This window comes from Marinomonas fungiae (assembly GCF_001418205.1).
GTDB lineage: Bacteria > Pseudomonadota > Gammaproteobacteria > Pseudomonadales > Marinomonadaceae > Marinomonas > Marinomonas fungiae.
On sequence record NZ_LIQF01000004.1, the window covers coordinates 230686 to 286652 of the forward strand.

At 48.7% G+C, this 55967-nt stretch carries 62 protein-coding genes and 1 pseudogene (2 of these 63 only partly in view); 30 read left to right on the forward strand and 33 right to left on the reverse strand.

From position 1 onward, the window contains the following. On the reverse strand, positions 1-587 hold the 5' portion of the coding sequence (locus tag ASC49_RS08055) for a LysR family transcriptional regulator (protein ID WP_055462729.1). It extends 289 nt beyond the left edge of the window; 587 of the gene's 876 nt are visible here — the first part of the coding sequence; its start codon is at positions 585-587; its stop codon lies off the left edge, out of view. 92 nt (positions 588-679) lie between these two features. Here ASC49_RS08055 and ASC49_RS20255 point away from each other — a divergent pair, with 92 nt between their 5' ends. Continuing rightward, the gene (locus tag ASC49_RS20255) at positions 680-1390 is read left to right on the forward strand and encodes a carboxymuconolactone decarboxylase family protein (RefSeq protein ID WP_162265206.1); all 711 of its coding nucleotides are present in this window, start codon (positions 680-682) and stop codon (positions 1388-1390) included. A 79-nt stretch (positions 1391-1469) separates the two neighbouring features. Next, on the forward strand, positions 1470-1949 hold the full coding sequence (locus ASC49_RS08065) for an EVE domain-containing protein (RefSeq protein WP_055462730.1): 480 nt from the start codon (positions 1470-1472) through the stop codon (positions 1947-1949). A gap of 8 nt (positions 1950-1957) precedes the next feature. Here the strand turns inward: ASC49_RS08065 and ASC49_RS08070 are convergent, their stop codons facing one another. The 8 genes from ASC49_RS08070 to ASC49_RS08105 all read right to left on the reverse strand — a co-directional run bounded on the left by ASC49_RS08070 (position 1958) and on the right by ASC49_RS08105 (position 8868). Then, complete coding sequence (locus ASC49_RS08070) at positions 1958-2344, reverse strand: DUF2306 domain-containing protein (RefSeq protein WP_055462731.1); 387 nt, start codon at positions 2342-2344, stop codon at positions 1958-1960. 121 nt (positions 2345-2465) lie between these two features. Beyond that, positions 2466-3683 carry an organoarsenical effux MFS transporter ArsJ gene (gene arsJ / locus ASC49_RS08075; RefSeq protein WP_055462732.1) on the reverse strand — a complete coding sequence of 406 codons (1218 nt, stop codon included), beginning with the start codon at positions 3681-3683 and terminating at the stop codon, positions 2466-2468. 200 nt (positions 3684-3883) lie between these two features. Further along, positions 3884-4894, reverse strand: a complete 1011-nt coding sequence (locus ASC49_RS08080) for an ArsJ-associated glyceraldehyde-3-phosphate dehydrogenase (RefSeq protein ID WP_055462733.1) — start codon at positions 4892-4894, stop codon at positions 3884-3886. 31 nt (positions 4895-4925) lie between these two features. Then, complete coding sequence (locus tag ASC49_RS08085) at positions 4926-5297, reverse strand: metalloregulator ArsR/SmtB family transcription factor (RefSeq protein WP_245624666.1); 372 nt, start codon at positions 5295-5297, stop codon at positions 4926-4928. Between the two features lie 126 nt (positions 5298-5423). Further along, entirely contained in the window at positions 5424-5657 is a 234-nt protein-coding gene (locus tag ASC49_RS08090) for a thioredoxin family protein (RefSeq protein ID WP_055462734.1), read from the reverse strand. Between the two features lie 7 nt (positions 5658-5664). Next, on the reverse strand, positions 5665-6654 hold the full coding sequence (locus ASC49_RS08095; protein WP_055462735.1) for a permease: 990 nt from the start codon (positions 6652-6654) through the stop codon (positions 5665-5667). Positions 6655-6768: 114 nt separating this feature from the next. Further along, positions 6769-7701: a LysR family transcriptional regulator gene (locus tag ASC49_RS08100; protein ID WP_055462736.1), complete on the reverse strand. Its 933-nt coding sequence runs from the start codon at positions 7699-7701 to the stop codon at positions 6769-6771. 78 nt (positions 7702-7779) lie between these two features. Then, entirely contained in the window at positions 7780-8868 is a 1089-nt protein-coding gene (locus ASC49_RS08105) for an NADH:flavin oxidoreductase/NADH oxidase (protein WP_055462737.1), read from the reverse strand. Positions 8869-9025: 157 nt separating this feature from the next. Here ASC49_RS08105 and ASC49_RS08110 point away from each other — a divergent pair, with 157 nt between their 5' ends. From ASC49_RS08110 to ASC49_RS08130, 5 genes are all read left to right on the forward strand, one after another. Continuing rightward, positions 9026-9358 (forward strand): DMT family transporter, encoded by a 333-nt coding sequence (locus tag ASC49_RS08110; RefSeq protein ID WP_055462738.1) that lies wholly within the window; start codon positions 9026-9028, stop codon positions 9356-9358. Between the two features lie 79 nt (positions 9359-9437). Further along, positions 9438-9827, forward strand: coding sequence for a hypothetical protein (locus ASC49_RS08115; RefSeq protein WP_055462739.1), 390 nt, complete (start codon positions 9438-9440; stop codon positions 9825-9827). 161 nt (positions 9828-9988) lie between these two features. Then, on the forward strand, positions 9989-10876 hold the full coding sequence (locus tag ASC49_RS08120; RefSeq protein ID WP_055462740.1) for a DMT family transporter: 888 nt from the start codon (positions 9989-9991) through the stop codon (positions 10874-10876). Between the two features lie 23 nt (positions 10877-10899). Beyond that, positions 10900-11244, forward strand: a complete 345-nt coding sequence (locus ASC49_RS08125; RefSeq protein WP_055462741.1) for a DUF6404 family protein — start codon at positions 10900-10902, stop codon at positions 11242-11244. A 25-nt stretch (positions 11245-11269) separates the two neighbouring features. Continuing rightward, positions 11270-11632: a putative quinol monooxygenase gene (locus tag ASC49_RS08130; RefSeq protein WP_055462742.1), complete on the forward strand. Its 363-nt coding sequence runs from the start codon at positions 11270-11272 to the stop codon at positions 11630-11632. Here the strand turns inward: ASC49_RS08130 and ASC49_RS08135 are convergent. The 5 genes from ASC49_RS08135 to ASC49_RS08155 form a co-directional block, all read right to left on the reverse strand. Next, a complete protein-coding gene (locus tag ASC49_RS08135; protein ID WP_055462743.1) occupies positions 11575-12513 on the reverse strand; it encodes a diguanylate cyclase domain-containing protein in 939 nt (312 codons plus the stop codon). The genes ASC49_RS08130 and ASC49_RS08135 overlap by 58 nt on opposite strands. 442 nt (positions 12514-12955) lie before the next feature. Continuing rightward, positions 12956-14338 carry an ABC transporter ATP-binding protein gene (locus ASC49_RS08140; protein WP_055462744.1) on the reverse strand — a complete coding sequence of 461 codons (1383 nt, stop codon included), beginning with the start codon at positions 14336-14338 and terminating at the stop codon, positions 12956-12958. Continuing rightward, a complete protein-coding gene (locus ASC49_RS08145) occupies positions 14335-15114 on the reverse strand; it encodes an ABC transporter permease (protein ID WP_245624667.1) in 780 nt (259 codons plus the stop codon). Before ASC49_RS08145 ends, ASC49_RS08140 begins: the two co-directional genes overlap by 4 nt. Before the next feature lie 8 nt (positions 15115-15122). Next, a complete protein-coding gene (locus tag ASC49_RS08150) occupies positions 15123-16076 on the reverse strand; it encodes an ABC transporter permease (RefSeq protein ID WP_245624668.1) in 954 nt (317 codons plus the stop codon). After that, entirely contained in the window at positions 16064-17602 is a 1539-nt protein-coding gene (locus ASC49_RS08155) for an ABC transporter substrate-binding protein (RefSeq protein ID WP_055462746.1), read from the reverse strand. Before ASC49_RS08155 ends, ASC49_RS08150 begins: the two co-directional genes overlap by 13 nt. A gap of 315 nt (positions 17603-17917) precedes the next feature. On the opposite strand from ASC49_RS08155, the gene ASC49_RS08160 reads away from it, so the two are divergent. The 8 genes from ASC49_RS08160 to thrS all read left to right on the forward strand — a co-directional run bounded on the left by ASC49_RS08160 (position 17918) and on the right by thrS (position 25259). Beyond that, a complete protein-coding gene (locus ASC49_RS08160) occupies positions 17918-18301 on the forward strand; it encodes a hypothetical protein (protein WP_055462747.1) in 384 nt (127 codons plus the stop codon). A gap of 161 nt (positions 18302-18462) precedes the next feature. Continuing rightward, positions 18463-19425 carry a ubiquinol oxidase subunit II gene (gene cyoA / locus ASC49_RS08165; RefSeq protein ID WP_055462748.1) on the forward strand — a complete coding sequence of 321 codons (963 nt, stop codon included), beginning with the start codon at positions 18463-18465 and terminating at the stop codon, positions 19423-19425. Continuing rightward, the gene (gene cyoB / locus ASC49_RS08170; protein ID WP_055462749.1) at positions 19425-21401 is read left to right on the forward strand and encodes a cytochrome o ubiquinol oxidase subunit I; all 1977 of its coding nucleotides are present in this window, start codon (positions 19425-19427) and stop codon (positions 21399-21401) included. The genes cyoA and cyoB overlap by 1 nt, the downstream gene beginning before the upstream one ends. A gap of 2 nt (positions 21402-21403) precedes the next feature. Then, complete coding sequence (cyoC, locus tag ASC49_RS08175) at positions 21404-22012, forward strand: cytochrome o ubiquinol oxidase subunit III (protein ID WP_055462750.1); 609 nt, start codon at positions 21404-21406, stop codon at positions 22010-22012. 1 nt (position 22013) lies between these two features. Continuing rightward, complete coding sequence (gene cyoD / locus ASC49_RS08180) at positions 22014-22337, forward strand: cytochrome o ubiquinol oxidase subunit IV (protein WP_055462751.1); 324 nt, start codon at positions 22014-22016, stop codon at positions 22335-22337. A 12-nt stretch (positions 22338-22349) separates the two neighbouring features. After that, on the forward strand, positions 22350-23285 hold the full coding sequence (cyoE, locus tag ASC49_RS08185) for a heme o synthase (protein WP_211262032.1): 936 nt from the start codon (positions 22350-22352) through the stop codon (positions 23283-23285). A gap of 79 nt (positions 23286-23364) precedes the next feature. Then, positions 23365-23805, forward strand: coding sequence for a lysozyme inhibitor LprI family protein (locus tag ASC49_RS08190; protein ID WP_245624669.1), 441 nt, complete (start codon positions 23365-23367; stop codon positions 23803-23805). Positions 23806-24026: 221 nt separating this feature from the next. Then, positions 24027-25259, forward strand: a complete 1233-nt coding sequence (thrS, locus tag ASC49_RS08195; RefSeq protein WP_281175780.1) for a threonine--tRNA ligase — start codon at positions 24027-24029, stop codon at positions 25257-25259. 173 nt (positions 25260-25432) lie between these two features. Here thrS and ASC49_RS08200 read toward each other — a convergent pair whose 3' ends face one another. Next, positions 25433-26872 (reverse strand): NCS1 family nucleobase:cation symporter-1, encoded by a 1440-nt coding sequence (locus ASC49_RS08200; RefSeq protein ID WP_072242073.1) that lies wholly within the window; start codon positions 26870-26872, stop codon positions 25433-25435. A 278-nt stretch (positions 26873-27150) separates the two neighbouring features. On the opposite strand from ASC49_RS08200, the gene ASC49_RS08205 reads away from it, so the two are divergent. Genes ASC49_RS08205 through puuE form a run of 3 tightly spaced genes read left to right on the forward strand, consistent with a single transcriptional unit; the run spans position 27151 to position 29522 of the window. Continuing rightward, positions 27151-27816: a GntR family transcriptional regulator gene (locus tag ASC49_RS08205; protein ID WP_055462753.1), complete on the forward strand. Its 666-nt coding sequence runs from the start codon at positions 27151-27153 to the stop codon at positions 27814-27816. A gap of 28 nt (positions 27817-27844) precedes the next feature. Next, the gene (locus ASC49_RS08210; protein WP_055462754.1) at positions 27845-28576 is read left to right on the forward strand and encodes an aspartate/glutamate racemase family protein; all 732 of its coding nucleotides are present in this window, start codon (positions 27845-27847) and stop codon (positions 28574-28576) included. A 16-nt stretch (positions 28577-28592) separates the two neighbouring features. Continuing rightward, positions 28593-29522 (forward strand): allantoinase PuuE, encoded by a 930-nt coding sequence (gene puuE / locus ASC49_RS08215; protein ID WP_055462755.1) that lies wholly within the window; start codon positions 28593-28595, stop codon positions 29520-29522. Positions 29523-29571: 49 nt separating this feature from the next. On the opposite strand, the gene ASC49_RS08220 is transcribed toward puuE, so the two are convergent. Then, the gene (locus tag ASC49_RS08220) at positions 29572-30564 is read right to left on the reverse strand and encodes an NADP-dependent oxidoreductase (RefSeq protein ID WP_055462756.1); all 993 of its coding nucleotides are present in this window, start codon (positions 30562-30564) and stop codon (positions 29572-29574) included. Positions 30565-30823: 259 nt separating this feature from the next. On the opposite strand from ASC49_RS08220, the gene ASC49_RS08225 reads away from it, so the two are divergent. Continuing rightward, positions 30824-31450 (forward strand): methyltransferase family protein, encoded by a 627-nt coding sequence (locus tag ASC49_RS08225; protein WP_211262033.1) that lies wholly within the window; start codon positions 30824-30826, stop codon positions 31448-31450. A gap of 16 nt (positions 31451-31466) precedes the next feature. On the opposite strand, the gene ASC49_RS08230 is transcribed toward ASC49_RS08225, so the two are convergent. Then, complete coding sequence (locus ASC49_RS08230) at positions 31467-31934, reverse strand: Lrp/AsnC family transcriptional regulator (RefSeq protein ID WP_055462758.1); 468 nt, start codon at positions 31932-31934, stop codon at positions 31467-31469. Positions 31935-32075: 141 nt separating this feature from the next. On the opposite strand from ASC49_RS08230, the gene ASC49_RS08235 reads away from it, so the two are divergent. After that, positions 32076-33116, forward strand: a complete 1041-nt coding sequence (locus ASC49_RS08235; RefSeq protein ID WP_055462759.1) for a zinc-dependent alcohol dehydrogenase family protein — start codon at positions 32076-32078, stop codon at positions 33114-33116. Here the strand turns inward: ASC49_RS08235 and ASC49_RS08240 are convergent. Together ASC49_RS08240 and ASC49_RS08245 are read right to left on the reverse strand one after the other, a co-directional pair. After that, positions 33094-33963 carry a DMT family transporter gene (locus ASC49_RS08240; protein ID WP_055462760.1) on the reverse strand — a complete coding sequence of 290 codons (870 nt, stop codon included), beginning with the start codon at positions 33961-33963 and terminating at the stop codon, positions 33094-33096. The two genes, ASC49_RS08235 and ASC49_RS08240, sit on opposite strands and share 23 nt — an antisense overlap. Positions 33964-34074: 111 nt before the next feature. Beyond that, positions 34075-34908: a helix-turn-helix domain-containing protein gene (locus ASC49_RS08245; RefSeq protein WP_055462761.1), complete on the reverse strand. Its 834-nt coding sequence runs from the start codon at positions 34906-34908 to the stop codon at positions 34075-34077. Positions 34909-35137: 229 nt separating this feature from the next. Between ASC49_RS08245 and ASC49_RS08250 the strand changes: the two genes are divergently transcribed. From ASC49_RS08250 to ASC49_RS08255, 3 genes and pseudogenes are all read left to right on the forward strand, one after another. Further along, positions 35138-36277: a tyramine oxidase subunit B gene (locus ASC49_RS08250; protein ID WP_055462762.1), complete on the forward strand. Its 1140-nt coding sequence runs from the start codon at positions 35138-35140 to the stop codon at positions 36275-36277. 30 nt (positions 36278-36307) lie between these two features. Beyond that, positions 36308-36490 (forward strand): annotated as a pseudogene (locus ASC49_RS19595) (NAD(P)/FAD-dependent oxidoreductase); the annotation flags it as partial. A 51-nt stretch (positions 36491-36541) separates the two neighbouring features. Beyond that, positions 36542-37936: an APC family permease gene (locus ASC49_RS08255; RefSeq protein WP_055462763.1), complete on the forward strand. Its 1395-nt coding sequence runs from the start codon at positions 36542-36544 to the stop codon at positions 37934-37936. A 15-nt stretch (positions 37937-37951) separates the two neighbouring features. Here the strand turns inward: ASC49_RS08255 and ASC49_RS08260 are convergent, their stop codons facing one another. The 4 genes from ASC49_RS08260 to ASC49_RS08270 form a co-directional block, all read right to left on the reverse strand. Continuing rightward, the gene (locus ASC49_RS08260) at positions 37952-38362 is read right to left on the reverse strand and encodes a TM2 domain-containing protein (protein WP_055462764.1); all 411 of its coding nucleotides are present in this window, start codon (positions 38360-38362) and stop codon (positions 37952-37954) included. Between the two features lie 10 nt (positions 38363-38372). Then, complete coding sequence (yidD, locus tag ASC49_RS19600; protein WP_072242074.1) at positions 38373-38603, reverse strand: membrane protein insertion efficiency factor YidD; 231 nt, start codon at positions 38601-38603, stop codon at positions 38373-38375. Between the two features lie 11 nt (positions 38604-38614). Next, entirely contained in the window at positions 38615-38827 is a 213-nt protein-coding gene (locus tag ASC49_RS08265) for a DUF4177 domain-containing protein (RefSeq protein WP_211262034.1), read from the reverse strand. Positions 38828-38896: 69 nt separating this feature from the next. Beyond that, positions 38897-39502: an HD domain-containing protein gene (locus ASC49_RS08270; RefSeq protein ID WP_211262035.1), complete on the reverse strand. Its 606-nt coding sequence runs from the start codon at positions 39500-39502 to the stop codon at positions 38897-38899. Between the two features lie 121 nt (positions 39503-39623). Between ASC49_RS08270 and ASC49_RS08275 the strand changes: the two genes are divergently transcribed. Next, the gene (locus ASC49_RS08275; protein ID WP_055462766.1) at positions 39624-40520 is read left to right on the forward strand and encodes an aldo/keto reductase; all 897 of its coding nucleotides are present in this window, start codon (positions 39624-39626) and stop codon (positions 40518-40520) included. Between the two features lie 34 nt (positions 40521-40554). Further along, positions 40555-41307: a sporulation protein gene (locus tag ASC49_RS08280; protein WP_055462767.1), complete on the forward strand. Its 753-nt coding sequence runs from the start codon at positions 40555-40557 to the stop codon at positions 41305-41307. A 55-nt stretch (positions 41308-41362) separates the two neighbouring features. Here ASC49_RS08280 and ASC49_RS08285 read toward each other — a convergent pair whose 3' ends face one another. Further along, entirely contained in the window at positions 41363-42097 is a 735-nt protein-coding gene (locus tag ASC49_RS08285) for a PIG-L deacetylase family protein (protein ID WP_055462768.1), read from the reverse strand. A gap of 182 nt (positions 42098-42279) precedes the next feature. On the opposite strand from ASC49_RS08285, the gene folE2 reads away from it, so the two are divergent. Next, entirely contained in the window at positions 42280-43200 is a 921-nt protein-coding gene (gene folE2 / locus ASC49_RS08290; RefSeq protein ID WP_055462769.1) for a GTP cyclohydrolase FolE2, read from the forward strand. A gap of 4 nt (positions 43201-43204) precedes the next feature. Here folE2 and ASC49_RS08295 read toward each other — a convergent pair whose 3' ends face one another. Further along, the gene (locus ASC49_RS08295; RefSeq protein ID WP_055462770.1) at positions 43205-44239 is read right to left on the reverse strand and encodes an NAD(P)H-dependent flavin oxidoreductase; all 1035 of its coding nucleotides are present in this window, start codon (positions 44237-44239) and stop codon (positions 43205-43207) included. Between the two features lie 368 nt (positions 44240-44607). Between ASC49_RS08295 and ASC49_RS08300 the strand changes: the two genes are divergently transcribed. After that, positions 44608-46284 (forward strand): hypothetical protein, encoded by a 1677-nt coding sequence (locus ASC49_RS08300; RefSeq protein ID WP_055462771.1) that lies wholly within the window; start codon positions 44608-44610, stop codon positions 46282-46284. Positions 46285-46351: 67 nt separating this feature from the next. Here ASC49_RS08300 and ASC49_RS08305 read toward each other — a convergent pair whose 3' ends face one another. Further along, positions 46352-46957: a hypothetical protein gene (locus tag ASC49_RS08305; RefSeq protein ID WP_055462772.1), complete on the reverse strand. Its 606-nt coding sequence runs from the start codon at positions 46955-46957 to the stop codon at positions 46352-46354. A gap of 148 nt (positions 46958-47105) precedes the next feature. Between ASC49_RS08305 and ASC49_RS08310 the strand changes: the two genes are divergently transcribed. Both ASC49_RS08310 and ASC49_RS08315 read left to right on the forward strand, forming a co-directional pair. Continuing rightward, positions 47106-47612: a hypothetical protein gene (locus tag ASC49_RS08310; protein WP_055462773.1), complete on the forward strand. Its 507-nt coding sequence runs from the start codon at positions 47106-47108 to the stop codon at positions 47610-47612. Beyond that, the gene (locus ASC49_RS08315; protein WP_055462774.1) at positions 47609-48037 is read left to right on the forward strand and encodes a hypothetical protein; all 429 of its coding nucleotides are present in this window, start codon (positions 47609-47611) and stop codon (positions 48035-48037) included. Before ASC49_RS08310 ends, ASC49_RS08315 begins: the two co-directional genes overlap by 4 nt. Positions 48038-48113: 76 nt before the next feature. Here the strand turns inward: ASC49_RS08315 and ASC49_RS08320 are convergent, their stop codons facing one another. The 7 genes from ASC49_RS08320 to uraD form a co-directional block, all read right to left on the reverse strand. Continuing rightward, the gene (locus tag ASC49_RS08320; protein WP_055462775.1) at positions 48114-48479 is read right to left on the reverse strand and encodes an AraC family ligand binding domain-containing protein; all 366 of its coding nucleotides are present in this window, start codon (positions 48477-48479) and stop codon (positions 48114-48116) included. Positions 48480-48587: 108 nt separating this feature from the next. Continuing rightward, on the reverse strand, positions 48588-49814 hold the full coding sequence (locus ASC49_RS08325; RefSeq protein WP_055462776.1) for an allantoate amidohydrolase: 1227 nt from the start codon (positions 49812-49814) through the stop codon (positions 48588-48590). Next, complete coding sequence (locus ASC49_RS08330) at positions 49811-51058, reverse strand: pyridoxal-phosphate-dependent aminotransferase family protein (protein ID WP_055462777.1); 1248 nt, start codon at positions 51056-51058, stop codon at positions 49811-49813. Before ASC49_RS08330 ends, ASC49_RS08325 begins: the two co-directional genes overlap by 4 nt. Positions 51059-51067: 9 nt before the next feature. Next, entirely contained in the window at positions 51068-51886 is an 819-nt protein-coding gene (locus ASC49_RS08335) for a sulfite exporter TauE/SafE family protein (RefSeq protein ID WP_055462778.1), read from the reverse strand. Positions 51887-52256: 370 nt separating this feature from the next. Then, positions 52257-53837, reverse strand: coding sequence for a gamma-glutamyltransferase family protein (locus tag ASC49_RS08340; RefSeq protein WP_055462779.1), 1581 nt, complete (start codon positions 53835-53837; stop codon positions 52257-52259). A 3-nt stretch (positions 53838-53840) separates the two neighbouring features. Next, a complete protein-coding gene (locus tag ASC49_RS08345; protein ID WP_055462780.1) occupies positions 53841-55013 on the reverse strand; it encodes an amidase in 1173 nt (390 codons plus the stop codon). A 121-nt stretch (positions 55014-55134) separates the two neighbouring features. Beyond that, on the reverse strand, positions 55135-55677 hold the full coding sequence (uraD, locus tag ASC49_RS08350; RefSeq protein ID WP_055462781.1) for a 2-oxo-4-hydroxy-4-carboxy-5-ureidoimidazoline decarboxylase: 543 nt from the start codon (positions 55675-55677) through the stop codon (positions 55135-55137). A gap of 133 nt (positions 55678-55810) precedes the next feature. Here uraD and uraH point away from each other — a divergent pair, with 133 nt between their 5' ends. Further along, positions 55811-55967, forward strand: partial view of a hydroxyisourate hydrolase gene (gene uraH, locus ASC49_RS08355; protein WP_055462782.1) — the start only. The gene runs 200 nt beyond the window's last position; 157 of the gene's 357 nt are visible here — the first part of the coding sequence; the start codon lies at positions 55811-55813; its stop codon lies beyond the right edge, outside the window.

The following is a 55967-nucleotide window of genomic DNA, read 5'->3' on the forward strand; positions in this document are numbered from 1 at the left end:
GCAGGTAAGTCCTGATAATGGTGATCCCAACCAATCGCATTATGGGGATCTAGCGTCAGCGTCTCAGGCAGTTGGCTTGATTGATACAGCCCATAGCGCAACTCGCCAATCCGCCGAAAGGTCACATTACCCTGAGTCGGCCTAGTCATACGTAAGCCTAGATCAGCATCGTGCCGATGCAGGTTGGCTGTGCGGATATCGGTCACGATCTCTAGGTTGAGTTCAGGATGTTGCTGTCTTAGCTGAGCGAGGTTGGGCAATATCAATTGCGTAGCGAGGTTTTCTGCTGTGGCCAGACGCACCGTACCAGAGATCGCTGTATCCAATGCTTGCTTAGAAAACCCAAGCATAGCCGCTTCCATTTGCTCAGCATGGGCGACCAACGCTAGACCTTCCTCCGTCAGTTCATAGCCAGTTTGCGAGCGTATGAAAAGCGCGATACCAAGGGCTTTTTCAAAGCGCTCAATACGACGCGACAAGGTTGCAATGCCTAATTCCAGCTGCTGGGCCGCCGCAGTGAGTGTGCCGGATCGCGCCAGCGCCAGAAAGACCCGCGAATCGTCCCAGTTCAATGCACTGCTTTCCATTTTTGAAAACCTATATTGATTTTTTGGCTGCATATTCGGTGTGTGAAAAATGCCATGCTACGCCTCTCAACGTCAAATATACAGAGGTGGTTATGCATTCGGATCGTTATCAAATAGGTTGGCAAAAACTAGCAGAGATCGATGGGGCGCAAGGTGAGAAAGTGATTCAAGCGATGGAAGGTATTGCGCCGGACTTTGCGCGCCTACTGATCGAATTTCCCTTTGGGGATATTTATAGCCGAGAGGCGTTGGATCTAAAGTCTCGCGAGATCGCCACGATCGCAGCCTTGGCGGCGATGGGTAATGCTACGCCCCAGCTAAAAGTTCATATCCATGGTGCTTTGAATGTCGGGTGTTCGCCCCAGGAAATCATTGAAGTGATGATGCAAATGGCGGTCTATGCGGGGTTTCCTGCAGCACTCAATGGCTTGTTTGCTGTTCAAGAAGTCTTGCAAGAGCGAGGCTTAAATCCAGACTCGGCACCGTTGCCTAGCAAGCAGTCGTTATCGACTCTGGCTGGCGGCTACTTCGCCACAGCTGAGCTTGCAATCACCGATGCTAGTCGAGTCGAAGAAACTAAAGCCGCTCTTAAGCAGCTATGTGAGCAAACACGTACTGAGCCCGGCTGTCGCTTATTTGAGCTGCATGAAAATCCAGATGAACCCACTCAGCTTTTACTATGGGAATGCTTTGCCACGGAAGCAGATTTTCATAAACACCATGCGATGGACTATACCAAGGCTTACATGGAACGAGGATTGACCCAAGTAAAACGCTTGTATCATAGCGACTTAGTGCGATAAGTGCGCGGGTGCTCGACTCCTGACAGAAACTGACAGCGTAATGTTTTATGTTATACCCAACTGTTAAGGAGTCGATGCTATGTCAGAAAAGCAAACAACCTTGGATAAGGAAAATAACACTAACTCAACGCCACGCTACTGGGTCGCGGTAGCCAGCGCCGATCATGTGGCGCGAGGCTATGCTGGCGGTTTTATGCAGGTTTGTCATGGTAAACAAGGGCCGTTAAAACGCGTCAAACCTAATGATTTGGTCGTATATTACTCCCCCACGTTTACTTACCAACAGAAAGACACCTGCCAATCATTTACCGCACTTGGGCACGTTACTAGCGCTGAACCTTATCAAGTGGTGATGAGTGAAAACTTTATGCCTTACCGCCACGACGTAGCATGGCTTAGCCGGCAAAACTGTCCGATCCGCCCACTGCTACAAACCTTAAGCTTCACCCGTGACAATCCCCGTTGGGGTTATCAGTTTCGCTTAGGGCTGTTTGAAATCCCCTTCGAGGATATGCAAGTCATCGCACATCAGATGGGAGTAGAATTATCTGTTGTTTGATACTTGAATTACATGAACATCCAACTGTGTAACAGTCTGCCTGGCATGAAAGCAAAAGCGCCCGCAATAATAATCCCACCTAGGTAGACACCAATCATATTACCGATATGCGCTCTAAGATTGTTACGTCGTATAGCGATGAGGCCCAAGGGGATACAGAGCAAAACCAGCATACTGAATAGGTGGATAAAACCAAAATGCCCCAGCAAAGTAGGGCCTATTTGTGCAGGCATAAGTAGAGAAATTATCGCTGTGAGCATCATAAAAACCATATACAGCTTACCTAGGCGTTTATGTCGTGGGGTCCCTTTTTTTGCCAGCAGAATAAATGCGCCAATTAAAAAGGGCGGAATCACGGTTGCAAGATGTAAATAGGCGAGCTGAAGGTAAGTCATGTAAACAATCCGCTGTTCAATATTTTGATATCACTACCTTAGAATGATTATGGTTGAAGTTGCAGTGATTTCTAGTTGGAAGATATTCCTTACTGTTTTTCCGAACAAAGATCTGTCATTTTTAATTAGAGAGATGTCTGGGTAACCCCACTGATATCAACGCAGTTAAAGCAATAAACCCTGTCGAGACCCAGAGACACACCGCTAAGCCGTAATCTTGATATAACCAACCAGAAAGCAGGGTGCCGATCAGGCGGCCCATGGCGTTGGCCATATAGTAAAAGCCTACGTCGAGGGAGACGCCGTCTTTGCCAGCGTAACTGACGATCAGGTAGCTGTGCAGGGAGGAGTTGATGGCGAACACGGCACCGAAGGCAAGCAGGCCTGCGATCACGGCGAATTCAATCTGCCAATTGAAGGTCAGTGCTAAGGCAATTGCCGCGGGGATCACGCCAAGCGCCAGCGCCCAACCAAGAGCTTGGCGGCCGTCTGGCACTTTGCCAGAGGCCTTACCCGTAAAGCGAGGCGCAAAACCTTGGACGATGCCGTAGGCAATGATCCAAAGTGCTAGGAAACCGCCGACGTACCAATGATCCCAGCCAAAGGTGCTGGCTAAGAAAACAGGCAGTGCGACCACAAACCACACATCCCGCGCACCGAATAAGAATAGGCGTGCCGCCGACAGGTAGTTTACGGCACTACTTTTAGAGAAGATGTCGCCAAATTTGGGTTTATTTTTGGCTTTTCCGAGATCTTTCTTAAGCGAGACGAGGCTTGCGATCCATACCAAAGTCAATGCAACGGCCATACCTAAGATCGCGCCTTTAAAACCAAACAGACTCAGTAACGCGCCGCCAAGGAAAAATCCTACACCTTTTAGCGCGTTTTTAGAGCCGGTGAGCAGCGCGACCCATTTGTACAATTGGCCTTGGGCATCGCTAGGCACTAACAGCTTAATCGAGCTTTTCGCGCTCATTTTGTTTAAGTCTTTGGCAATGCCAGACAGTGCCTGCGCGCCCATCACCCAAGGAACGGTTAACAAACTTGCGGGCACCAGCAGCATACTCAACGCCACGATCTGTAAAAACAGCCCGATATTCATGGTACGGTTTAAGCCAAGACGCGCCCCAAGCCAACCGCCGACGAGGTTGGTGATGACGCCAAAAATCTCATAGAACAAAAACAGCATCGCGATTTCCAGCGGGCTATAACCCAACCCGTAGAAATACAGCACCACCAACATACGCAGCGCGCCGTCAGTTAAGGTAAACGCCCAGTAATTCCCTGTGACCACCATATATTGGCGGATCGCTGGCGAAAGGTTAGCTAACAGTGTCATTAAACTTTCCAAACATTATGTGTGATGCTTTTTATAGACGCTTGGGTTATGACAAGCACCTAGCCCATGGATGGGCGATCCAACCGTCACGCCCATGGATGTGCGTCGGTCGGTGCTGTCATAACCAAGTGTCGATACTCCGAGTGACTTATAAAGACTACAGAGTCCGGTCGTAGGCTGGATTTATCTAAGCAAACTAACTAAGCCTGATCCAAGCGACCAACCATGCGCATCAGCTCAGCGGTGCGGTTGGCGTAGCCCCATTCGTTGTCGTACCAAGCATACAGTTTTACCTGCGTACCGTTGATGACCATGGTAGATAAGGCGTCGATCACGCTTGAGCGTGGGTCGGTTTTGTAATCCACCGATACTAGAGGACGCTCTTCGTAACCAAGGATGTCTTTGAGCTCGCCTTCGGCGGCTTCTTTGAGGAAGCTATTTACTTCCGCTTCCGTCGTCGGGCGGCTGACTTCAAATACACAGTCCGTCAAAGAAGCGTTTGCTAACGGAACACGCACGGCGTGGCCGTTTAGCTTGCCTTTCAGCTCAGGGAAGATATGGGTGATCGCCGTCGCTGAGCCGGTTGTGGTTGGAATTAAACTGGCGCCGCAGGCACGGGCACGACGCAGGTCTTTGTGCGGTGCGTCCAAGATAGTTTGTGTGTTGGTGATGTCATGGATCGTGGTCATGGAGCCGTGTTGGATGCCCAGCTTTTCATGAATCACTTTGACCACTGGTGCAAGGCAGTTGGTGGTGCAGGACGCGGCGGTCACGATGGGGTGCGTCGCAGGATCGTACAGATCATGGTTGACGCCCATAACGACGTTGAGCACACCGTCTTCTTTCACGGGAGCGGTAACCACAACACGTTTCACACCTTGGTCTAAGTAGGCTTGCAGCAAAGCTTTGGTTTTCATCACACCACTGGCTTCGATCACCACATCACAGCCTGACCAATCGGTTTCACCGATACTTTTGTTCTGGGTGCAAGGGATACGCTTGCCATGGATAATCATCTCATTGCCTTCAGCCGTGGCTTCGTGTTGCCAACGGCCGTGAACCGAGTCGAACGTGATGAGATGTGCCAAGGTTGCTGCGTCACCGGCAGGATCATTAATGTGGACAAACTCCACATCATCCCAGTCAAACGCCGCACGGAAAGACAGGCGTCCCATGCGTCCAAATCCATTGATACCTACTTTAATTGTCATAATGAAATCTCGAATCTTATTGTGGGAAGTGTTAGTTGCAGCAGCTGTTTGTGCGCTCTGGGCGGTCGCCCATCATCTCTAATCGGGCTAGATCCGCAGCGATGATTTCTAAGTTCTCGTTGGCGGTCACTTGAAGCACCAGCTTGGCCCAATCCGGTAGCGTCTCGTTGATGCTGTAAAACACCCATTGACCTTGGCGGCGGTCGGTCAATAAACCGCAGCCACGTAGTTGAGCGAGATGTCGAGAGACTTTGGGTTGGCTTTCGTCGATGGCCTGCATCAACTCACAGACGCACAATTCGCCTTCGAGCTGAATCAGCAACATGCTACGAAGACGTGTGTCGTCCGCGAGGCATTTATAAAATTGGATGGGACTGATATCCATTTCTGGGGCAGTTGTCATAGGCACTTTTTAACCATATCTGTTTAATCAAATATATGGATAAAAATATATATCGGAAATCGAATGTTTGGAAGCGCCAGATAAGCATTTTTTATCTATCTGTGTCTCTGACGCTCGTCCATTAGATTAAACCAGCCAAGCCTTCACTTGGTCGGTGTGGGGGATGGAGCCAGAATGCTTCAGCTGCTCGTCAATGACCACAGCGGGTGTGCTCATGACGCCATATTGTAAAAAGACTCGGGCGTCAGTTTCTTTCGTGACGCTGACTTCGACACCTTGATCCGCAGCAATACGCTCGATCAGTTCGGCTGTTTTTTGGCACTTTGTGCAACCACTTCCGAGAACTTTGACTTGTTTCATAGCCACCTCATAAGAAAGAAGAAAATCCATTAAATAGCCATCCCACCAAGGTGAAAGACAGCAACAACATCACAAACACAGTCGCCAGCAAACGCCACTGCATTACTTGTTTCAGTAAGATAAATTCAGGGAAACTGGCCGCTACGGTACTCATGCAAAACGCTAACGTCGTGCCGATTGGTAAACCGTTTTGAATCAAGCTTTCCATCACTGGAATGACGCCCGTGGCATTAGAGTAAAGTGGAATGCCCAGTACCACGGCTGCTGGCACCGTCCACCATTGACCATCCCCAAGGTATTGCTCGATCCAACCATCGGGTACAAAGCCATGCAACGCTGCACCTAGGCCGACACCGATAATGACCCACTTCCATACGCGACCAAAAATTTCTAGGGTTTCATCTTTGGCAAAACGATGGCGTTCCGCCATGGACAGTTTTTCAACTTCTTGCTGATCGGGTAACTGAGTGTTTTGCCCTGCGGCTAAGGCTTTCTGGGCAAAGGATTGCAGCCAGCGCTCAGCCTTGATCGCGTCTAAAAAGGCGCCGCCTAGAATTCCAACGGTCATGCCGACGATGATATACAGCACGGTGAATTTCCAGCCTAACAAGCTCATCAGCAATAACACCGCCACTTCATTGATCAAAGGTGACGTTAGCAAGAATGACATGGTAATACCCACTGGAATCCCTGCAGAGGTAAAACCCAGAAACACGGGAATGCTGGAACAAGAACAGAACGGCGTAATGGCCCCAAAGCCGGAGCCGAGCACGTAGCCCGCGGCGCGGTTCTTACCCGCCAAATAGTTGCGCACACGCTCGACATTAAGCGAGGCACGCAGCAGAGCGATCACGTAGATCATCACCACCAGCAAGACGTAAATCTTACTGACGTCTTCGATAAAGAAATGCACGGCATCACCGGTTTTCGTCGCAGGGGCGAGGGACAGCACGTCAAATGCTAACCAATCCGCAAAGCGGGTGAAGACTTCAAACATGACTTGCCTCTGCTTCAAATGGGATACGTTAATGGTAATGACCAAGTATCAGCATAAGGGAGAGTCAGTAGGGTGGCACTGATAAATCCTACTTATCTTGAGTTAAAGCAAGTTTTAAATAGGTGGTGAATAAGGACAGGTCTGGGAGACTTGTAAAATCAACTGTCGAATCCAGCGGCGCAATGGGTCAGCATGGGTGCGTTCATGCCAGACTTGGAACAAACGCACATTGGGAATTTCGATAGGAGGCTCATGAACGCGTAATTTTGAATTCTGCGCCGCGGCACTGTTGGCCACATGATCGAAGCAGGTTGAGATCATTTCTGGGCGATATTGGATCAAATGCATCGGCGATAGATGACTTGATAAGCCCGCTACCACATTGCGTTTCAAGCCTTGTTGTTCCAGTTGTAAATCAATATCGCTGATTAAGTCGCCATTGACTGAGATAACCACATGCTCGCATTTTAAATAGGCGTCTAAATCTAGGGTGTCGCCAATGTAAGGGTTATCCATTGAGGACAGGACGCGATAGGGCTTCTCGCCAATCAGCTGCTGGCGCATGGTGTCTGGCAGATCGGTATAGAACCCTGCGATAGCGAGGTCACACTGACCATTTTCCAATTCATTACGCGGTAATTCTCCGCGGGTGTTACGAATCACGAAGCGCACATTCGGCGCACTTTGTTTGACGTTATCCAACAAGTGGGCGAGATAGCACATTTCAAAGTAATCATGGGTATAAATGATGATGCGATCATCACGATGCTCAAAGTCGGGTTCGATCTGAGTGCTGTAAAAGGATTCTAAATTTGGGATCAGCTCCCCCAATTGACGTGCTAGATCGTGCGCCTTAGGCGTGGGAGTCAAACCGCGAGGGGCTTTAATAAACAGCGGGTCGCCCCATTCGTCGCGTAATTTATTGAGTTTGTGACTCAGAGCAGGTTGGCTAATGGACAGCAACTTTGCGGCCCGTGAAGCGTTACGCTCTTGGTACAGCACATGAAACAGCAATAATAGATTCAGGTCGCGACGTAGAATATTCATAGTGATTACCTAATAAAAAACCGATGCAGACTCTAAGCCTGCATCGGTGGATGGTAGCATGTTGCTGCGTGGGCCGTATTAGTAGCGTGCCAGCCAGTGCGCATAAGGTGCTGGTAGTGTCCAAGAAGGCTTGTCAACGTTCAGTGCTTTGGCTAATTCGTAGGTGTAATGCGGGTTTGACAAAAACGCTCGGCCAATCAGAACTTGGTCCATTTGACCTTCCACAATCGCGCGCTCGGCATCATTGGGTTGTTCAAAGCCCCACGCTGACGACACCGGTAGACCCGTTTCACGGCGTACACGCTCGGATACTGACGCTAACATCGCGGGGCCCCAAGGAATGTTCGTTTCTGCAATGGTAAAGCCCACGCTCACACTCAGCATGTCTAAGCCTTGTTCTTTCATCTGCTGCACTAACCAGATACTTTCTTGCAACGTTTCTTCGTCGCGGCCATCGTATTCTAGAACGCCAAAGCGTGCGGTCAGAGGCAAATGCTCTGGCCAAACTTGACGCACGGCTTTAAGGGTGTCGAGTAGGAATTTACTGCGGCCTTCTTTGTCACCACCGTATTCATCGGTACGCTGGTTAGTGTGAGTAGAGAAGAACGACTGCGCTAAGTAGCCGTGGGCAAAGTGCAGTTCAAGCCATTCGTAACCTGCATCGAGTGAGCGTTGTGCCGCATCTACGAAGTCTTGTGTCACACGCTCGATATCTGCTTTGGTCATTTCTTGCGGTACTTTATTTAAATGACCGCCAAAAGGCAGGGCGGAGGGTGCGATGGTTTGCCAGCCACGTGGATCGTCTTCGGCAATGTGATCATCACCGTCCCATGGACGGTTGGCGCTGGCTTTGCGGCCGGCGTGGGCAATTTGAATCCCCGGCACACTGCCATTGGTCTTGATACCTTGTGCCACCTTAGCCAAGGCGTCTGCTTGTTCAGCGTTCCAAATACCCAAACAATTCGGTGAGATACGACCTTCAGGGGAGACCGCCGTGGCTTCCACGATCACCAAGCCCGCACCACCGCGGGCAAGACCTGTGTAATGCACGTAGTGCCAATCGTTCGCCACACCTTCTTCGGCGCTGTACTGACACATCGGTGGAATAGCAATGCGATTTTTAAGCGTGATGCTTTTTAGCGTAAAAGGCGTAAATAACTCAGCCATGGTTTATGCTCCTAAAATGGTGGTTAGGCTGGCGGAATGTCGTCGGCCAGCAAGAATGTAAGTTCTATAATAGGGATTCTTTGATATTCATAAATTTATATTTTTAGATAACTGCTATTCGGAAAATGGATATCTTATTTAGTAAAAGGTAGGCGGGATGAAAACATGGATTATTTTGCTGGTGGCGATTGTGTCAGAAGTGGTGGCTACGTCTGCTTTAAAGGCCAGTGATGGCTTTTCTAAACTGGGACCTAGTGTATTGGTGGTGGTCGGTTATGGGGTGGCGTTTTACTTTTTATCTCTCACATTAAAGGTGATGTCAGTCGGCATCGCTTACGCTATTTGGGCGGGATTGGGGATTGTACTCACGGCTGTCATCGGTTGGTTTTTGTTCGATCAAAAGCTAGATATGGCAGCGCTGCTGGGGATGGGTCTTATTATTTTGGGAGTAATTGTGATTAATGTGTTCTCCAACGCAAGTGGACATTAATTCGTCGCAAACAGGATAGTGAAGCGGTCTACCTAGGCGTAACTTGCGCTAAGTCAATTTGGCATATTAGAGGTACTCTATGTTTAGCTTATTAAGCAAATACCAATGCGCAAAAGATTTGGGTCTACCCGTTGCTGCGTTTATCCTACTGCTAATTTTTAGCGCACTCTTCATTCACTTTTGTCCAGAAAGTGGTTGGTCTACTGTGGTTGCCTTTTTGCCATTGATCCCTGCGATCTGGGCAGTACGCACTACCGTTCGTTTGGTAACCTTGTTGGAAACGGCACAGCAAGTTAAATTGTTGGTGAATTTCGCAACGAGCTTTGTCATTGTCGGTCTTTTGACGTTCACTTACGGTTTCCTATCATGCTTCGCGGATTACCCGAGCCTACCTTTGATTTTGGTAGCGCCGCTGATGGTTGTTGTTTGGGTCGCCACCAATGTTGTAATGTGCCGTCGTTGCAAGTAAACCGTTAGACGTTTCATTTTTTCTGGCGCTTAGCGCCGCGTTTTTTCTGCCGAATTGCCGCCTCCCCGGACTTAATGGACAACCTGCAATTGCCTTGCGCAAGTTTCGGGTTGTCCTACCGGAACACTTATAGCAAAGTAGGGTCTTTTAGGATTGCTAAAATGGCCAGCTTGCTTAGCCTGTTTGTCCTTGCTGCCCTGTGGGGAAGCTCTTTTCTGTTTATGCGCATCGCTGCAAACCCACTGGGGCCTGCGCTGATGATCGAAGCGCGTATTGTCTTAGCGGCGCTCACTTTGTTGATCATTGCCTTGCTGTTGCGTAAGCGCTTAGCGTTCTTTTCCCACCCCAAACACTATTTTATCCTAGGTCTGTTCAGTACCGCGTTACCCTTTGTATTAATTGCTTATGCGGCGCAAACTTTGAACGCATCAACCCTTTCAATTTTAAACTCTACCGCGCCGATTTGGGGGGCGTTGATCTCAGTGGTGTGGGGCGGCAATCGTTTAACCAAGAAATTTATCATGGGCTTGGCGCTGGGGGTGTTAGGGGTGTTTGTCCTAGTCGGCAAAGAAGCTCGCCTAGTTGGGTGGGACGCTGCACTACCAATGCTGTGTAGTGTATCTGCCGCGTTTTGCTATGGTATTGCGACGAACTACACGAAAATTGCGCCGAAAGTGTCGTCTTTTAATAATGCCCACGGCAGCATGTGGGGCGCTGCGCTACTCTTGTTACCCTTTGCTCTGTTAATGCCCGCTAGAGAACCGTTGACATGGGAGATTGGCTTACCCGTTATTATGTTGGGGGTCTTTTGTACCGGTGTGGCCTACATTTTGTACTTCCGCTTAATCGACGATATTGGCGCCGCTTCTGCCTTGTCGGTGACCTTTTTAGTGCCGGTGTTTGGTATCCTGTGGGGACATCTGTTTTTAGGGGAACCTGTGGGCTGGAACACACTCATAGGTACATTGCTGGTACTTTCGGGTACCTCTTGGGTGACGGGATTCTCTGTTACGCAACTGATTAAAAACGCGCGCTCTGACGGTGTATAAAGATTACAAACAAGGAACATAATGTGTCATTTGAAGATAAATTAATGAAGGCTCATGCCGAGTTACAAGCACAGGGTGTTTGGCTATCCAATTACAAGCCGCCGATGTTTAGCCTGCTGCGCATGTTGGGCATTAAGGTTCCGCCACCGTATTATTTAGGCTTTCACCTGAATGCCATCATCGCCTTTTGGTACTTTGCAACCATCATTTTCTTGGTGATGTATTTTGGTATTTTGGGTAGCGCTGATACGTGGCAAACGGCCATGGATAAAGCCGCAGTCTGGGGTATTGTTTATGGTATAGGGATGGCGACTTTTTATGCGTTCCGACGTCGCAAGCTGCCACTTAGCGATTGGTCGTCACTTTAACTTATTTGTTTAATAAGGATTTTTTATGTCTAGTAAAGTCTACTGTGTTGCGCAGTTTCTGCCTAAAGAAGGCCAAGAACAAGCACTGTTTGAAGTACTGCAAAGCCTTGAGCCCAATACGCTACGTGAAGACGGCTGTATTCAATATCGCGTGACACGTCACATCGTTAGCCCGTTCGCCGAAGGCAAAAGTTTCCCGATTGCTTTCCATGAGCAATGGGCGGATATGGCGGCGTTTGAAGCACACTGTCAGCGCAAAGAAATCGCCGCGTTCTTTGAAAAATACTGCCAAGCAGAAGATGGTCTAGCGGCGGATTGGAATGTGTGTATTTACAGCGATGAGCCGGAAAACTTCGACGCGCCTGTTTTTGAGTCATTAAGTAACTGAATACTTTCTTCTGTGGGGGCGCAAATCACTCGATTTCGCCCCTGCTTCTTACCGATATACATCGCTTGATCGGCTCTCTCGATCAGTTTTTCTAAGGGTTCTTGAGGCTGAGCAATGGCAATGCCGATGGTGACGCTGATATTGAGGGCCTCACCACTTTCCATAATAATGGGTGTTTCGTTTAAAAATTCACGTATGAACTCTGCTTGGGCGTGTGCGGTATTGGCATCAGGTACGTTGCAGGCAGTAATAATGAATTCTTCGCCACCGTAGCGATACATAGATTGTCCCGGTGCGAGTAAGTTGTGTGTCTGTACGACTAGATGCTGTAGCACTTTATCGCCGATATGATGGCCGTAGAAGTCATTAATGGATTTAAAATGGTCGACGTCTATAAACATCAATGCAAGCTGCCCCTGACATGTAGGACGCTTACGAGCAAAATCTTGTTCCAAGCGTTGACGCAGTGGTAAGCCAGTCAAATTATCAACTTGGGTATAGTGATGAATTGCATGAGTTTTAAAGTACGCTAAATGCTCTAAAAGCTCTGCTTGAGTCCTTTCAAAAAGATCGAAATCTTGTTCTTTGCCCGGCAGCCCTTGGCTAATGGGGCCCGCAATATTGCGGATGGCATCGTGCATTTGCTTGTGAACGTGTGACAGCTGTTTACTGCGCTCGGCATGCAGGGCGTTAAAAGCAATGTTATGGCTCTCAAGGAACTGACCAAACAGACATAATTCATGGGCATTCTTTTGGACGACATCCGCACAGAGATCGGTGCGGAGTACCGCTGCTCGCAGTATTTTTCGAGACCAGTCGAGGTGGGCACCTTGCGCCGCATCTAAGGCCGCGACGAATTCTTTTGCGTCAAAGTTCAGCACATTGATTCCACACATAACGTTAGAATGTTCTCAAAATACTAACGTAAAACTAGGGCGTTTGTTCAACAAACAACGAATTTATTTGTGTTAAGTCAGAGTCATCGAGATAGAGGAATGGGTAAAAATTTCCCGCCAGCGACAGGTGTCGCTGGCGGGGGAAAAAACGCTAGCCCGATTAGACTTGCTGCACACATGCAATTCAATTGTGTGGGGTAAGCTACCCAAACCAGTAAGCCAATCCAGCGCGCTGGGAGTAGTAGTTAATTAAGGCGAATGAAGCAGGTAACGAAGTTCACTTGTTTCACGTCTCTGCTTGGCAACACATTAACTAACCATGAATGTTATACTATAACATTTTATTTCGTTGCAACTTCTTTTGTTCAAAAAAACAATCCCCAGCACGATGGCTGGGGGTTGGCTGGTTGCAGGGACGTGAGCAAGTTTACGCGTCCAAACGAATCACTCGATCACAGCGCTTTTCAATCAGATCTGGATCGTGACTAACTAGCATCACGGCGCAGCCGTTTTGCTTAGCCACATCGACCAAGAGCTGGCTCACTTCTTTGGCGGTAATCGGATCAAGCCGTGAAGTCGGTTCATCGGCAAACAAAAACACCGGATCCAAAAGCAAGGCACGAAGCATACAGAAGCGCTGTAACTCACCGCCAGACACGCCTTCAGAGTTACGCTGTAGTAACGCCTCATCTAAGCCAAGTTGCCGCATTAAGGGCGCAATACGAGCGCGATCAATCTTGTGCAGTTTCACCGTGTCTTCCAGCAAGGTTGCCAGCGATACCGCACGACTGACCGCCGCTGTTGGGTCTTGGTAAAGCTTTTGCCATTGATGCAGTGGTGCTTGGCTATGGCGTAAAATGGTTCCTTCCATGGCTTGATGCACTCCCAGCAGGGTATCGCCTAAGGTGCTCTTACCACAGCCGCTGTCGCCGACTACGCCGACCACTTCCCCTTGGTGGAGTGTGAAGTTGAGGTGTTTGGACAAGGCTTTATTGCCACGTCCAATTGTCAGGTCCTGCACCTCGACCAAAGGGGTTTTATGGGAGCTAGCGGGCGTTTTGTCTGGCCAGTTGACCGGATCGGCTTCGATTAAGGCTTTGGTAAATGGATGTTGAGGCGCCGAGAGAATGTCACTGGTGTTGCCTTGCTCTAGCAGTTCACCAGATTTAATCACCATCATACGGCCACCGATCTGGCGGGCGACGGCCACATCATGGGTAATGGTGATCAGCGCACCTTGTTTGGATTGGCTCATCAATTGTTGCACCACTTGATCCCGTCGTGACACGTCTAAGCCTTTGGTTGGCTCGTCGGCCAGCAGAACTGGCGCTCCACCGGCCATAGCGCAGGCAATGGCAACACGCTGCGCCATACCGCCCGACAACTGATCAACACGCTTGTGGCCGCTGTCTTGCAAGCCTTGCAAGGCCAGAGTATAGGCGGCTTTTTGCTGTGCATTGGCAGCGGATTCGCCTGCCACCATACGATAGGTTTGTTCCAGTTGTTGCTGGGCCCCCATTAGTGGGTCGAGCGAATTCCAAGGCTCTTGAGGTAGCATACTAATACGACGCCCCCAGAAACGTTGACGTTGTTTAGCATTAACTTCCTCGCCAAATAAAGTGACGCGACCTTCTGTGCGTAGGCTGTTTGGCAAATTGCCCATAATGGCTTGTGCAAGCAAGCTTTTACCGGAGCCCGTTTGCCCCAAAATAGTCAGCCGTTGGCCTTTTTCAAGGGTCAAACTAATCGGTGCTAAAAGCTCAGTATTACCTGCGTAAACGGCTAGGTTCTCGATATGAATCAAACTCATTGTGTACGACCTCGTCCCATTAGATGACATGCCAGCACCACAAGTGCTAGTAACAACAACGGCTGAGCCAGCAGCCAAGGCGCGTCACTGTAGTAGGGGAAGTGCTCCACAATCATTAAACCAAGCTCGGCCAACGGTGGCTGAATGCCAACGTAGACAAAGCCAAGGGACGCCATCATCAAGATGGCATTGGCCGCACCAAATGCGGCGATGGTAAATAGTTGCGGAGCGATAGCAGGCCAGTAGTGGCGACGGAAAATATACCACTGACCGAAGCCCATTAACTTAGAAGACTGCACTTCTGGGGAGCGGGTTAAACGCTGCGTAATGGCGCGACTGACACGGAAGTACTCGATCCATTGAATCAGAGAAATCGCCACGTATAGCATCCAAAATGACCCCGGTACAATGGCGGCAAAAATCAGTACTAAGACTAAGCCAGGTAATGCCAAAATCATGGTGACAAGGGCGTCTAGTCCGCGATCCAGCCAGCGTCCGCCCGTCGCTGCAAGCACACCAGCGGTCACGCCAATCACTGCGGAAGTGAGGACACACAAAGCTGCCATCATCAGCGATAGTTGCAGGGCATCGGCCAGACGAATCCACATGTTACGACCGAAATGATCCGTCCCTAGCCAAAATTCACTATTCGGTGGCGTTAAGATATGGTTTAGGTCCTGCGCTGTGGCATCGCCATTTTGCAACATTGGGCCAAAGATTGCGTAGGCGACCAACAGCAGCAACAATCCTGCGCCAGTTTTTTGTGTACGACTCAAGGACGATATCATGCGAGCTGGCCTCCACGTGGATCAAGATAGTGACAAGCAATATCGACTAAGGTGTTCATGACAACAAACAGTACGCCCATCATTAAGGCCGCGCCTTGGATTAAAGGAATATCGCGAGCGAAAATCGCATGTGCTAAGCCATGACCAATGCCCGGCCAAGAGAATAGGGATTCGATCATGACCACGCCCTCGACCACTGTGATTAATTGAATACCGAGAAAGGCGACTACGGGTACGGCGATGTTACGAGCACCGTGATGCATAAACGTTTGGCTTGGACTCAAGCCCTTCATCCGAGCAAACTCAAAGAAAGAGCTACCGAACACGCGTCGTGCTTCAGTGTGTACCACACGGTTTGAAATGGCGGCTAAGCTCAGAGCCAAAGTCAGGGCGGGTAAGACTAAGTGAGCGGGGGTACCAAAGCCTGCAACGGGGAACAAATTCCACTCTAGTGCAAACATAATGATCGCCAAAAGTCCTATGACAAACACGGGAACGGCGCGTAACGTCGTCGAAACCATCAATAAGGAACGATCTAGCCAGCCACCTTTAAAGGCGCTGGCAAGGCCGAGTGGGATAGCAATCAGAATCGACAGTAGAATACCTGCTACAGCTAATACAACCGAATGCCCTAGCATGTGCCACAACTGAGTAGCCACCGGCTCGCCACTGACCAAAGAGTTGCCTAGATTCCAACTCAAGAGGTCGGTAAACCACTGCCAGTAGGCGCTCCAAGCACTGTGGTTAAGTCCCAGTTCTTCACGCACCAGATCGGCTGCACGGTTATCGACGGCGTCCATGCCATAGCGGCTGGCGGCGATACGATAAGCCATATCCCCTGGCAGCGAGCGCATCAGAATAAAGGTTAAGGTGCCAACTCCCCAAGAGACGGCCACCAATTGTAATAAACGTTTTAGAAGCAAAGCGCGCATGGTGATTATTTCACCCACGACAATTCGTTTAAGAAATAGCTGCGCTCATAAGGATCAAAGCGGAAGCCATCCAGTTTCTTCGTCACGGCCGTTTGCTGTACATAGGAGGCGACAGGAATCAAAGGTCTCTCGTCGTAGATCGCTTGGGCAATGGTTTGCGCCTTTTGACGGTAAGCATTTGCGTCGGATTCAGAGAGCAACTCATTTAGAGAGGTTTTGACGCTCTCGTTGTCCCAATTCATAGCGCCCCAATCGCCGCCTTTCTCGCCTGCTAGATCTTTTAGCAAAATACCCAGTGGATCTGCGATGGTGCCGTAGTTACGCGCCATTAATGCCGTATCCAATGAGTTGTCAGCATGGCCTGCTGGGATGGCGCTGGAGTTGGTGATGCTAACGTTCAGTTTCACGCCTAGCTGTCGCCATTGATCTTGAATTGCTGTCGCGACGGTAGTCAGCTCTGGGCGGTCCGCGTAAGTGATCATATCGATTTCGAAGAGTTTGCCATCTTTTTCAAGCCAGCCTTCGCTGTTTTCCTGCCAGCCCTGTGCGTGCAGCAAGGCTTTGGCTTGCGCTAGGTCCTGTTCGATATTCGTGTCTGCAAGGTGCCAGTCAGCCATATATGACGGCAAGATTTGCGCAGTGGCGGCCTCTGGGGCGCGTAACACGGCGGCGGCTATACCGCGACGATTCAGTGCTAAGCTAAGCGCTTGACGCGCTTCCACCGTCTTCATATCTGGGTGAGCCGCATTCACTTTCACGACTAAGGTACGGGGTAGATCAGAGCGGATGACGCTTAAGTTCGGCAGGCGCTTGAGCATAGGTGCGGCAGCGGGATCCAAACCAAAGACAATATCGGCTTGACCACTACGAGCCTGTAAAACGCGAGCTTCGGCGCGGTGTCCTGTGAGGTAGCGTACATACTCGACTTGTGCCGTTTGGCCCCAGTATTGGGGAAACTTCTCTACCACAAGGCGGTGCGGGGTATTGATTTCGTAGGTCCTAAAAGGACCGGTACCAATGACTTGAGTGGCAACACCGTCTGCACCAAAGGATTCCGGTGCTAGGATAGCGCTGGCATAGTTGGCCAATATAGCGCCAAGTGGTTGGTACGCAGTGCTAAGTTCGATATCGATATGTTGTTCGTCGACCACTTTAATATTGGTGACGGGCACACCTTGCCAAGCACCAGGCTTACTTTTGGCAAGATTGAGTGCGGCGACGACATCTGCTGCGGTCATAGGTTTGTCGTTATGAAAAACAACTCCGTCGCGTAGTGACAACCTCCAACGCTTGCCTTGCTCTAGGATTTGCCACTCTGTTGCCAAGCCTGGGATAAGATTTCCTTGAGTATCTACGTTCAGTAGCGTTTCGATCACTTGCATGCGAGTAAAGACATAGCCGCTGCGAGATGGGTCGATGCTTGAAAACTCAAAAGCAGCATTGATTTTAACGGTATTTTGTTCGGTTGGAGCTGCTTGCAGTGTGCTGGCAGCAAAAGTAAACAGAGTGAGAGCCCCGAAGGCAGTAGCTTTGACGAATTGCATGACGTGTATAAATCCTTAGCAAGATAAATCAGTTATGCAAATATGTTATGATATAACATAACTTTTGAGAACGGGTTTTAGTTAGAAATTTGCGTGAAACATTTTCATGTTTGTAACTAGCTGTAGGTGACTTTTGCCGATAAAAACGAGTTATTTATGAATCATAGGCACTTTGGCCCGAAATAGATGAAATTTTGGGTGGAGAGATGGTGAACTAATGTGTACAATTTTCGGTCGAAATTCTGATTTACGTCAAAGTTGATTATTTCGTGATCAACTTTGTCTGTCACAGGTCAATTACGTAGGTATCCAATTGTGGATGTGAAGCAAACAAACAACATGATGAGCAACTTTGGCGAGCTACGCCAGCCTCTTCAGTCACTGAAGTGGGCGGCTCGTCTGAATGCGTTTGTTTTGGCTATCGTAGCGGTGAACTTAATCATTTTCCCGCTAGGTGGCGCTTACGATCCGAGTGACTTTTTCCAAACGGTCTTTAAGGACCTCCCGCTTATCTCTCTGTATGCCTTTTTCGGTATTATCAGCCTCTTTGTGTTTGTCTACTGGTTATTCATGTCCAGTGGGCAATTTATGTTGCCGGAAAAAAACCGTCGCAACATAAAGCCACCCCGTCAGGTGGTTATTCGACAAGTCCATTACCGTACGGTATCTGCTTGTCGTGCACCCCCAGTTTCTGCTTAAAGAGTTTTGTTGAGCGTTAAATTCATTCTTTGGAATGAACTTAGTGTTCATGTGCTCTTTGGGCACGCGCAAAGCTCCTCCGCGGAAAAGTTACCGGCCTGAGCCGGTCTGAAATCCTGTCATCGTTTCGATGTCAGCCTACGTCAATCTAGGGTTAGAGGATGAATCTCTTGTTAACTCGTAACTTAAGTAAAGTCGCTTTGGCAGCACTAGTAGTTTTACTAGCTGGTTGTCAGGGTGGTGTGCTTGACCCGAAAGGACAAATCGGTGTGATGGAGAAGGAGCTGATTATTACAGCGACTATCCTGATGCTGCTTGTTGTGGTTCCGGTGATTCTCATGACACTTTACTTCGCGTGGAAATATCGCGAAGGTCGTGGTGAAGCATATGAACCAAAATGGTCACACTCCACTAAAATTGAAACCGTGGTATGGGTTATTCCAATTATCATCATCGCGATTCTTGGTGTAATCACTTACAAATCAACGCATGCGTTGAACCCATACAAGCCTATCGAATCTGACGAAGAGCCGATCACTGTTGAGGTGGTATCTCTTAACTGGAAATGGTTATTCATTTACCCAGATCTTGGTATCGCAACGGTAAATGAGTTGGCGTTCCCTGCGAATGTTCCAGTGAACTTCCGCATTACTTCAGCAGGTACAATGAACTCATTCTTCATCCCTCAATTAGGTAGCCAAATCTACTCTATGGCGGGCATGGAAACGAAACTTCATTTGATTGCTGATGAGCCAGGTACGTTCGATGGTATCTCTGCAAACTACTCAGGTCATGGCTTTACAGGCATGAAATTCGAAGCGATCGCGACACCAACTCGTGAAGACTTCCAAGAGTGGGTTGCTGGCGTAAAAGCAAACGGTGAAGCGCTAACAACTGAGCGTTATGAAGCGCTTGTAGAGCCAACTGAATACCACCCAGTTGAGTACTTCGGTACTGTTAAAGATGGTTTGTTCTTCGACATCATCTGGGAATACATGGGCGACATGGGTCGTATCGAATTTTACGGTAAGCCTGAATACGGTGCTGAGCTTCCTGAAGGCGTAATTCTGCCTCAGCGTGAGCGTACAGTCATTTCCCATGAGTCTGAGGAGGCATCTCACTAATGAATCTTCTAGGTAAATTGTCTTGGGACGCGATCCCTCATGACCCAATTGTCCTAGGCACCCTAGCTGTTGTAGCAGTCGGCGGCGCGGCATTGTTCGTGTTTATGACACTTGCTAAAAAGTGGGGCTGGCTATGGCGCGAATGGTTGACGTCTGTTGACCACAAACGCTTGGGTATCATGTACATCATTCTTGCGCTAGTAATGCTTGTCCGTGGTTTCGCGGACGCCATTATGATGCGTACACAGCTCGCTGTGGCAACCAATGGTTCGGAAGGTTATTTACCGCCGCACCACTACGACCAGATCTTTACGGCACACGGTGTCATCATGATCATCTTTATGGCGATGCCATTTATGATTGGTTTGATGAACATTATCGTGCCACTACAGATCGGTGCACGTGACGTTGCCTTCCCATTCCTGAACAACCTATCTTTCTGGTTGGCAGTGTCTGGTGCGTTGCTAGTAAACATCTCTCTAGGTCTTGGTGAATTCGCAATGACAGGTTGGGTAGCTTACCCACCATTGTCAGGACTTGAATTCAGTCCAGGAACGGGTGTGGATTACTACATTTGGGCATTGCAGATATCGGGTATTGGTACAACTCTAACGGGTGTTAACTTCTTAATCACTGTGCTTAAGATGCGTGCACCTGGCATGAAGTTGATGGATATGCCTATCTTTACTTGGACCTGTACTTGGGCCAACGTATTGATCGTAGCATCATTCCCAATCCTGACTGCTGCGCTAGCAATGCTAACGCTTGACCGTTACTTGGACTTCCACTTCTTCACCAACGACCTTGGCGGGAACTCGATGATGTACATCAACTTGTTCTGGGCATGGGGTCACCCTGAAGTATACATCCTGGTACTGCCTGCATTCGGTATGTTCTCTGAAATCGTATCGACTTTCTCGGGTAAGCGATTATTCGGTCACAAGTCAATGATTTACGCATCCGGTGTTATATCGCTTCTAGGCTTTATCGTATGGTTGCACCACTTCTTTACCATGGGTTCAAGCGCGAACGTTAACGCCTTCTTCGGTATCATGACGATGATCATCGCCATTCCGACCGGTGTAAAACTGTTCAACTGGTTGTTCACAATGTACAAAGGCCGCATCCGTATGGAAGTGCCAATGTACTGGGTAATTGGTTTCATGATCACCTTCTCTATCGGTGGTATGACTGGTGTACTACTTGCGATTCCAGGTGCGGACTACGTCCTACACAACTCTTTGTTCCTAATCGCTCACTTCCATAACACGATTATCGGTGGTGCAGTATTTGGTTACCTAGCGGGCTTCGCTTTCTGGTTCCCGAAAGCAATGGGCTTCCACCTAGATCCAAAACTAGGCAAAGTGTCTTTCTGGTGTTGGTTCATCGGTTTCTTCCTAGCGTTCATGCCACTTTACGTGCTTGGATTCATGGGTATGACTCGCCGTCTAAACCACACAGACAACCCAGACTGGAACGTTTGGCTATACATCGCAGCATTAGGTGCGTTTGTAATCGCTATTGGTATCGGTGCGTTCGTTCTTCAATTGATTCTTGGCTTCAAGAACAAAGACAAGAACTTGGACAAAACTGGTGATCCATGGAATGGCCACACTCTAGAATGGTCTCTAGCGTCTCCACCACAGTTCTACAACTTCGCGAAAATTCCGCATGTTGAAGACTTGGATGCGTTCACTGACATGAAAGAGAAAGGCACTGCTTACCAGCGTCATGCGAGCTACGAGCCAATCCACATGCCAAGCAACACAAATGCTGGTCCGATCATGGGTCTTCTAGCGACAGCTATGGGCTTTGCTTTGATCTGGCACATTTGGTGGTTGGCTGGTGCAAGCTTCATCGGCTTGATCGTTGCCTTCATTTGCCGTGCTTACGCAAGTAATACTGATTACTACGTACAGCCAGATGAAGTAGCACGTATCGAGAATGCACACCTAGATAACGTGGCGAAGGGGTAATAATGAGTACTTCTGCAACTGCGCATCACGATGCGCACCATGACGAACACCACGATACCGGACGTAATACTACGTTAGGTTTCTGGATTTACCTGATGACGGACTGCATTCTGTTCTCGTGCTTCTTTGCGACGTACGCAGTGCTGTTCATGAACACCGCAGGCGGTGTTTCTGGTAAAGATATTTTTGATCTTAATCTGATCGCAGGTGGTACTGCTGCACTATTGTTGAGCTCGATTACATTCGGCTTTGCAATGATCAGCGCGTACAAAAAGAGCAAAGGCGGCACGCTACTTTGGTTAGCTGTGACGTTCGTGTTCGGTGCAGCCTTCATCGCGATTGAGCTTTACGAGTTCAATCACTTGATCCATGCGGGTCACGGGCCAAGCACAAGTGCGTTCCTAACAGCGTTCTTCTCGCTGGTGGGTTTGCACGGTTTGCACGTAACTGCCGGTCTACTATGGATCACGATTATGTTTATCGATGTTGCTAAGCGTGGTCTTAAAGACCGCACTGTGACTCGCTTAGGTTGCCTAAGCTTGTTCTGGCACTTCCTAGACGTAATCTGGATCTGTGTATTCTCTTTCGTCTACCTAATGGGAGCTATGTAAAATGAGTCAACATGATCACGATGCGCATTCTCACGGTAGCGTAAGCTCATACGTAGTCGGTTTCGTACTATCCGTTATTCTGACTGTGATTCCATTCTGGGCAGTAATGACTAGTGCGTACGATCGTGCCACGTTGTTTGCAATTATCGTTGTAACAGCCGTAGTACAGATCGTTGTGCACTTGAAGTACTTCTTGCACCTAAACTTCACGAAAGAAGGCAAGATCGATACTCTGTCATTCATCTTTACGGCTATCGTTATCGTAATGGTCGTAGCGCTATCCATTTGGATTATCTACGAATCTGTTCTGATGATGATGTACTAGGCGAAGAAGCGTATGTTTAAGCGGATCTCATCGTCGCAAAAACCAGAGCAACATAGTGTGTTCGACCGTTACGTTAAAGTAACCAAGCCGGGCATTATTATGGGCAACTTGATCTCCGTAGCGGGGGGGTACTTCCTCGCCGCTCGCGGTGACATTGATTGGGTGCTAATGCTGGTGACCATCATTGGATTGTCATTGGTGGTAGCCTCTGGTTGTGCGATCAACAACTGCATCGACCGCGATATTGACGCCAAGATGCAACGTACTCGTAACCGCGTAACAGTTACTGGTGAAATGTCGCTGAAAGCGGCATTAGCACACGGACTGGTACTAGGCGTGGTTGGGTTTGGTTTACTTGCGTACTTCACGAATGAAGTCGCTGTGTTCTTTGCAGCATTCGGCTACTTTGTGTACGTAGGTCTTTACAGCCTGTACTTTAAACGCAATTCGGTTTACGGCACGTTGATCGGTAGCTTGTCTGGCGCGGTACCCCCAGTGGTGGGTTACTGTTCGGTGACAGGCCAGTTTGACGCAGGTGCGGCGATTTTGTTGGTAATGTTTAGTATTTGGCAGATGCCACATTCTTATGCCATTGCCATCTTCCGCTACAAAGACTACGCGGCGGCAGGTATTCCTGTATTGCCAGTGGCACAAGGCATTCAAAAAGCGAAACACCACATTGTTTTGTGGATCGCTGTTTTCGCGATTGCGAGTGCGATGCTGCCATTGACTGGCTACGTGGGTGTGGGGTTCATGGCTGTTGCTGCCTGTACTAGCCTTTGGTGGCTAGGCATGGCAATCAAAGGCTATCGTGCAGACATTGATGTGAACCGCTGGGCACGCCAAGTGTTCTTCTTCTCCATCATTACGGTCACGGCCCTAAGCATTACCATGTCGCTAGACTTTCGTGCGGTCGCCCCTGACTACCTAGTCATGCTGTCACACTAAGTCTTATTCGTTAAAAGAATCGAAAACGCCCCGCAGGGAAACCTGCGGGGCGTTTTTTATTATATGCTGGTAACACTTTATGAACTTATTTAAAGGGATGTACGATATGAAAAATTGGCTAATCGCTCTTTGCATTTTACCTTGCTTAAGCGCTGCGACCGAAGACTCGGTGGACTGTGAAAATCCCTATACCACGCTTGATATAAATTATTGCGCTGGAAGAGAGCTAGAAGAGGCTGAGGCGATGATGGAACAATATTACAAGGCGAGTCTGAAGCAACAGGAAGAAGATCTTGAAGTCGTCGACGCGATTAAATTGTCACAGCATGACTGGCTACAATACCGTGAATCATACTGCGATGCGATTTACAGCCAATGGCGCGAGGGTACTATTCGAGGGGTGATGCACTTGTCCTGTCAAAAGCGACTGACTCAACAGCGCACATATAACTTATGGTCAGACTTCCTCACTTACATGGACAGCACTGAGCCTGTGTTGCCAGAGCCTGTTTTTAACTAACTCAGCCTATTGTGAGTTCGCTATGCTTGTTTTGGCTACTGGGAAATAATTTCTCATTGCTTGCGGGCGAATTACTTGCTACAAATGTCTGCTATGAAACCTTTATTTGTAAGTCTATGCCCATTGTTGTTAACCACCACCGCGACCACTAAGGTGTTCGGGGGGTAGACTTTATTCTATTTTTAAAACCCTCTGAGCGGAGTCGCCAGAGGGTTTTTTTTATGCTTTTTTGTGCGCTTCGTTCAGAGTTACATAGGAGAAAAACCATGCAAACTCATCGCGAAATCGCGCAACAACTTGATCTTTTTCATTCTGATCCCATTGCCCCAGGGATGATCTTTTGGCATCCGAATGGCTGGCAACTGTTCCAAGATATTCAGGCGCATATTCGTTCCATTTATCGTCAAGACCGTTTTCAAGAAGTCCGTACACCGCAGTTTCTAAAAAAAGATTTGTGGGAAATATCCGGTCACATGGCAATGTATCGTGAAGCAATGTTCTTCGGAGGAGAGGCTGAAGGAGAGGAAGCTTCTTATGCCTTGAAGCCCATGTCTTGTCCTGCTCATATATTGCTGTATAAGCGAGGCATTCATAGCTACCGAGAGCTACCTCTCAAGTGGTTTGAGTTTGGCTTAGTACATCGTAATGAATCATCTGGCTCGTTGAATGGCTGCTTGCGACTACGACAGTTTACTCAAGATGATGCTCATGTTTTCTGTGCTTGGTCTCAGGCGAAAGAGGAAATAAAAGCATTCCTGCGACGAGCTAAACAAGTTTATCAAGCCTATGGCTATCGGCAGTTGCAAATAAAAGTATCCACTCGACCCGAATCGGCACTGGGGAGCGAACAAGACTGGGCAAGAGCAGAAGCAATATTAATCGAGGCTTGCCAGCAGTCCAGTGAGGAATATGAAATTCAAGTAGGAGAAGGTGCTTTTTATGGGCCTAAAATTGAGTTAGCTCTGGAAGATAGTATTGGGCGAATCTGGCAATGCGGCACAGTTCAGTTAGATTTTAACCTACCTGAACGTTTTGGCTTGGAGTTTACTAATTCCCAAGGGCAACCTGAACGGCCAATTATTCTGCATCAAGCTGTTTATGGCTCATTGGAGCGTTGGATTGGTATCTTATTAGAAGTCACTCAAGGCAAGTTGCCAGAGTGGATTCATCCGATGCCTGTGGCAATCATTCCTGTGGAAAGCTCGGCTGATGAGTACGCTCGACAGGTGGTTGCTCGGCTTTTGAGGGAGGATATAAACACACATATGGAGAGCGGTGATGGCTCTATTGGGAGAAAAATAAAGCGTTGCTATGCGGCTAAGATTCCAAATATTGTGATTGTAGGTGACCGAGAAGTGGGAGAAAACTCAGTCATGCTACGACGAGGAAAAGAGCAGGAGCATATGTCACTAGAAGCCTTTATAGCATTACTGAAACATCAGAGAGGACATTGATATGGAAGAGGATACCACCAGCTAGGCCACTGATTATTATCAGTGGCCTAATGCATATCAGTTCACTTAATGTTGCGATGATAGTAGCCGAGCCCGAGAAAGAATAAAAAAAGCCGCTATTGGAAAGACAAACAGCGGCATAAACGAGACAAACAGCTATAACAGTAAAACGCTTAGCTTTGTTTCGCCAAATCCAATCCGTGTAGCGCAAGGCGCTCAGGTTCCATCATATAGCGGTACAGGAACGCCGCTGTGAAACCACCAATAAACAGTGCGTAGTTCGCCAACGCTGTGAATACGAAGCTACAGAAGATCGCTACTATGCCTGCGATGACTAGGGCGTAAACACTCTTCTTGTTGATCCCGTTGTCGTACCAGTAAATGCCCTTGTCAGACTCTGTGTACAGTGAGTCGATATCAATCTTACCTTTCTTAATAAAGAAGTAGTCGACGATGATGATGCCGTATAGCGGACCGATCATGGCCGCAAGCACGTCTACGGTGTAGTGAATCACTTCAGGGTTGTTGAATAGGTTCCAAGGCATTAGCAATACTGAACCGAATGCGGCGATAAAGCCGCCCGCTTTGAAGCTGATCTTTTGTGGCGATACATTCGAGAAGTCAAACGCCGGTGCCACGAAGTTCGCGACGATATTGATACCCACGGTTGCGAAGATAAAGGTCATCGCACCCAATACTGTGATCATGCCAGAGTCTAGGCGACGAACCGTTTCCACTGGGTCAGTGATCATTTCACCAAAAACAGGGATTGATGCCGATACGATCACCACACTGAACACAGAGAACAGGATAAAGTTAAAAGGCAGGCCTAATAGGTTTCCGAACTTCAATTGCTTATAACTGCCACAGTAACGTGAGAAGTCACTGAAGTTTAAGGTTGGACCAGCGAAGTAGCCTGCTACCAAGGCAATGGCAATAAACATCTGCACGAAGGCATCCATACCAGATAGGCTGGCATCGCCAAGGGTAAAGCTGATGTTGTCCCAACCGGCTAGGTTCACCATATAGATACATAGAGCGAACATAGCGACATAGATGGCAGGGCCAGACCAGTCGATCACCTTACGAATCATGTCCATACCGAACATAAATACGATGCCTTGGATAATCCACATCGCGGTAAAGCCAATCCAACCAAGGTAAGAAAGATCAAGGAAGCTGTCATCGGCCAGCGTTTCCATACCTGGGAAGAAGTACAGCAACAGGATAATAAAGGAGCTGGACGCGAGGAAAGTTTGAATGCCGTACCAAACGACAGCGATCAAACCGCGAATTACCGCTGGGATGTTGGCACCGAATACGCCAAAGGACATACGAGCAATCACAGGGAAGGGGGCACCTGCTTTTTGTCCCGGTTTCCCCATCAAGTTGGCAAATACCAAAACGATTGAGATCCCCACTAACAAACTGATAAACACTTGGATGCCGTTAAGGCCTAAGGCAAATAAGCTGGCGGCGAACACGTAGCCACCAACACTGTGTACATCTGACATCCAAAACGCGAAGATAGAGTACCATCCCCACTTTTGTTCGGTATCTGGTTTTAGGTCTTCGTTACTGAGTCTAGGACTCACAGGTAGTTTATTGGTCATGCGAAGGGTTCCTGTTTTTGATTGTATACAATTGTTGAATACAATTACTGTGCCAAAAACTGAAACAACGGTTTCTTTGGGGTTTTTAGTTGAAATGAATTGTTTCAAAGTGCCTGAATGCACTGCATTTAGGCATGTTTAGAGAGTTGCGTACCATTTTTGTGCGCATTTTTTCCACTGTTTATAAGGGATGTGCATTCATGGACGACGTGTTATATTAAAAACCATGTATACAAAATTAAGGTTTTAATTGTATACAATTTTAGGTGACCACATTCATGTCGAATGACGAAAAGATTTATCAAAAAATTTTGAAAGCCATCGTCGAGCATCAATTGCCACCCGGTGCGCGATTGCCAGAAGATCGACTATCGGAAGCCTTTGGTGTCAGCCGCACTGGGATTCGTAAAGTATTGCAGCGTTTGGCATTGGAACACTTTGTCGTGATCGCCCGTAATAAGGGCGCACAGGTGAACCATCCAAGCGAAGACGAAGCGTTAGAAGTATTAGACAGTCGCATTTTGATTGAGCCGCAGCTCATTGCTGGGGTGCAACGCAGCTGGAATCCAGAGCAGTCGGAGCGATTCCGTGATTTGGTTGATGAAGAACGCCAAGCCGAGCAGGCCGGGGATATGGCTTCATCGATTCAAGCCACGGCGCGCTTTCACTATGAACTGGCGCAATTAGCAGGCAACAATGTATTGGCCTCATTTGTGGAACAGCTTTGTTATCGCTCGTCCTTAGTAATTGCTGCTTACGGGACCCGTAGCAGTGTTAGTTGTGATTGTGGTGACCACAGCCAGTTGCTAGACCTTCTTGATGACGGACAGCCGAAAAAAGCACAAGCTTGGATGAAGCATCATTTACAAGTAATAAAGGCCTCCTTGATCCTCGAAAGTCAGGAAGAACAGCACATCGACTTTCAACGCCTATTTAAAGACTAGGCCTGTTTTATTTTAGGAAAGACCCTTCATGCGTATCCAGATCATTAACCCTAATACCAGTGTCGGCATGACCGAAGCCATGGCCGCCAGTGCGCGCCTGATTGCTTTACCAAACAGTGAAATCATTGCCAGTACCCCAGAACACGGCCCAAGAAGCATTGAGTGCGCCTTTGATGAAGTGGTTGCTGGCGCGGCTATGCTGGACCAGATTCAAAAGGGTAAGGAAATGGGGGCGGATGCGCACATTGTCGCGTGTTTCGGTGATCCTGCGTTGGATGCAGCGCGTGAGCTCGCGGATGCGCCCGTGATCGGCATTGCCGAAGCAGCATTCAAGTTGGCCAGCATGGTTGGCCATAAGTTTGCTGTGGTGACTACATTGTCACGAACTGTACCCGCCAGCGAACATTTGCTTCATAAATATGGATACAAACATCTGTGCAGTGGGGTACGAGCCACTGATATTCCTGTGCTTGCACTGGAACATATTGAGCCAAGTGCTTACAACCAGCTACGGGATGAGTGTTTGGCTGCGATCAATGAAGACGGTGCTGAAGCCATCGTATTGGGTTGTGCGGGAATGTCCGCCTTGGTGGATCGTTTACGAGCTGAGTTGCCGGTACCGATCATCGATGGTGTGGCTGCAGCGGTGAAGCTGGCAGAGAGTTTGCACCAGTTAAGTCTTAAGACCGCGAAAACCGGTCAATATGGCGCGCCAGTTAATAAACCATTCATCGGTCGCTATGAGCATTGGAATCGCTAGCAGAAGGTAGTACAGCATGAAACATTACTTAGAACGAGACTATGCCGGATACGGTCGTGCCAATTTGCCGAAAGTAGAATGGCCTAATAAAGCCCGTATCGCGCTGCAATTTGTATTGAACTTCGAAGAAGGTGGTGAAAACTGTGTGCTGCATGGTGATGAGCATGCAGAAACGTTTCTATCGGAAATCTTTGGCGCGCAGCCCTTTAAAGACCGCCATATGAGTATGGAGTCTTTATACGAATACGGCTCTCGCACAGGCGTTTGGCGTATTCTCAACGAATTTGAAAAACGCGGATTGCCATTGTCTATCTTTGCCGTGGCAACGGCGCTACAGCGTAATCCTGAAGTGGCCAAAGCCTTTGTAGAGGGCGGTCATGAGTTGGTGTGCCATGGTTTGAAATGGATTCACTATCAAGAGATGTCTATTGAAGAAGAGCGCCAACACATGCAGCAAGCGCTGCAAATCATCCAAGAGGTGACTGGGGTGATGCCAATGGGCTGGTACACGGGCCGTGATTCCCCTAATACTCGTAAGCTAGTGGCAGAGCAGCCGCAGTTGAAATACGACTCAGACAATTATGGTGATGACCTGCCGTACTGGGTGGAGGTACCGCACCACGAAGACGACAGCAAAACCAAGCCGCATCTAGTTATCCCGTACACGTTGGACTGTAATGACATGCGCTTTGCCTCACCTTACGGCTTTAGCCATGGGGAGGAATTCTTCCAGTACCTAAAGGACAACTTCGATTGTTTGTATGCAGAAGGCGAAACGGTACCGAAGATGATGTCGATTGGCATGCACTGTCGTACGCTGGGTAAGCCTGCGCGCTTTATGGCACTGAAGAAATTTCTAGATTATGTGCAGTCCTATGAGGGTGTCTGGATTACCCGCCGTTGTGATATTGCGGAACATTGGATAAGGAACCATTATCCTATCTAAACACAGGTAACAGCTCGCTGACGCGACGCGTCAGCGAGTAGGGTATCACTTATAGTTCAACGATCAATTTACCTTGGTTTTCACCTCGGAATAATAAATTAATACCGTCAGGCGCTTGATCTAGCCCTTTCAGTACATGAGCGCGATAGGTCAGCTCACCCTTGGCTAGCATGGCACCAAGAGCCTGACCGTATTCAGGGATACGATGCCAGTGATCCGGCATGGTGAAGCCTTGGATATTTAAACGGCGCTTGATAATGCCAACCCAGCTTGGACCTGGCGAGGGTTCTTGCTTATTGTACTCGGCAATCATGCCACACACGGCAATACGACCATGAGGGTTCATGGCATCAAAGATCGGTTGTTGTGCGCTGCCGCCAGTGTTTTCAAAGAACAAATCAATACCGTTTGGTACAGCAGCCTTCAGCTGAGCGGCAAAATCGGCGTCCTTATAATTCAGTGCGTGGTCAAACTTCAGCTCTTCTTTAAGCCAAGTGCATTTCTCGTCTGAGCCCGCAATGCCAATGACGTTAAGCCCTTTATTTTTAGCCATTTGTCCGACAAGTGAACCGACAGAACCTGCGGCGGCGGTGATTGCAATGGTTTGACCTGCTTCCGGTTTGAGTACTTCAAATAGACCGTGATAAGCCGTGATGCCAGGCAGGGCAATGACACTGAGAATGGCCTCGGCAGGTAGATCAGCAGGGATCTTGTTAAGACCTTGGCCGTCGCTGACAGCGTACTCAGTCAAGCCCATTAGCCCCATAACCCGTGTCCCTACAGGGAATTGCTCGTTGTTGGATTGCTCCACAAAGCCAATGCCGCTGGCACGCATGGTTTCTCCGAGTTGAACAGGAGGGATATAGCTGTTTTCGTCGGCGCTCATCCAACCGCGCATGGCTGGATCCAATGAAAGATGTGTCAACTTAACCAAAAGCTCGCCGTCTTTCAATTCAGGGAGGGCTTGGCTGGTCGTCTCGAAAATATCTGACGTAATGGCTTCAACTGGGCGCTTCACCAGTTTGATCGCTTGATAATGCATGGGTAAGATTCCGAATATTATGAAGATAAGAGTAAGCTTAAGCCTATTTGACCAATAGGTTAAATCTCTAATGCCGAAATGATGAGACTTTTCATAGTTACTCAATTATGGACAGAATTTGATTTCGGCATTACGGAAAGATCTCTGTAGTGAGACGTCACCAGCGCTTGTATTTACCTGAACGTTGTTTAAGTGAAACAATGAGCGACAAAGTGGATAGAAACGCCATCCTATTAATTAATGGATCGATTATTTGGTTGTGAATATTTTTAATTCCCCAGAGCTTATTCAAGAGTTTACACGAGTCTATTTGGCGATTTTTTATAGCATCGTGGCACTGTTTTATACGGTGAGAATTATTACTTTGAAACGCGCTACAGGTCAGGAGCGTGTCTTTCATGGGGCTTTTCTGTCGCCGAACTGGTGGCATCATAAAATTTTTGACGTGTTTCGCGTCACCATTTGGATGGTATGTGTAGCACGTTGGTGGCATCCAAGCATGGATGCCTACCTTGGTGTGTTTTCTGTTATGTCATCACCATGGTGCCTGTTACTCGGTAATATCATGTTAACGCTGGGATTTATTTGGACGATAGCGATGCACTTTTTATTGGGCCGACATTGGACATCGGGGATTAATCAAACAGGCCCTACACAGTTGGTCACAAAAGGGATGTACCGGTTCAGTCGAAACCCCATCTATCTGGGCGTATTGCTATCTCAATTTGGTTTTGTGTTGGCGTTGCCGTCTTGGTTCTCGTTGTTATGCTTTGGCATCGGTGTGGTCACGATACTGCGTCAAACACGAGAAGAGGAGTTACATCTGGCACAACGTTTCCCGCACGATTATGCGGCGTATCAAGCCCAAGTACCACGTTGGTTATAGCCTGCCTTGTATTACCTCAGGGAGCATCCAATGGTAAACGTGAAGAAGACTTCACTTCACGCAGTGAGATATTAGAGCGGATGGCAGAGACGCCAGGTAGCTTTCTCAAGGTTTTCTCGATAAAGGCGCTGTAATCGTCTAGGTCTTTAGCCACTACCTGCAGCATAAAGTCTGCCTCTCCCGTGGTATTGTGGCAGGCGAGGACATTCTCCGATTCGGTAATAATACGCTCAAACTGCAGCGTGCTCTCTTCGTCATGGCTGGTGCAGGATATTTGGACAAAGGCCATTACCCCAAAGCCGACTTTACGCCGATCCAGATTAGCCTGATAGCTGGTGATGATGCGTTCATCTTCCAGTTTCTTTAGTCGTCGCCAGCTAGGTGTTTCGCTCATCGATAAAGCTTCAGCGAGCTTCGCATTGGATAGTCGGCCATTCTTCTGTACGAGAGCCAATATTTTCAGATCTGTTTTATCAAGCGACATTAGGGGAAGAATCCTTCTTAAACTTGCTGTATTAGGAAATATTCTTTCTTATGCTGGCGACAATGACAAGTAAATAGCAAGGCTATTTCAAGCTGAAACGATACACTGAAGAGAATATAAGTATGTGTCTCAGAGGTGTATATGAAAGCGGTTGTGATTGAGCAATTTTCGTCTTTGCCTACCATTCAAGAAGTTCAAGAGCCGACTCCTGCGGCTCATGGTGTTGTGATCAAAGTTGAGGCGACAGGCGTTTGCCGAAGTGATTGGCATTGTTGGCAAGGCCATGATACGGATGTGGTGTTGCCCCATGTACCGGGCCATGAATTCGCTGGTGTGATTGCTGAAGTGGGTAAAGATGTCACACGCTTCAAGGTCGGTGATCGTGTGACGGTGCCTTTCATTAACGCCTGCGGCGGCTGTCCGGAGTGTCATTCTGGTAACCATCAAGTATGTGGCAATCAAACCCAACCAGGGTTTACTCATTGGGGGTCTTTTGCTGAATACACCACGGTGGATCAAGCGGATGTGAATCTTGTTGCAATGCCTGAAGACCTAGAATTCACGACGGCAGCAAGTCTAGGTTGTCGTTTTGCTACGTCGTTTCGTGCAGTAGTCGATCAAGGTAAGGTATCAGCAGGGCAATGGGTTGCGGTACATGGCTGTGGTGGCGTTGGGCTATCGGCGGTGATGATCGCTAATGCATTGGGGGCCAATGTCATTGCGATTGATATTGATCCAGGCAAGTTGGAGCTGGCAAAATCTTTGGGTGCTGTGGCGCAGATCAACGCCAAGCAAGTGGCCGACGTTGCAGAGGCAGTTATCGAAATCACTAAAGGCGGTGCACATGTGTCACTGGATGCGCTGGGTCATTCCATCACTGCTTTTAACTCCGTGAGAAGTCTGCGTAAATTGGGCAAACACATCCAAGTGGGATTGTTGCTTGCAGACCATGCCGCACCACCAATGCCCATGGCCAAAGTGATTGCCGATGAATTAGAAATCATCGGCAGTCATGGCATGCAAGCTTACCGTTACGATGCCATGATTCAGATGATGATGTCTGGTAAATTGCAGCCGGAAAAACTGCTGGGCCGTACCATTAGCTTGGAGCAATCGATTGATGCATTGGTCACAATGGACAGCTCGACACAAGCGGGCGTTACGGTTGTGACGCAGTTTTAGTCCGCGCCTGAATTACTAAATAAATGCCTCCCAGTATCAATAGAGATGCCACAATAAAGCGTAGGGTAAGGGGTTCTGAAACAAACAGAATCCCTCCTAGCGCAGCAATTACGGGCACGAGCAACTGTAACACACCCGCTTGTGTGGCACCTAAGTGGGTGAGTACGCTGTACCAAAGGGTGTAGCCTAATCCCGAGGCAATCGCCCCAGACAGTACGGCTAACATAATACCTTGTGTCGATAGCTCGAATTGGCCAATGCTAAACAGACCGAGCAACAATAAGAAGGGAAGGGTACGGGTAAAGTTATAGGCCGTATCGGCGAGCGGCGCTTGAGAGGCGCGCCCACGTAATGTATACACACCCCAAGCTATCCCTGCGATGGACATTAGCACGACGCCGCTAATGGAAGGTGTGGAGACTTCGGGCCACACCAGATAGACAAAGCCCGCAAAGGCCGTCCCAATCCCCAACCATTCTAGCCTCGCCAAACGCTGACCTTTTATAAGTGAGGCGACCACCATGGTGATCTGCACCATACCAAAGAGAATCAAAGCCCCTGTGCCCGTTTCCAGCATTAAATAAGCGAACGAGAATCCTAGGGCGTAGACAAATAACATCAAACTGGAAAGCCAACTGCCTTTTGTGGGCGCAGACTGCTTGCGCAAGCGAAAGGCTAATATCAGCATCAAAACGATACTGCCCGAGAGCAGGCGAATCAGAGTAAAGCTACTGGCGTCGATGATCGGCTCAGCCAGCGCCATACGAGTTAACACCGAATTGGCGGCAAAGGCTGTCAAAGCAAGCGCCGTGAGGCCAAACAAAGAAAGTGTAGCAGCGGGTTTCATGGATGGATTTCCTAATCCAGAGCAATATCGTTAGGTTATAGCATGCTTCAAGAAAGGAAGATATGCGCACAAAATCAGAGCGAAATGGGGTGTTGGTGCGCCATATTGGCTCTAAAGATATTGAATTCGATCGTAGTAAGTTTGCTGTTTTACTTGAGATTGATAGCTCATAGGGGTGGCATGTACGAGCTTTTTAAACTCTCTTAGGAAGTGAGGTTGATCGCTAAATCCCAAATCAAAGGCTATATCTGAGAAGGTCACGGTACTGCTGTGATTGATCTGATACACCGCAGACTGGCAGCGAATAATGCGACTAAATTGTTTCGGCGACATGCCAATGTCGGCTAGGAACTGACGCTGGATTGTACGCGTGGTATAGCCAGTAACGTCCGCCAGTTCATCTAGGCGGATATTGCCTTGATGCTCAAAAATAAAACGGACCACCGCCTGTGTTAAAGGGGCCATTGGGCGCGGGGTTTTACCAGCAAAGAAACTCTGACAAATGGCCACTTGGTCGGCGAAATTGTTTTGGCTGACAATGGCTTCAAATAGTTGTTCTGTTTGAGGAATAACGTCCAGCAAACTGTAGTGATGTTCAATTAACTCCTGTGCAGAAAGCTTCATGCAGTCGGGAATAATCCCAGATGCAAAGCGTACACCGAAGTAGCGATGGCGACTTTTCAATTCAATACCAATGGCCGACATCGGGGTGCCAAACACCTCGGCCGTTGGTTGACTCGCATCACAATCAAATAACACATCCACACAGCCATCGGGAATGGCAACCGTTTCTGGCCCCGGATTTCCTGCCTCAAAACTGTAGAAATGAGAAATAGCAGGATTGTCCGAAGTGGCCACATGAAACTTTTCAGCAGCGCTTAATACCAGCCATGGTTGCTTTGCTCGAATACCTTCTAGTCGATGACGGATATGGGTTTGATGCATGACGATATCTAATTCCAGAAAAAGGTAGATACCTTCACATTGCAATCAAGATGCCAGTTTTTAGAAACAATTAGAGACTTTTTTCCTGTCGCAAAAGTTCAATACCCCACGCAAAAAATCAGCCTAGGATAAAAAACATCCGCAGCCAAGTGACCTTCAAAACAAGCGTGAAGGCGCTTTGTAAGGCTAGGAGCCGCACCCAATATTGAGCTTACAGAGGAATTCGCCAATGTCAGAGACTACTAAAATCGATTTTATCTACCTGTCAGAGCCAGACATGATCAAAGCCGGTGTCATGGACATGAACGGCTGTGTCGACACCATGGAAGAGATGTTCGCGTTACTGCACAAAGGCGACTACCGCATGGCGGGGCCGAATAATGATTCTCACGGAGCCATGGTTACCTTCCCTGAACAGCCTGAAATTCCCACTATGCCGCGCCATACTCCAGATCGTCGTTTGATGGCTATGCCTGCCTATCTGGGCGGTGACTACCAAACCTGCGGTGTGAAATGGTACGGCTCCAACATTGAAAACCGTGAAAAAGGTTTACCGCGCTCCATCTTAATGTTCACCCTAAACGATGCGGATACCGGTGCACCACTGGCTCATATGTCAGCTAACTTATTGTCTGCTTACCGTACGGGGGCTGTCCCTGGGGTGGGTGCGCGTCATTTAGCACGTAAAGACTCAAAAGTGGTGGGGCTGTTGGGCCCGGGCGTTATGGGCAAAACCTCGATCGCTGCGTTTATGGCGGCTTGCCCTGAGATCGACACCGTGAAGGTTAAGGGGCGTGGTCAAAAGAGCCTTGATAGTTTCCTAACATGGATTAACCAAACTTATCCCCAGATTACCAATGTACAAGTGGTCGATACGCTTGAGGACGTGGTGCGTGATGCCGACATCGTCACTTACTGTAACTCTGGTGAAACTGGTGATGTGTCCACTTACCCAATTGTAAAACGTGAATGGGTTAAACCAGGCGCCTTTATCTCCATGCCAGCCTACTGTCGTTTTGATTCAGAGTTAGAAGAAAACGATGTGCGCAAGGTAATGGATAACATCGGTTTGTACGAGGCGTGGCATGAAGAAGCTCCAAAACCTGTCCACATGTACATCCCAATCATTGGTTGTCGTTTCATGGACATGATCGACGAAGGACTCATGAGCAAAGATCAACTGGAAGATCTTGGTGCTATCTGTGCTGGTACTTCTCCAGGCCGTAAGAATGACGACGAAATTATTGTGCTGTCGGTCGGTGGTTTACCCACAGAAGACGTTGCTTGGGCCACCAAAATCTACCGTAACGCCCTAGAACAGGGAATTGGTGTATCGCTAAACCTTTGGGATACCCCCGTTCTTCGTTAATCCCTTTAAGACCTTTTCGGAGGTAATGATGCCACACCGGATTCCACTCCGGTCATTGATCGTATCCAAGCGATCTCAGGTCTCACCGTTGCCACTGGATTTTCTGGCCATGGCTTTGGTACAGGACCTGCTGCGGGGCAGTTAGCCGCAGATATCGTGACGAACGAAAAACCAATGATAGATCCGACACCTTATCGCTTTGATCGTTTTTAACGTGCAAAGGATACGTCGAGACGTTGCGTGATTCACAAGAGGAACATAATAATGAGCGATATCTCCACTACTGATAAACTGACCATGCCGAGACTGGCAGTGAGCACTAGCAAAACAAAAATGGGGTTGTTAACGATGATGGCCGTCTGTATCGGCGTCGTCATTGTACAAGGAGCGATGATCTCTGCCATGCAGGGTATCGGTATGGGTGGCATGGCGTTTATCTTCGCCATGATTGCCGCATTAATCATTGCCCAATTTAACGCCATGAGCTTTTCCGAATTATCGCTAATGTTCCCCCAAGAAGGGACATTAGCTACTTATACACAAAAGGCCATCGGTCACTTTCCTGCAATCGTTGCCGTGTTCGCAGGTTATGTGGTGGTTGCGACCTTAGCAATTCCGATTGAACTGTTCTTGGTTGACGCCATGGTTGGCGAATTGCTGCCAGGCATGTTTCCTGAAAAGGTCATTCCACTGGCGATTATCGCCATCTTGCTCATCACCAACCTAATTGGCGCGGATGTGTTTGCCAAAGTGCAGAATCTGTTAGCGTTAATTATGGTCAGTGCTTTAGTCCTGACTGGCTTAATCGCCATCAATGGTGCTGGGCAGGGTGTTGAAATGGCGGGGACGCCGGTTGACTGGAACTTTGCTGGAGTCATGGATGGCAGCTTTATTGGTTTGATTGCCTTAGCCATGTGGCTGTTTGTCGGGGCTGAATATATTTGCCCTATGATTGCTGAAGTGAAACAACCAGAGAAAAGCATTCCCCGTGCGATGCGTCTTTCTTTGCTGACCATCTTCGCGATTTTTGCTGCGTTCGCTTACGGTGCGACCCTTTATCTCGATACAGATACGCTACTAGGTTCTCCGATTCCTTACTTGGATTACGCCAATGCGGTATTTGGCAAAGAGGGGTTAGCGATTGCGACCATTATGGCGTTAACTGCGACCTGTAGTACGGTGAATACCATCTTTGCTGCATTGCCTCGTATGCTGCATGGTATGGCGGAAGCAGGGCAGGCGTTTCCGCAATTAAAAGCCCTTAACCGCTACAATGTACCTTGGGGCGGTGTCGTGATGATGGCGGTATTTACCGTGATCCCCTTTGTATTATTGGACATCGATTCCTTGATTGTGTTGGTGATTGCGGCGACTACCAGTTATCTGCTGGCCTACATGATTGCCCATATTGATGTGTTGGTATTACGCAAACGTCTGCCAGAGCATCATCGCCCTTACCGCACACCATTTTATCCGCTGCCGCAAATTTTTGGCATTGCAGCGATGCTGTATGTGGCATTGAACAATTCGCCTGCGCCGGAAATGACGCAGCAGGTATACACCATTGCAGGCGGAATGCTGCTGGTTATTAGTCTGATTGCGGCGATCTGGGTGAAGTTTTATATGAAAAGGGGCTTATTTGAAGCAGATCTAAGCTAACGCATACTGCGTGCATCATGGACTTGGTAATGTCACTGGGTTGTAGCGTTTTAGAACGCTCCAGCCCAGTTTGTTGTTGTAATCGGCGACAATGATTTGACTGCGGAACAGCGCAGGCAGTTCGATCAAGCTAACGAGCGCAATCAGCGCGGCACCGAGCGGCCAAAATACCGCAAGCATCACCACGCCGATGACCATCAAAACGAGGTCAAACAGGCCCATTATCCATTGTTTCAAATAAAAGTTGTGCAGACCTGCAATAAAGAACCAGTTCAGCGTGGCGTAAGTGTCAGGGTCTTTGATCTGTGGGTTATAGGCTTTATAAAAAGTGCTGCGCTCACTGTCTGATAGTTGGCGCAACGCTAGTCGCAAAGCTTCTTCCTGCTCGGCTACCTGATCAGATTTTAATGTCCATGCCTCAAACATTACTTTGCTCTTATTTTAGGGGATCATGTATCTTGTTGACCAAATCCCGCTGGTTGCAGCGCCGAATACGTAGCCAACCACGCCAACAGCCCTTCAGCGCGCCATAGCGTAGAATGGCTTGGCGCGTGTATTCCGAGCAGGTCGGGGTGAAATTGCAATCCACACGAAACTGGTTTTCGCCACCGCCGTTGCGCTGGTAACGCTCAATGCAATGCAGACAAAACCGTTGAAGCCAATTCACATGCTGATCCGTTACTTGCGGCCTAATGTGAGGATCACGGTTTCGCGAGTCCAGAATAGCCAAAAACGTTTTTTCTCAATCACTTGAAAGGCAAGTTCCCAACCTTCAGCGGCCGCTTCATTGAGTTTTGACTCTAGGCGTTTAATCGGTAACCCTGACGAGCCTAATAGAATCGTACCGCAACCGCCTTCAGTCACCAGCTCTACTTTATATTCCTTAAACATTGAGAATGTCTCCTTTAAATAATTCAATAGATGCATGGCAGTTTGTAAGCTGCGCAGTGTTTTTGCAACCTACTTTTTACCCAGAAAAAACCGGTCTACCTGTTCTTTGGCGTAGCGCCATAGGCTGCTTGAGCCAGATTGTATTACCGGCGTGTAGCGTTGTTCGGCTTGCTCATGGGTCACATTCGCTTCGGTCCAAGTACCGCCATTGGTTTCTAGGTTATGCATCATCGGCTGCAAGCGATCGAGAGATTTTGCAAAACGTGCGTCGTCGGATTGTGCCGCTTCAAACTCAAACCAAAGGGCTTTTAGCTCTTCTCCTTGAGCGGTTGGCAGTAAGCCAAAAATACGTTCTGCCGCGGCGAGTTCTTTTGCCTCTTGGGCGGCGTGATCGACCGCTTCATGAATGGGGTGATCGCCGGCATCGATCTCGACAATATCGTGTATCAACAGCATCTTTAGCACCCGTTCTAGATTAATCGGGGCATCAGCATGGTCTTTTAAAATCAACGCATACATCGCCAAATGCCAAGAGTGCTCGGCGGAGTTTTCGCGTCGAGACTGATTGATTAACGGCGATTTTCGGATCACAGACTTAAGCTGATCGATTTCCTTTAGAAACTGAATCTGCTGCTCTAGATCCGTTTTTGACAGGGATGAGGATGGGGATGACATAACAAGCCTTTTGGGTACAGTGAGGTACACAGGCTACTGGAGTTTGCAGAAGGAGTATACCTAGGCACTGGGTAAGTGAGTTGCTACAGTAGCGTCACATGTTTAATAAAGGACACGTTTTATGAATCATCAATACCATCCCCTCGGTTTTACTGGCTCGCGATTGGCGCAAGGTTACTGGCGTTTAGCGGAATGGGGTATGAGTGACCAAGAGCTGGTGCGATTCATTGAGCAAGGTATTGAAGCGGGTATCACCACCGTTGATCATGCCGATATTTACGGTGATTACCTATGTGAAACCTTATTTGGTAAGGCGTTAGCATTAAAGCCATCGTTGCGCGACAAGCTGCAAGTCATCACCAAGTGCGGGATTATGTTACCCAGTAAACAGCGTCCTGAGATTACTTCTCATCGTTATGATCAAAGTACCGGACACATCATTCAAAGTGTGGATCACTCACTCAGCAATCTTCAAGTGGAGAGCATCGAGATGCTGTTGTTGCATCGTCCAAGCCCTTTGATGGATCCGGACCATATCGCCGAAGCGTTTGAGCACTTATATACGGTAGGTAAGGTGAAGCACTTTGGTGTGTCGAACTTCTCAGCACAGCAATTTGATTTGCTGCAATCACGTTTGGATATGCCATTGTTGGTAAACCAAGTGGAGCTGTCGCCACTAGAGCTGAAGCGCTTTAAAGATGGCACCCTAGAGCATGCGCAACAACATGCTGTGACGCCAATGGCTTGGTCGCCGTTTGCGGGTGGTGATTTATTTAAACTAGAAGGTATCAATCCCACCTTACATCAAGCGATGAGTGTTGTAGCGGAGGCTCATCAAGCCAGCTTGGACCAAATTGCACTGGCTTGGCTACTGCGTCACCCATCGGGCATTGTGCCAGTGTTGGGCTCTGGCCAGATCGAGCGGGTTCAGTCGGCACAAAAAGCCTTGTCGATAACACTCACTGACGATGAATGGTTTGCCATCTGGGTAGCGTCTCAAGGACATCCTGTCCCATAAAAGCATAGCAACAAACGATGAATGAGTACTTAGTATGTTGAAAAAACTATTAGCCAGTGTCGGCATTGGTAAAGCTAGGGTAGATGCTATCTTGCTGTCTGATACCTTGCAGGCGGGGCAGCCATTTGAAGTGAAAGTGGAAATCCAAGGCGGCGAGGTTGAGCAGCAGATTCAAGGTTTAGCTTTCGCCATTATGGCAAAAGCCAAGACCACTGTTTCAACTGCCGAGCACGATCGCGAAGTACAGAAAAGTGTCGTGTTACAGGAGTGGTGGCAGGATTTGGATATGACGGTTCAGGCTGGGGAACGCTTGTCCAAAACTTTTACCTTGAATCTTCATCCGGAGGTGCCAGCGAGCGAATTAGCGGGACGCAGCATTGCCAAAGTGTGGTTGCAAACCGGCATTGATATTAAAAATGGTGTTGATGGTTCAGACAACGATCCGCTAGTGATTTTGCCGTCGCCGACGCAATTAGCGGTGCTGAACTACATCAGTCAAAGCGGCTATCGTTTATTTAAATCCGATATCGAAAAGGGGCAGGTCAGAGCGCCGGGCTTTGTGTCACATTTGCCGTGTTATCAAGAATACGAGTTTAAACCGGATTCCTTTTCCTTGTTTGGCGTAAGAGAAATTGAAGTAACCTTTGTCTCTAATGGCCTAGAGACGGGGGTGTTGCTTGAAATCGATCGTGCTTTTAAAGGCGATGGTTATCAGAGTATTTCGATTCCCAATCATTGTACGAGCATAGAAGATGTTAAGCCGTACATGGCGCGCATTTTAGGATAACGGTTTTGCCTATCTCACCCTAGGATCAAGGCCGAGTGGCCTTGATCCTATGCTATTAAAGCTGCTCAACCACGGTGGGCGTAAGCTTCATATATCCTTCTGCGTACTGAATGTTGCGTTTTGCCGTGATGCCAATATTACGCTTTGCTTGGACTCCGCGCTGTAACGCCACACGAGTGTAGTAATCCCAAAGATGTTCCTGCCCCGCCATGCATTCAATGGCTTGGCGCTTTAAGTCCCACACATCGGTAATGTCCAAAAAGGTGTTCGGCTGCCATTGGCATTGTTCGGTTTGATGAGGCTCAAAAGCGTATACCGGTGGGGCACCGAGAATCGGTTGTCCTGGGTGATGGCCTTCTGCTTGAGCGATAATCCGCGCTTCTTGTGCTGCGCGCATCGCCAGTGGGTGATCGAAGTTGTAGGGGTCGTGCTCTGAGTGACTGAGAACGAACTCTGGTTGTAATTCTCGGTAAACATCCACTAAACGCAATAAAACCTCATCGCTAATGCGCATGGGATAATCGCCAATATCCCAAAACTCGATCTCAGCACCTAAAATTTCTGCCGCTGCACGGGCTTCTTGCTGGCGTACTTCTTTGACGCGTTCCAGTGTCATATTCGGTTGGCGCCAAAGCTTGGCGGACTCGCCGCGTTCACCATAGGACAAACAAATCACTTTCACTTTCCAGCCTTGCTTTACGTGTGCGGCAATCGCGCCGCCGGCACGCCAAACAAAATCGGCGGAGTGCGCGCTAACGACCAATGCTGTCTTTTGAGAAACCGTTGTCATCATGAATCCTTGTGTTGTTATCGTGATTTAAATTCATAAAATGTTATAGCATAACAAATTAGAATGACTTCATTCGAAAAACCCTCTACACAATTACAAATTGTGGATTGATCTACGCGCGCTGCATCATGCTCGAACGGTATGGCGTACTCACTCAAAGACAACGGAGATTCTATTTACACATGAACTCTGCTTCCAATTTACCAGACGTCGCCAGCACGCTCGCGGCGGCGATTCCTCTTGATCAAGTCGGTATGTCCGGCATTGCTTTACCTGTGACGCTGATATTGGCGGACGCAGAGGTGACGTGTGCAGCCAGTGCTGCCATCTATGCCAATGTTAGTAACGGTCAAAAGGGGCTGCATATGTCGCGTATGTACAGCACTCTACTTTCGCTTAGTGACGCGCCATTAAGTGCCTCAAGCTTGCAACAATGTGCGCAGCAGGCCCTTGCACAACAACAAGAAGTGAATGCTTCGAGTTTGCATTTCTCGCTCAGTACCAAGGTGCAACAGAAGCGCTCGGCACTGAACAGCCAAGGCTGGGGGTGGAATGCTTATCCGCTTGAGCTGCAGGTGAGTTACAGCAACGAGATTGGATTTGAACTCAAGGCAACCGTGCAAGTGACGTATTCCTCCAGCTGCCCTGCCTCGGCAGCGTTATCACGCAAAGCCTTAAAAGATGCCTTCTTAGCCCATTCTCAGAGTCAGTCAGAGCCTATGTCCCCTGAGCAAGTAGCGCAGTGGCTAGAGCAGCAGGGTACCTTGGCAATACCGCATAGTCAGCGCAGTGTAGCGACCGTGACGGTGGCGATTGAGCAAGATGAACTGCCGATTAGTGAACTGATTGAACTGTGCGAGGCGGCGTTAGGTACACCGGTACAAACCTACGTGAAACGGGACGACGAACAGCAATTTGCCCTGCGCAATGGGGCTAACCCCATGTTTGTAGAGGATGCCAGTCGCCGTTTGGTGCGTGCTTTGGTGCAACAGGGTTATCAAGGACATCTCAAAGTGGAACATCAAGAAAGTTTGCACGGTCACGATGCCGTAGCAGCGACAAGCTTTAGCGCTTATAAACTTGCCGCAGAGGAAGCATCATGACGTCCTAAGGACCTACTAACGAGCGAGTCAACTCAGCGGCGGAGACGGCGGCGCAGCCGCTAACATTTTGCCCAGCCCACAGAGGTGAAAACTCCCCAGAGCCTTGCGCTTCCGCCGCCGCTCTAAGTGGCGCAAGGGCGGCGCTGGCTAAAGGGAAGGCCGGAGCGGCGGCGCTGATTGGGCCAAGCTCTGCCATGACTCGATTGACGATACCCCGCGCCGCGCCACCGCTGAAAATGTTGGTCAGTGCGGTGCTGCTGGCGCGTTCACTTTGTAAAGCATCACGGTGCATCGGACTGGTTTTAGCTTCATGGCAAAGTAGATAAGCGGTACCCACTTGCACGCCCGCGGCTCCTAAGCTCATTGCCGCTTGAACCCCTTTGGCATCGGCAATGCCACCCGCGGCAATCACCGGAATGGATACCGCATCAACGATTTGCGGCAGTAAAGCAAAAGTGCCAACTTGCGTGGTGATATCTTTATCTAAAAAGAAACCACGGTGGCCGCCGGCTTCTAGACCTTGGGCAATGATGGCGTCGACACCGTGTCTTTCGAGCCACAGGGCTTCTTGTACCGTGGTGGCGCTGGACAGTACCTTGCCACCCCAAGCTTTGATCTGTGCGATCAATAACGGCGCGGGCAAACCAAAATGAAAACTCACCACTGGCGGTTTAAATTGCGCCAAAACACTTAACAGCTCTGGGCTAAAAGGCGAACGTCCAGCTCCTGTCTGGATACTCGACAACTCCACACCTAATTCTTCAAAGTAAGGCAGCAGCGTTGCGCGCCATTTGCCTTCGATTGCACTGTCGTGTGCTGGTGGTGTGTGGCAAAAGAAATTGACGTTATAAGGCTTATCGGTCTTGCTTGTGAGTGCGGTGAGCTCTCGTTTTAAACCCTCCACATCAAGCATGGCGCAAGGTAAAGAGCCCAAGCCGCCAGCATTGCTGACAGCCACAGCGAGTTCATGATCTTGCACGCCCGCCATGGGCGCTTGGATGATGGGCAACTCAATGCCGAACATTTCTTGAATTGTCATAATGCCGCCTTACTCAGTCCATTGTTATAAAAACAGGCTACCACTGAATCATGACGGAATGAAATTAAGATCTCTGCAATTGGGCTTGATTCTCTACAGGCATCACAAACTTGACCCGATTTCGTCCTAGGTTTTTGGCGAGATGCCGCCCTCAACAATAGCTGCGATGGTTTCTACACATATCAAAAGGTGCCAACTTGATAATCCAATCTGGCACAGGCTTTGCGAATACCTTTATAGCAATACCGAATCTGCTTACAAAACGGCATTTTTGCAGATCTTATCCACGGGACAGAGGAAATAGGCGGTTTGAAATTGCCATGTTAGCTCTCTCGCCCCGTTATGGTTGATTATCAAAAGGAGTTTGTATGAGTGTGACATCATTGAAACTAAACCCCGATCTAGTGGGGCGAGTGAGCCAAAATACCGTGACGGTGCGAGAGTTTAATGAACTTCGATCAGAGGGTTTGATTGGGGAACAATCTGGGGCGCTGCAAGAAACCAATTCTCGTAACAGCTACGACGACCCCATCGTGCAGCAGGAAAAGCTTAGATTCTGGAGTGAGCGTACCAATACTCAGTGGTGGGCGATGATGGAAGATGGCGCTGTCGGCCAACAAGCAGCGGCTTATCTCGCACAGATGACTACGGAAAAGCGCCAGACAGCCGCCGATTATCTGGCCAGTTTTCATGACTTATCCAATGCCTTACAAGCAGACTTATCTGACGTCAGTGGTTCTGCCGACCTCGATCAGTTACTTGATAATGTCGCGGCAGGCCGATCTCCGACACTCAATGCCGATGGCTCAAACGTTGAATTTGCCGAACAAATTGAGCAATTTTGGCAATCGCATCAAACCGAGATCAGCGATGTTGAAACTCAATACAACAACTTAAAAGCCTTCCCACAGCATCTGTCTGAGTGGCTGGATAGCAAACAAATTGAGCGCTCCGCGGAAGTCGATGCAATGGTCGAGAAGCACCGTTACAGTGGTTTGAACGGCCTTCGAGAGCACAGTGATGCATTATTAGGCAGCTTTCGCTTCAACATTCGTGATGATGAAGGCGCTCAAATGATGGTGCCCGGTGAGCTTGGCAGCATCAGCCAAAAAGACAACTTTTCAATGTTCGACTCCTTAGTCTTCTCCTTCCCTGTGCATGAAGACTATACCAAACGCGCCATCCAAATGGCGCTGATGATGGGCGATGCGGGCGCCATGAAAAACGCTCTCGCCACCGGTATGATGCAACAAGAGCAGCAAAGTCAGCTTGCCAAATACAGTAATATCTACGGGACCTTATCGGCCAATATCCAAGGGCAAATGCAAGGTATCGAGCCCAGTATATCGCTTCAGGAAATTTTAGATAATCTTGCCGCAGGTAAAGACCCAGCTATGTTACCCGGTGACAGCTTGCATCCAGATGCTGACAAGATTCGTGATGTAACGGCCAAATTTGCTGGTCTGATCAATGCAGTGCAAACCCAACAACAGCAATTTGAAAGCGCGCCGAAAACAGTGAAAGAGTGGTTGGCAGAGGGTAAAAACAGTCAAATGCTCGACCAAATGGTTTACAACCAATTTAGCCTAGAGCCTTGGGAATCGGGCAGCAACAGCCGCATGTTTCGAGACTCTGCCAGCGCACCAGGACTGAACTTCTTTATCCATCAAGGTGAAGAGTACCAACAAAAAATCATTGATGAAGCGGTCGAGCGCCGCGACCGTCTAGAAAAAGAGCTATTTCGCTATACCGGCGGCGACAGTGCGCTCGACCTTGAAACCGTGCTGCATAACTTCCGCTTTAATCTGCCCCTTGGCTTAATGAAAAACGGCGAGATTCACGATGCCAGTTACTCTCTAAAAGCCTTTATTGAAGACAACATGGATGACATTGCCAACCATATCGACTGGTCTTGGGTACTCGGCGAACAAGAAAACCTCACCATGATCGACTACAGCCAATGGATGGGCTATGACCGTGCGGAAAAAATCGCCGAGCCAGTAGTAGATTGGTTATTGGAGAGTTTTCGTAAGAAATTGGTGTGAGGATTGATTAGTGACCGCAGTAATTTAGTTTTCCTCCTCTTGTTTTAGATAGTGATAAAATTAGATGCTAAGGAGCATTGGGCCCACTGAAACCCTTATATTGGATTTGCAAATACGTAAGAGCATCAAAGGTTAGTGAAGCGGTGATACAGCTTTTGTCATGAGTGTGAAAATACTCAAAGAATTCTCGAAGAAGCTGAATGCAGCCGTCGGGAGATAGATAATTTAAGTTCTTTTTATACTTGCCAATTTGAGTACTTTGGTTGTGAACCCAACGCTTGCGAACCTTATTAAGGTCTTGTAATTTTACGTATATATCAGTTTTTGTGTAATTAGAAACTTTTAGATACACCTCTGAAAGCTGCTCAAATTTCTTTATTGGGCTCTGTTTAGACCATTTTTCTGCTGATCCTTTAGACTGCTTCCCGTGGTAGTAGTCGAAATAAAAGGCTTCAATAATCATAGCCGTAAATGTTTGTGAAATGATACTGAAGCTCTTAGTTTCTGGATAATGGTTTTGAATCTCGTCGAATGTCGGGGCTCTACCATGCGTCTTGTAGAATGAATGGAGAAGATCGATATATAGCTTAAATTGTAGAGCAACAACATTTATCAAGTCGCTTAGTCCTGATGCTCTTACTTGTTTTATTTCTTCGCTTACTTCTTCCAGCATAATTTCCCCTAAAGAACTGTGTTTTTGTAACTTTAAGTTTTCTTTTAAATTTTTTGTAATGGGCTCGTAAACTCTTAGTGTCTGGCTACACATTTGCGAGTGTTGGCTGCTATTGTGGCTTGAGATCATACATGAAAAGGAATTTGCAATGTCAAAAGTGCCAGAGAATCTGAGCGAAAGCTTAGATAAAAACATCAATAGTATTTGCCCATTTAGCATTGGTGAAAACTCATCCCAGAATCATTGTGCGCATTATGTTTCTCATATGATGAATTACCAACTAGGTGGCGTGACGTGCAAGAATTTTACTTGGGACGACAAACAGAAAGACGGTGAGGGAGCAACGCTAAGAGTTGATGACGTTTTCAAAAACAGTTCACAGACAGGGGTGTTGTCAGCAAAGCCTGCTACCATAACGGAGTGCCTTATTTTTGTTACGTTAGCTTCTAACATTTCTAGTATCGGTGGAAAATTGGTGATGGGAAATCACCCAAGAAAGCATATAGGAATTCTAACGGAAGGTAATGTCTGGAACTATAGCAACACAAATAATAAAGTGGTGTGTGATTCATTGAGCGCGTTTAAAGCAAAGTTCTCAAATGCTTATAAAACTAATGGTACGACCGTAGAGTTTTATTACGGGAGATTCTTATGATTAAGGAAGTAATCATAAGTATGTCTATTTTGGGCGGCAGTGTTTCCCTCGCTCATGATGTAACCCCACCTACAGGCGGTGAAGTCTTTCGCTTGCTTTTTGACAATGCAGGCATGGATTTGAAATCAGAAGAAAACTGTCTTATGCCGACTAAAGATCACGTAAGTGAAAAAGAGTTACTTTCGGATTATCTTTCGGACATTTTTTCACTTTCTTATAATTCGGAGCGTAATTTAAGCATTTCTTCTAGCTGCACTGCCTCTAAATATGAGACAAGTGCTGATGGCGTACAAGCTATGTGGGATTGCCAGTTTGAGATGAATGAGACAGATGATAGTGGAGAGTTTGTATCTAGCTCTATGCTTGCATTTGGCATATCCCTAGATAAATCAAAAATTCTGAAGAATACTCTCAGGTGCTTCTAGAGAAATCATGTTTCCTTTGGGGGCAAAAACTAGTTCCCTGTTGTAATGCAGCAAGAAACTAGGTTTTCAGATTTAGCTAAAACACTGTCCCTTCTGGAAGCGTGACAAAGATCGAGTGGCGGATTTCGTTGTTCAAGGCTTTTGAGCAATGGCCTTCACCTTCGGTGTCTTCTAGCAGTAGCACATCTCCGCCTTTAAATTGACGGGTTTCACCGTTCGACACTTTAAACTCGCAGCTGCCTTTGATAATGAATAGCAGCTGACGCTGTGGTGCTGGGTGCCATTTGAAATCGTAATCAGCTGGAGTTTCACGAAAGATCATCTCACCCGCGGGGAAACGCTCCGACAACAGACCAATCGGCCCACCGTCACGGACATCGATGTTCACTTCACCAAAATGGCTCTTACCCTGATCGTCATTATAAATTCGAATAAATTGCATCGAGTAATCCCTGTAAGTATTCAGGGGTCAGATCCCTTAAATGTTGAGTGACTGAGTCTTTGAATGCTTTCATTAAAGGGATCTGACCCCTTTGGTGATACCTAAAGCCTATTTCAAACTCTGCAGCGTGTGGCTTAACACCGCCAAGGTCGTGACCACATCGTCGGTCATAATCGCTTCCGCCGGGTGGTGGCTGATACCTTTATCACAGCGCATAAACAGCATGGCCACGGGGCAAATCTCGGCAATAGCCATAGCATCGTGGCCCGCACCGGAGAACAGCGTATGTACCTCAATGTTCTGAGCGGCGATAGCATCACGTAGCACGCTTTGTAACTCGCCATCACAGTGCACCGCACTGGCGCTATGAGTTTGTTGATGTTCTAAGATTACGTTGCGTTTTGCAGCGATCGTCGCCAAACGTTCCATCAAGTCGGTTAAAGCATCATCACGTTGTTGGTCGTGTTCGCTACGGATATCCAATGAGAAAACGGTTTTGCCTGAGATCACATTGACGCCATTGGGGCGATTGTTAATTTGCCCAACGGTCGCGACCACGCCATGCTCTTTGGCCACGGCTTCAATGGCTAAAATCATCTCACTGCTAGCGGCCAGAGCATCTAAACGCATTGGCATCGGTACAGTGCCCGCGTGCCCCGCCATACCCGTGACGGTGAATTCAAAACGCTTGGCTCCCGCGATGGCGCTGACCACACCGACAGGAAGGTTTTTCTCTTCTAAGACTGGGCCTTGCTCAATATGCAGCTCAAGATAGCCTTTCAGGTTGTCCGTAGGGATGGCCGCTTCAGATACTTTATCGAAGCTTAAACCAAAGTTTTCCAGCGCCTCGGCAAGGCTCATGCCGTCATCGTCTTTTAGGTCTGCCCAGCTTGCTGGCCATTGACCGGTTAACGCGCGACTACCCAGCAAAGTCGAGCCGAAACGAGTGCCTTCTTCGTCACCAAAGCCGACGATGTCTAGGTGGAACGGTAAACGAATACCTTTCGCTTGGAAGGCCTCGATTAGCGTAATGGGTGCGACAACACCGAGCATGCCGTCGTATTTGCCGCCGTTCGGTACGGTATCTAAGTGGCTGCCCATAATAAAGCGCGGAGCGTCAGCCTCTTCGGCCGCAAAGCGTCCCCACAGATTACCTGCTTGGTCTTGCCATGTTTGCATCCCCGCAGTTTCCATCCAGCCGCCTACCAGTTGATTGGCTTCTTTATGTTGCTCAGTCAGGTAGCGACGGTCGAGGTGCTCGGACGATTGGCTAATCTTGCCAAGCGTTTCCAAGCGCTCCATGACCTCTTGGCCAAGGGCCTTGAAATCCATCATAGGCAGGCCTTTTGCGCCGCACTTTCTTTTGCTGAAGAGTACACGGCAAGCGCAGTATCAACCCCTTCACCATTTGGCAGAGCAAAACCTTGGCCGCGCAGCACGGTTTCAAGCGACTGAAGTGTGTGCAAAACTGCATCTTGGCGCGCGTTGTACCCCATCGTGCCGATGCGCCAGACTTTGCCTTTTAAGGGGCCAAAGCTGGTGCCAATTTCGATGTTAAAGATGTTGAGCATATCGTGGCGCACTTTCTCGCCATCGACATTATCCGGTATGTGAACGCCGACCACATTGCTCATCTTATTGCTCAAATCCCCGTAAGGCTGCAAGCCCATCGCTTGGATCCCCTGAAGCATGGCATTACCTGCCAATTGGTGACGTGCAATGACTTTGTCTTGGCCTTCACGTAGTAATTCAATGGCACATTGGCGTGAGCCAAACAGCATAGTCGCCGCTTCAGTATGGTGGTTTAAACGCTCTTCGCCCCAGTAATCCATGATCATGCCAAGGTCAAAGTAGTTAGAACGAATGCGTGAGCCTGTGGACTCTGTATGGTGCGCATCACGGATACCCGCTTCTACGTGGTGACGCTTGCGTACGGCAGAAACGAAACGATCGCTGTAGCTCACTGGCGCGCTGCCTGATGGGCCGCCTAGACATTTTTGAAGGCCAACGGAAACCGCATCAATTTGCCAAGCGTCCATATCAAATGGGTTACCACCGATAGACGCCGTTGCATCTGTGTACAGCAGCACATCGTGAGCACGACAGATGGCACCGATATCACTCAATGGCTGAAGCATGGTGGTCGAGGTATCGCCTTGCACGATGGCCAATACTTTTGGCTGCACGCGTTTGATCGCCTCTTCGATTTGTTGCGGATCGAAGACTTCACCCCAAGGCACTTCAATGGTGTGCACTTCTGCGTCCGCGCGTTCAGCGATTTCTGTCAACAAGTGACCGAAGCGGCCGAAGATCGGCACCAAGACTTTATCGCCAGGTTCTAGCACCGATACCAAAGATGCCTCAATGCCCGCACGAGAGGTGCCGTCGATTAAGAACGTTTGTTGGTTTTGCGTGTTAAACACCTGACGGTATAACGCCATGACTTCGTTCATGTAACTGGTCATGGTTGGGTCGTACTGACCCACAAGCTGTGTTGACATGGCTTGCAACACACTTGGGTAACAATTAATTGGACCTGGGCCCATTAGCAAACGTGGTGGAAATTGTAGAGGTTGCATGGGGAGCTCCTAGGCTAAAACTTGGTAAAGCATTCTAAGGCCAGTGAAAATCAGAGTTATCGCAAACACTTTTTTCAACATGGCAGCGTTCAAACGGCTGGCAAGGCCTGCACCCACCGGCGCAAACAATACGGTCAGCGGGATAATGCAGGCAGCGCCGACTAAGTTAACGAGGCCAAAGGTGCCGAAAGGCGAATCTGCTGGCGTTTGGCCTGCAATTAACAGAGTGACGGCAGCAGGCAGAGAAATGATCAGACCCACGGCTGCGGCGGTGCCCACGGCACGGTGCGCTGGGTAGTTACAAAAGGTTAGCGTTGGCACGGTTAGCGTACCGCCACCGATACCGACCATCGAGCTGAAGAAACCAATGCAAGTGGCAATAACGCTTTGACCAGCTTTGCCTGGCAGTGAGTTAAATAGCGCGTCTTTCTTGCCAAGCAACATATTGATCGCAGACAGGGTTGCGATCACACCAAATAGCAGAGTCAGCCACTCTCCATCGACACGGGTTACCACGAAGCTACCCAGCAATACGCCAAGGAAAATAAAGAAGCCCCACGCTTTTAGCAGTTGGAAATCCACATTGCCTTTGGCGTTGTGGGCGCGAATCGAGCTAATCGATGTCGGAATAATCGTCGCCAGAGACGTCGCGGTTGCAACCAGCATCGCGGTATCAGCGCTCACGCCTAGGCCTTGGTATAAGAAAAACAGCACCGGCACGATAACGATACCGCCACCAACGCCTAAAAGACCGGCCAAGATACCCGCGACTACGCCCGTGCCCATCATGGCTAAAATCATGGAATAGTTTTCCATTATGAATGACATCTGCTTTCTAACTCCTGCTTAAGGATTGTTGTGTATGATTCTATTTAGTATTTGCTTCAAATCGGAACAGCAACGCCTTCTCGACCCGGCTTAGACGGCACATCCCTGTGCCGATTAAGCCTACGCAATCATCCTGATTGCTGGTCTTGAAGGGTTGTCTGTTCCTACAGATAATTCCTGCTTAACGCTGATTATCTGGAATGTTTTTTAATCATGGGTACTTATTTCACTCAATGAGACAGCCAATCAGGGAATGGCAAGCACTAGCCCATGGATGGGCTGGGTAGGCTGTCGCAGACAGGGATGTCTGCCAGCCGGCGACCATTACCTAATTGGCTGCTCAGTCTGAATGACTCTCTAGCTCACTTACTTAACCAGAATAACTAGCCGAAGAAACCGCTAAGCCATCACTGCGTGGGTCGGTGGCGGCGTCGGTGTTGCCCTCGGGGAACAACACCACGGCGCCAGCATGGCCCATTAATTCATTGCACGCAGGCACAGCGACTAGGTCATGACCGCGGGCAATCAATGTGTCTGCGGCTTCGGCCGCGAAATCGCTTTCCACTTTTAAGTTGTGGCTCACATCTCCCCACGTACGACCGAGTAACCAACGGCCAGCCGCGATGCTCTGTGCTAACGGCTGCTTGTGGTAAACGTAACGGCTGAATAACGCCGCTTGGGTTTGTGGTTGGCCTTCGCCCCCCATGGTGCCGTAGCTGATTCGACGACCATCGTTAAGCTCTGCAAAAGCAGGGTTTAGGGTGTGAAATGGCTTTAAATTCGGCTTAAGTTCTTGCAAATGACCTTTTTCTAGGCTGAACGACGAGCCGCGGTTGTTCCACACAATGCCAGTGCTTGGGCTAACAATGCCGCTGCCAAACTCCCAATATAGGCTTTGGATATAGCTCACCATACGACCTTCGCTGTCACAGCAGCCCATCCAAATGGTGTCGCCGTGTTGCGCGGGATGAGGCCAAGCTTGCGCTTGATCTTTGCTAATCTTATCCGCCATCGCCGCTAGGCTGTGATCGCTGAGCAAGTCTTGTAATTCAATACTTAATCGTGCTGGATCGGAGACGTATTTGTTGCGCGCAATAAAGGCCTGTTTGGTAGCTTCGATCAGTAGGTGCGCCATATCGGTTTCACCGCCATCGCCTAGCTGATGAATGCGGTCGTACAGCGCCAATATGATCAAAGACGCAATACCTTGAGTCGGGGCGGGCAGGTTGTAAAGCTTGCCCACGCTGGTTCCCACACTTAATGGTGAGACTTGCTCAGCACGGTAATCATGAAAATCCACCAAACGAATTGGCGAGCCTGCCGCTTCAAGATCGGCAGCCAGTTGCTCGGCAACCGCGCCATGGTAAAAGTCATCCAGGCCTTGCTGCGCTAGATGTTTCAATGTCTTTGCTAAGGTGTGAAGCGTGAGTCGCTTGCCTTGAGTCAGTGTTTCACCTTGATCCAAGAACTGAGCAAAGCCCGGTAATGTGGCTATGTCGTCATGTACTTTACGGCTTGCAGATTGCAAACTTTCGGTAATTTCGATGCCGTTTTCTGCATGATCGATGGCATTTTGCAGCAGTTCAGTTAATGGCTTAGGTGCTTGCCAGAAGGCGCTAATGTCTAATGCTTTTTGCCAACCTGCAACGGCGCCTGCCATGGTTACCGTGGCTTTACCGCCACGAGTAGGAATGCTGTCTTCGCCTTGGAAGAACTCTAAGGTCGCCAATTGCGCCGCTTTGCCTGAGGCATCAATACCGATTGGCGCTTTGCCGGGTTCGCTGATGAGCCAAAAACCGTCGCCGCCTAGGCCGTTCATATGCGGGTAGACCACTGCGATGGTCGCGGCGGCGGCGACCATGGCTTCAATGGCTGTGCCGCCTTGTTCTAAGATGGCTTGGCCTGCTTTGGTGGCTTCGTGATGTGGCGCCGTAAATGCAATCGAAGACATGCGTTACTCCATTAGGTCTTTGGCTAGGGCTAACAAACTTAAATCGCTACCGCGCGGGCCAATCAGGGAGAGACCGCATGGCGCGCCGTCCATGTCACAGACTGGCAAATGCAATTGTGGTAAACCACACAGTCCGGCAATCGCTGTTAGCTCTAAAAGCTGGTTGCGATAGTCGGCTAATTCATTGTCTTTCATGGTTAAAAGTGGTGCGCGACCCGGTGTGGTGGGCACTATCAAAACGGCACTTTCAAGCTGCTCATCGAGCCATGCTCGAAACTTGGCTTGTTGTGTTTTTGCTTGAGCAACGTCATCGGCGCTAATCGTTTTTGTCCATTCAAAACGGCTGGCAATGTCCGGTGCAAAGTCAGGATCGTTTTGTGTAATCCAGTCTCCGTGAGTTTGCCAAATTTCCGCCCCTTGTAGCGTGCGGAATGTGGTGCCGGTTTGCCAGTACACAGGGTCGATTTCGAGATTCTGTTCAGTGCTAAGACGGCCTTTCGCTTGCCAAATATCGAGCTGCGCTTGGAGCGCGTCTTTGTGTTCCGCTTGACTGATTAAATCCTTCGCAATCAGTGTCTTAGTTAACTTGGTGGACGGTGTTGGTAACAACACCTGAGCGACTTTTTCAAGCTCCGCAAGGCTTCGAGTCATAAAGCCCACGGTATCGAACGATGGTGCTAACGCGACCATGTTGTCCATAGCTATGGCGCCATGGGTCGGGCGCAAACCAAACAAACCATTGTAGCTAGATGGCACTCGAATGGAGCCGCCCGTGTCTGTTCCAAGACCTATGTCAGCCAGATCTCCAGAAACCGCCACCGCCGAGCCAGAAGACGAACCACCCGGTAAGCGCTCCGGTGTGATCGGGTTTTCAGGTGTGCCGTAATGGATATTTTGCCCGTTCAGGCTATAAGCCAATTCGTCGGTAATGGTTTTACCCACGAAGCTAGCGCCTGCGTTGAGCAATGTGCTCACACTCGACGCGGTTTGAGTTGCTTGATCATGCGTCGCTAACCAAGTTGGGTTACCCGCCGTCGTCGGCAAACCCTGCATATGAAACAAATCTTTCACCGCCAAACGCATACCGGCAAGCGGGCGCTCTGAAGCTTCCGTCACCGTCAGGGAAAAGTGTTCAGGCAAGCGCAAAAATGGGTTTTGGGTGATAGCGTGTTTCATAAGTCGCTCCTTTGATCTGTGGTTATGAAACAATTGTTTCTTTATTTTGTCAACTGAAACGAAAGAGGCAATTTTTACTATGAACTCCCTGTCGTAAATTGAGTGATCAAACGCGCATAGGCTATTTGCCCCACAAAGCGTTTGGCAGGGCGGCTAAACGGAAGCCAGCGATTTTATGAACTTCATTCAGGGCGCGACGAAATTCTGTCGCCACATCATTCGGTAGACGTGCTTCAAAGCCTTCTAGAATCTGATCCTTGGTGGCGCCTTTGACTGCCATGATGAATGGGAAACCAAATTTATCGTGGTAACTGAAATTGAGAGCAAGAAAGCGCTCCAGCTCCGGTGGTGTCAGTTGATCCAACCCTGCGCCGGCTTGCTCACTGGTCGAGGCATCGGTTAATTCCCCCGCGAGAGCGGCTTTGCCAGCCAAGTCTGGATGTGCACGAAGTAGGGCGAGTTGAGTGCTGTGGTCAGCCGCTTCAACGATATCGTGCATGGCTTGAGTGACAGCGACACGGATGCCATCAGGGTGCTTGGTAAGCGTATCCCGTTGCTCGTAAAGTGCCTCAGCAAGCCATGTTGAATGTTCGTAAATATCCTTTAACTGATTGATAAAGCTGTCTTTATCTTGCTTGACTAGTGCGGTTTCGGTTGCCCCCATAAAAACTCCTATATGGTATCGAATGTGTATTTATGCTTAGCTGATCATCTGCCTTGAGCGTAATCTTTGTTGTGTGTCAGCGCTAATTTTTATCCTGCATAGTGGTTATTAAACGGTTTAAGAGAGGTTTGTAATGGGATATTTAACAACACATATTTTGGACACAACTCGGGGCGTAGCCGCCTCGGGGGTGATGCTCGAACTGTATGCGTTAGCGCAGGATGGCTCTCGAAAGTTACTGCAGCAAACCTTTACTAATGGGGACGGTCGTTGTGACGCCCCTTTGCTCG

Coding starts and splice junctions, on each gene's coding strand:
- ASC49_RS20255 (WP_162265206.1), top strand. CDS start 680: ATGCATTCGGATCGTTATCAAATAGGTTGGCAAAAACTAGCAGAGATC.
- ASC49_RS08065 (WP_055462730.1), top strand. CDS start 1,470: ATGTCAGAAAAGCAAACAACCTTGGATAAGGAAAATAACACTAACTCA.
- ASC49_RS08070 (WP_055462731.1), bottom strand. CDS start 2,344: ATGACTTACCTTCAGCTCGCCTATTTACATCTTGCAACCGTGATTCCG.
- arsJ (WP_055462732.1), bottom strand. CDS start 3,683: ATGACACTGTTAGCTAACCTTTCGCCAGCGATCCGCCAATATATGGTG.
- ASC49_RS08080 (WP_055462733.1), bottom strand. CDS start 4,894: ATGACAATTAAAGTAGGTATCAATGGATTTGGACGCATGGGACGCCTG.
- ASC49_RS08085 (WP_245624666.1), bottom strand. CDS start 5,297: ATGACAACTGCCCCAGAAATGGATATCAGTCCCATCCAATTTTATAAA.
- ASC49_RS08090 (WP_055462734.1), bottom strand. CDS start 5,657: ATGAAACAAGTCAAAGTTCTCGGAAGTGGTTGCACAAAGTGCCAAAAA.
- ASC49_RS08095 (WP_055462735.1), bottom strand. CDS start 6,654: ATGTTTGAAGTCTTCACCCGCTTTGCGGATTGGTTAGCATTTGACGTG.
- ASC49_RS08100 (WP_055462736.1), bottom strand. CDS start 7,701: ATGAATATTCTACGTCGCGACCTGAATCTATTATTGCTGTTTCATGTG.
- ASC49_RS08105 (WP_055462737.1), bottom strand. CDS start 8,868: ATGGCTGAGTTATTTACGCCTTTTACGCTAAAAAGCATCACGCTTAAA.
- ASC49_RS08110 (WP_055462738.1), top strand. CDS start 9,026: ATGAAAACATGGATTATTTTGCTGGTGGCGATTGTGTCAGAAGTGGTG.
- ASC49_RS08115 (WP_055462739.1), top strand. CDS start 9,438: ATGTTTAGCTTATTAAGCAAATACCAATGCGCAAAAGATTTGGGTCTA.
- ASC49_RS08120 (WP_055462740.1), top strand. CDS start 9,989: ATGGCCAGCTTGCTTAGCCTGTTTGTCCTTGCTGCCCTGTGGGGAAGC.
- ASC49_RS08130 (WP_055462742.1), top strand. CDS start 11,270: ATGTCTAGTAAAGTCTACTGTGTTGCGCAGTTTCTGCCTAAAGAAGGC.
- ASC49_RS08140 (WP_055462744.1), bottom strand. CDS start 14,338: ATGAGTTTGATTCATATCGAGAACCTAGCCGTTTACGCAGGTAATACT.
- ASC49_RS08155 (WP_055462746.1), bottom strand. CDS start 17,602: ATGCAATTCGTCAAAGCTACTGCCTTCGGGGCTCTCACTCTGTTTACT.
- cyoA (WP_055462748.1), top strand. CDS start 18,463: ATGAATCTCTTGTTAACTCGTAACTTAAGTAAAGTCGCTTTGGCAGCA.
- cyoB (WP_055462749.1), top strand. CDS start 19,425: ATGAATCTTCTAGGTAAATTGTCTTGGGACGCGATCCCTCATGACCCA.
- cyoC (WP_055462750.1), top strand. CDS start 21,404: ATGAGTACTTCTGCAACTGCGCATCACGATGCGCACCATGACGAACAC.
- cyoD (WP_055462751.1), top strand. CDS start 22,014: ATGAGTCAACATGATCACGATGCGCATTCTCACGGTAGCGTAAGCTCA.
- cyoE (WP_211262032.1), top strand. CDS start 22,350: ATGTTTAAGCGGATCTCATCGTCGCAAAAACCAGAGCAACATAGTGTG.
- ASC49_RS08190 (WP_245624669.1), top strand. CDS start 23,365: ATGAACTTATTTAAAGGGATGTACGATATGAAAAATTGGCTAATCGCT.
- thrS (WP_281175780.1), top strand. CDS start 24,027: ATGCTTTTTTGTGCGCTTCGTTCAGAGTTACATAGGAGAAAAACCATG.
- ASC49_RS08200 (WP_072242073.1), bottom strand. CDS start 26,872: ATGACCAATAAACTACCTGTGAGTCCTAGACTCAGTAACGAAGACCTA.
- ASC49_RS08205 (WP_055462753.1), top strand. CDS start 27,151: ATGTCGAATGACGAAAAGATTTATCAAAAAATTTTGAAAGCCATCGTC.
- ASC49_RS08210 (WP_055462754.1), top strand. CDS start 27,845: ATGCGTATCCAGATCATTAACCCTAATACCAGTGTCGGCATGACCGAA.
- puuE (WP_055462755.1), top strand. CDS start 28,593: ATGAAACATTACTTAGAACGAGACTATGCCGGATACGGTCGTGCCAAT.
- ASC49_RS08220 (WP_055462756.1), bottom strand. CDS start 30,564: ATGCATTATCAAGCGATCAAACTGGTGAAGCGCCCAGTTGAAGCCATT.
- ASC49_RS08230 (WP_055462758.1), bottom strand. CDS start 31,934: ATGTCGCTTGATAAAACAGATCTGAAAATATTGGCTCTCGTACAGAAG.
- ASC49_RS08235 (WP_055462759.1), top strand. CDS start 32,076: ATGAAAGCGGTTGTGATTGAGCAATTTTCGTCTTTGCCTACCATTCAA.
- ASC49_RS08240 (WP_055462760.1), bottom strand. CDS start 33,963: ATGAAACCCGCTGCTACACTTTCTTTGTTTGGCCTCACGGCGCTTGCT.
- ASC49_RS08245 (WP_055462761.1), bottom strand. CDS start 34,908: ATGCATCAAACCCATATCCGTCATCGACTAGAAGGTATTCGAGCAAAG.
- ASC49_RS08250 (WP_055462762.1), top strand. CDS start 35,138: ATGTCAGAGACTACTAAAATCGATTTTATCTACCTGTCAGAGCCAGAC.
- ASC49_RS08255 (WP_055462763.1), top strand. CDS start 36,542: ATGAGCGATATCTCCACTACTGATAAACTGACCATGCCGAGACTGGCA.
- ASC49_RS08260 (WP_055462764.1), bottom strand. CDS start 38,362: ATGTTTGAGGCATGGACATTAAAATCTGATCAGGTAGCCGAGCAGGAA.
- ASC49_RS08265 (WP_211262034.1), bottom strand. CDS start 38,827: ATGTTTAAGGAATATAAAGTAGAGCTGGTGACTGAAGGCGGTTGCGGT.
- ASC49_RS08270 (WP_211262035.1), bottom strand. CDS start 39,502: ATGTCATCCCCATCCTCATCCCTGTCAAAAACGGATCTAGAGCAGCAG.
- ASC49_RS08275 (WP_055462766.1), top strand. CDS start 39,624: ATGAATCATCAATACCATCCCCTCGGTTTTACTGGCTCGCGATTGGCG.
- ASC49_RS08280 (WP_055462767.1), top strand. CDS start 40,555: ATGTTGAAAAAACTATTAGCCAGTGTCGGCATTGGTAAAGCTAGGGTA.
- ASC49_RS08285 (WP_055462768.1), bottom strand. CDS start 42,097: ATGACAACGGTTTCTCAAAAGACAGCATTGGTCGTTAGCGCGCACTCC.
- folE2 (WP_055462769.1), top strand. CDS start 42,280: ATGAACTCTGCTTCCAATTTACCAGACGTCGCCAGCACGCTCGCGGCG.
- ASC49_RS08295 (WP_055462770.1), bottom strand. CDS start 44,239: ATGACAATTCAAGAAATGTTCGGCATTGAGTTGCCCATCATCCAAGCG.
- ASC49_RS08300 (WP_055462771.1), top strand. CDS start 44,608: ATGAGTGTGACATCATTGAAACTAAACCCCGATCTAGTGGGGCGAGTG.
- ASC49_RS08305 (WP_055462772.1), bottom strand. CDS start 46,957: ATGCTGGAAGAAGTAAGCGAAGAAATAAAACAAGTAAGAGCATCAGGA.
- ASC49_RS08310 (WP_055462773.1), top strand. CDS start 47,106: ATGTCAAAAGTGCCAGAGAATCTGAGCGAAAGCTTAGATAAAAACATC.
- ASC49_RS08315 (WP_055462774.1), top strand. CDS start 47,609: ATGATTAAGGAAGTAATCATAAGTATGTCTATTTTGGGCGGCAGTGTT.
- ASC49_RS08320 (WP_055462775.1), bottom strand. CDS start 48,479: ATGCAATTTATTCGAATTTATAATGACGATCAGGGTAAGAGCCATTTT.
- ASC49_RS08325 (WP_055462776.1), bottom strand. CDS start 49,814: ATGATGGATTTCAAGGCCCTTGGCCAAGAGGTCATGGAGCGCTTGGAA.
- ASC49_RS08330 (WP_055462777.1), bottom strand. CDS start 51,058: ATGCAACCTCTACAATTTCCACCACGTTTGCTAATGGGCCCAGGTCCA.
- ASC49_RS08335 (WP_055462778.1), bottom strand. CDS start 51,886: ATGTCATTCATAATGGAAAACTATTCCATGATTTTAGCCATGATGGGC.
- ASC49_RS08340 (WP_055462779.1), bottom strand. CDS start 53,837: ATGTCTTCGATTGCATTTACGGCGCCACATCACGAAGCCACCAAAGCA.
- ASC49_RS08345 (WP_055462780.1), bottom strand. CDS start 55,013: ATGAAACACGCTATCACCCAAAACCCATTTTTGCGCTTGCCTGAACAC.
- uraD (WP_055462781.1), bottom strand. CDS start 55,677: ATGGGGGCAACCGAAACCGCACTAGTCAAGCAAGATAAAGACAGCTTT.